General features: G+C 34.4%; 56 protein-coding genes and 1 CRISPR repeat array (1 of these 57 running past the window's edge). Of the genes, 9 read left to right on the forward strand and 47 right to left on the reverse strand.

What is annotated here, in order from left to right:
* Positions 1-30 precede the first annotated feature (30 nt).
* The 6 genes from IJI93_RS02790 to IJI93_RS02815 form a co-directional block, all read right to left on the reverse strand.
* The gene (locus tag IJI93_RS02790) at positions 31-1,530 is read right to left on the reverse strand and encodes an ATP-binding protein (protein WP_292819612.1); all 1,500 of its coding nucleotides are present in this window, start codon (positions 1,528-1,530) and stop codon (positions 31-33) included.
* An 11-nt stretch (positions 1,531-1,541) separates the two neighbouring features.
* Positions 1,542-2,609 (reverse strand): DNA double-strand break repair nuclease NurA, encoded by a 1,068-nt coding sequence (locus tag IJI93_RS02795; protein ID WP_292819615.1) that lies wholly within the window; start codon positions 2,607-2,609, stop codon positions 1,542-1,544.
* A gap of 54 nt (positions 2,610-2,663) precedes the next feature.
* Positions 2,664-3,416 carry a geranylgeranylglyceryl/heptaprenylglyceryl phosphate synthase gene (locus IJI93_RS02800; RefSeq protein WP_292819617.1) on the reverse strand — a complete coding sequence of 251 codons (753 nt, stop codon included), beginning with the start codon at positions 3,414-3,416 and terminating at the stop codon, positions 2,664-2,666.
* A gap of 105 nt (positions 3,417-3,521) precedes the next feature.
* Positions 3,522-3,668 (reverse strand): 50S ribosomal protein L40e, encoded by a 147-nt coding sequence (locus IJI93_RS02805; protein ID WP_048812436.1) that lies wholly within the window; start codon positions 3,666-3,668, stop codon positions 3,522-3,524.
* 221 nt (positions 3,669-3,889) lie between these two features.
* Positions 3,890-4,420, reverse strand: coding sequence for a DUF367 family protein (locus IJI93_RS02810; RefSeq protein ID WP_292819620.1), 531 nt, complete (start codon positions 4,418-4,420; stop codon positions 3,890-3,892).
* Positions 4,421-4,425: 5 nt separating this feature from the next.
* Positions 4,426-5,076 (reverse strand): hypothetical protein, encoded by a 651-nt coding sequence (locus IJI93_RS02815; RefSeq protein WP_292819623.1) that lies wholly within the window; start codon positions 5,074-5,076, stop codon positions 4,426-4,428.
* A 183-nt stretch (positions 5,077-5,259) separates the two neighbouring features.
* Here IJI93_RS02815 and IJI93_RS02820 point away from each other — a divergent pair, with 183 nt between their 5' ends.
* Genes IJI93_RS02820 through IJI93_RS02830 form a run of 3 tightly spaced genes read left to right on the forward strand, consistent with a single transcriptional unit; the run spans position 5,260 to position 6,417 of the window.
* On the forward strand, positions 5,260-5,793 hold the full coding sequence (locus tag IJI93_RS02820) for a nicotinamide-nucleotide adenylyltransferase (protein ID WP_292819626.1): 534 nt from the start codon (positions 5,260-5,262) through the stop codon (positions 5,791-5,793).
* Positions 5,794-5,841: 48 nt separating this feature from the next.
* Positions 5,842-6,279 (forward strand): molybdenum cofactor biosynthesis protein MoaE, encoded by a 438-nt coding sequence (locus IJI93_RS02825; RefSeq protein ID WP_292819629.1) that lies wholly within the window; start codon positions 5,842-5,844, stop codon positions 6,277-6,279.
* 3 nt (positions 6,280-6,282) lie between these two features.
* Positions 6,283-6,417 carry a hypothetical protein gene (locus IJI93_RS02830; protein ID WP_292819632.1) on the forward strand — a complete coding sequence of 45 codons (135 nt, stop codon included), beginning with the start codon at positions 6,283-6,285 and terminating at the stop codon, positions 6,415-6,417.
* Between the two features lie 51 nt (positions 6,418-6,468).
* On the opposite strand, the gene IJI93_RS02835 is transcribed toward IJI93_RS02830, so the two are convergent.
* From IJI93_RS02835 to IJI93_RS02855, 5 genes are read right to left on the reverse strand one after another with little or no spacing between them, the layout of a single operon-like run.
* A complete protein-coding gene (locus IJI93_RS02835) occupies positions 6,469-6,675 on the reverse strand; it encodes a molybdopterin-binding protein (protein WP_292819636.1) in 207 nt (68 codons plus the stop codon).
* A gap of 26 nt (positions 6,676-6,701) precedes the next feature.
* On the reverse strand, positions 6,702-6,908 hold the full coding sequence (locus IJI93_RS02840; protein WP_292819638.1) for a molybdopterin-binding protein: 207 nt from the start codon (positions 6,906-6,908) through the stop codon (positions 6,702-6,704).
* A gap of 52 nt (positions 6,909-6,960) precedes the next feature.
* Positions 6,961-7,167, reverse strand: coding sequence for a molybdopterin-binding protein (locus tag IJI93_RS02845; protein ID WP_292819641.1), 207 nt, complete (start codon positions 7,165-7,167; stop codon positions 6,961-6,963).
* A gap of 24 nt (positions 7,168-7,191) precedes the next feature.
* Positions 7,192-7,398 carry a molybdopterin-binding protein gene (locus IJI93_RS02850; RefSeq protein ID WP_292819644.1) on the reverse strand — a complete coding sequence of 69 codons (207 nt, stop codon included), beginning with the start codon at positions 7,396-7,398 and terminating at the stop codon, positions 7,192-7,194.
* A 25-nt stretch (positions 7,399-7,423) separates the two neighbouring features.
* Entirely contained in the window at positions 7,424-7,630 is a 207-nt protein-coding gene (locus IJI93_RS02855; RefSeq protein WP_292819896.1) for a molybdopterin-binding protein, read from the reverse strand.
* A 345-nt stretch (positions 7,631-7,975) separates the two neighbouring features.
* On the opposite strand from IJI93_RS02855, the gene tsaA reads away from it, so the two are divergent.
* A complete protein-coding gene (gene tsaA / locus IJI93_RS02860; protein WP_292819647.1) occupies positions 7,976-8,461 on the forward strand; it encodes a tRNA (N6-threonylcarbamoyladenosine(37)-N6)-methyltransferase TrmO in 486 nt (161 codons plus the stop codon).
* Positions 8,462-8,602: 141 nt separating this feature from the next.
* On the opposite strand, the gene IJI93_RS02865 is transcribed toward tsaA, so the two are convergent.
* Together IJI93_RS02865 and IJI93_RS02870 are read right to left on the reverse strand one after the other, a co-directional pair.
* Positions 8,603-8,893 carry a zinc ribbon domain-containing protein gene (locus IJI93_RS02865; protein ID WP_292819650.1) on the reverse strand — a complete coding sequence of 97 codons (291 nt, stop codon included), beginning with the start codon at positions 8,891-8,893 and terminating at the stop codon, positions 8,603-8,605.
* A gap of 4 nt (positions 8,894-8,897) precedes the next feature.
* Positions 8,898-9,926: a M42 family metallopeptidase gene (locus tag IJI93_RS02870; protein ID WP_292819653.1), complete on the reverse strand. Its 1,029-nt coding sequence runs from the start codon at positions 9,924-9,926 to the stop codon at positions 8,898-8,900.
* 147 nt (positions 9,927-10,073) lie between these two features.
* On the opposite strand from IJI93_RS02870, the gene IJI93_RS02875 reads away from it, so the two are divergent.
* The gene (locus IJI93_RS02875; protein ID WP_292819657.1) at positions 10,074-10,832 is read left to right on the forward strand and encodes a ferredoxin; all 759 of its coding nucleotides are present in this window, start codon (positions 10,074-10,076) and stop codon (positions 10,830-10,832) included.
* On the opposite strand, the gene IJI93_RS02880 is transcribed toward IJI93_RS02875, so the two are convergent.
* Positions 10,827-12,329 (reverse strand): HEAT repeat domain-containing protein, encoded by a 1,503-nt coding sequence (locus IJI93_RS02880; RefSeq protein WP_292819660.1) that lies wholly within the window; start codon positions 12,327-12,329, stop codon positions 10,827-10,829. The two genes, IJI93_RS02875 and IJI93_RS02880, sit on opposite strands and share 6 nt — an antisense overlap.
* A 1-nt stretch (position 12,330) precedes the next feature.
* Positions 12,331-13,374: a ribonuclease H-like domain-containing protein gene (locus tag IJI93_RS02885; protein ID WP_292819663.1), complete on the reverse strand. Its 1,044-nt coding sequence runs from the start codon at positions 13,372-13,374 to the stop codon at positions 12,331-12,333.
* 370 nt (positions 13,375-13,744) lie between these two features.
* Between IJI93_RS02885 and IJI93_RS02890 the strand changes: the two genes are divergently transcribed.
* The 3 genes from IJI93_RS02890 to IJI93_RS02900 are packed head-to-tail and all read left to right on the forward strand — an operon-like array spanning position 13,745 to position 15,397.
* The gene (locus IJI93_RS02890) at positions 13,745-14,098 is read left to right on the forward strand and encodes a hypothetical protein (RefSeq protein WP_292819899.1); all 354 of its coding nucleotides are present in this window, start codon (positions 13,745-13,747) and stop codon (positions 14,096-14,098) included.
* A gap of 16 nt (positions 14,099-14,114) precedes the next feature.
* Positions 14,115-14,858 (forward strand): 4-phosphopantoate--beta-alanine ligase, encoded by a 744-nt coding sequence (locus tag IJI93_RS02895; protein WP_292819666.1) that lies wholly within the window; start codon positions 14,115-14,117, stop codon positions 14,856-14,858.
* A complete protein-coding gene (locus IJI93_RS02900) occupies positions 14,858-15,397 on the forward strand; it encodes a nucleoside monophosphate kinase (protein WP_292819669.1) in 540 nt (179 codons plus the stop codon). The genes IJI93_RS02895 and IJI93_RS02900 overlap by 1 nt, the downstream gene beginning before the upstream one ends.
* Here IJI93_RS02900 and IJI93_RS02905 read toward each other — a convergent pair whose 3' ends face one another.
* The 24 genes from IJI93_RS02905 to IJI93_RS03020 form a co-directional block, all read right to left on the reverse strand.
* Positions 15,398-16,078 (reverse strand): TIGR00289 family protein, encoded by a 681-nt coding sequence (locus IJI93_RS02905; protein WP_292819671.1) that lies wholly within the window; start codon positions 16,076-16,078, stop codon positions 15,398-15,400. It abuts the gene before it with no gap.
* A gap of 4 nt (positions 16,079-16,082) precedes the next feature.
* Complete coding sequence (locus IJI93_RS02910; RefSeq protein ID WP_292819674.1) at positions 16,083-16,889, reverse strand: hypothetical protein; 807 nt, start codon at positions 16,887-16,889, stop codon at positions 16,083-16,085.
* A gap of 63 nt (positions 16,890-16,952) precedes the next feature.
* Positions 16,953-17,381: a class III signal peptide-containing protein gene (locus tag IJI93_RS02915; RefSeq protein WP_292819677.1), complete on the reverse strand. Its 429-nt coding sequence runs from the start codon at positions 17,379-17,381 to the stop codon at positions 16,953-16,955.
* Entirely contained in the window at positions 17,382-18,227 is an 846-nt protein-coding gene (locus IJI93_RS02920; protein ID WP_292819680.1) for a prepilin peptidase, read from the reverse strand.
* Between the two features lie 116 nt (positions 18,228-18,343).
* Complete coding sequence (locus IJI93_RS02925; RefSeq protein ID WP_292819902.1) at positions 18,344-19,945, reverse strand: CTP synthase; 1,602 nt, start codon at positions 19,943-19,945, stop codon at positions 18,344-18,346.
* Positions 19,946-20,042: 97 nt separating this feature from the next.
* A complete protein-coding gene (locus tag IJI93_RS02930) occupies positions 20,043-20,432 on the reverse strand; it encodes a hypothetical protein (protein WP_292819683.1) in 390 nt (129 codons plus the stop codon).
* 9 nt (positions 20,433-20,441) lie between these two features.
* The gene (locus IJI93_RS02935; protein WP_292819687.1) at positions 20,442-21,218 is read right to left on the reverse strand and encodes an alpha/beta hydrolase family protein; all 777 of its coding nucleotides are present in this window, start codon (positions 21,216-21,218) and stop codon (positions 20,442-20,444) included.
* An 8-nt stretch (positions 21,219-21,226) separates the two neighbouring features.
* Entirely contained in the window at positions 21,227-21,634 is a 408-nt protein-coding gene (locus tag IJI93_RS02940; RefSeq protein ID WP_292819690.1) for a GNAT family N-acetyltransferase, read from the reverse strand.
* Positions 21,634-22,989 (reverse strand): MATE family efflux transporter, encoded by a 1,356-nt coding sequence (locus tag IJI93_RS02945; protein ID WP_292819693.1) that lies wholly within the window; start codon positions 22,987-22,989, stop codon positions 21,634-21,636. Before IJI93_RS02945 ends, IJI93_RS02940 begins: the two co-directional genes overlap by 1 nt.
* Positions 22,990-22,992: 3 nt before the next feature.
* Positions 22,993-23,628 (reverse strand): flavodoxin family protein, encoded by a 636-nt coding sequence (locus IJI93_RS02950; protein ID WP_292819696.1) that lies wholly within the window; start codon positions 23,626-23,628, stop codon positions 22,993-22,995.
* 1 nt (position 23,629) lies between these two features.
* Positions 23,630-24,841: a cofactor-independent phosphoglycerate mutase gene (locus IJI93_RS02955; RefSeq protein WP_292819699.1), complete on the reverse strand. Its 1,212-nt coding sequence runs from the start codon at positions 24,839-24,841 to the stop codon at positions 23,630-23,632.
* A 33-nt stretch (positions 24,842-24,874) separates the two neighbouring features.
* Positions 24,875-25,894: a homoserine dehydrogenase gene (locus IJI93_RS02960; protein WP_292819702.1), complete on the reverse strand. Its 1,020-nt coding sequence runs from the start codon at positions 25,892-25,894 to the stop codon at positions 24,875-24,877.
* A 9-nt stretch (positions 25,895-25,903) separates the two neighbouring features.
* Positions 25,904-26,389 (reverse strand): amino acid-binding protein, encoded by a 486-nt coding sequence (locus IJI93_RS02965; protein ID WP_292819705.1) that lies wholly within the window; start codon positions 26,387-26,389, stop codon positions 25,904-25,906.
* 11 nt (positions 26,390-26,400) lie between these two features.
* Positions 26,401-26,616: an Asp-tRNA(Asn) amidotransferase subunit GatC gene (gene gatC / locus IJI93_RS02970; protein ID WP_292819707.1), complete on the reverse strand. Its 216-nt coding sequence runs from the start codon at positions 26,614-26,616 to the stop codon at positions 26,401-26,403.
* Between the two features lie 62 nt (positions 26,617-26,678).
* Positions 26,679-28,130, reverse strand: a complete 1,452-nt coding sequence (locus IJI93_RS02975) for an asparagine synthetase B (RefSeq protein WP_292819710.1) — start codon at positions 28,128-28,130, stop codon at positions 26,679-26,681.
* A gap of 54 nt (positions 28,131-28,184) precedes the next feature.
* Positions 28,185-28,910, reverse strand: coding sequence for an ABC transporter permease (locus IJI93_RS02980; RefSeq protein ID WP_292819713.1), 726 nt, complete (start codon positions 28,908-28,910; stop codon positions 28,185-28,187).
* 9 nt (positions 28,911-28,919) lie between these two features.
* Positions 28,920-29,834, reverse strand: coding sequence for an ABC transporter ATP-binding protein (locus tag IJI93_RS02985; RefSeq protein WP_292819716.1), 915 nt, complete (start codon positions 29,832-29,834; stop codon positions 28,920-28,922).
* Positions 29,835-29,894: 60 nt separating this feature from the next.
* A complete protein-coding gene (locus IJI93_RS02990; protein ID WP_292819719.1) occupies positions 29,895-30,731 on the reverse strand; it encodes a DUF4013 domain-containing protein in 837 nt (278 codons plus the stop codon).
* A 9-nt stretch (positions 30,732-30,740) separates the two neighbouring features.
* A complete protein-coding gene (locus IJI93_RS02995) occupies positions 30,741-31,472 on the reverse strand; it encodes a DUF4013 domain-containing protein (protein ID WP_292819722.1) in 732 nt (243 codons plus the stop codon).
* 12 nt (positions 31,473-31,484) lie between these two features.
* Positions 31,485-31,721 (reverse strand): helix-turn-helix transcriptional regulator, encoded by a 237-nt coding sequence (locus IJI93_RS03000; protein ID WP_366513274.1) that lies wholly within the window; start codon positions 31,719-31,721, stop codon positions 31,485-31,487.
* A 482-nt stretch (positions 31,722-32,203) separates the two neighbouring features.
* Positions 32,204-43,087 (reverse strand): Ig-like domain repeat protein, encoded by a 10,884-nt coding sequence (locus IJI93_RS03005; RefSeq protein ID WP_292819728.1) that lies wholly within the window; start codon positions 43,085-43,087, stop codon positions 32,204-32,206.
* Positions 43,088-43,119: 32 nt separating this feature from the next.
* Positions 43,120-43,592: a CRISPR direct-repeat array (repeat unit 26 nt; unit sequence AATTATTAATAAAAGTACAATTCACA).
* A 638-nt stretch (positions 43,593-44,230) separates the two neighbouring features.
* Positions 44,231-46,600, reverse strand: coding sequence for an Ig-like domain repeat protein (locus IJI93_RS03010; protein ID WP_292819731.1), 2,370 nt, complete (start codon positions 46,598-46,600; stop codon positions 44,231-44,233).
* 139 nt (positions 46,601-46,739) lie between these two features.
* Positions 46,740-47,141 (reverse strand): hypothetical protein, encoded by a 402-nt coding sequence (locus IJI93_RS03015; RefSeq protein WP_292819734.1) that lies wholly within the window; start codon positions 47,139-47,141, stop codon positions 46,740-46,742.
* The gene (locus tag IJI93_RS03020) at positions 47,138-47,653 is read right to left on the reverse strand and encodes a hypothetical protein (RefSeq protein WP_292819737.1); all 516 of its coding nucleotides are present in this window, start codon (positions 47,651-47,653) and stop codon (positions 47,138-47,140) included. Before IJI93_RS03020 ends, IJI93_RS03015 begins: the two co-directional genes overlap by 4 nt.
* Before the next feature lie 281 nt (positions 47,654-47,934).
* On the opposite strand from IJI93_RS03020, the gene IJI93_RS03025 reads away from it, so the two are divergent.
* Positions 47,935-49,008 (forward strand): DUF11 domain-containing protein, encoded by a 1,074-nt coding sequence (locus IJI93_RS03025; protein WP_292819740.1) that lies wholly within the window; start codon positions 47,935-47,937, stop codon positions 49,006-49,008.
* 93 nt (positions 49,009-49,101) lie between these two features.
* On the opposite strand, the gene IJI93_RS03030 is transcribed toward IJI93_RS03025, so the two are convergent.
* The 8 genes from IJI93_RS03030 to rnc all read right to left on the reverse strand — a co-directional run.
* A complete protein-coding gene (locus tag IJI93_RS03030; RefSeq protein ID WP_292819743.1) occupies positions 49,102-49,965 on the reverse strand; it encodes a toll/interleukin-1 receptor domain-containing protein in 864 nt (287 codons plus the stop codon).
* Between the two features lie 14 nt (positions 49,966-49,979).
* Positions 49,980-50,819, reverse strand: a complete 840-nt coding sequence (locus tag IJI93_RS03035; protein ID WP_292819747.1) for a toll/interleukin-1 receptor domain-containing protein — start codon at positions 50,817-50,819, stop codon at positions 49,980-49,982.
* The gene (locus IJI93_RS03040; RefSeq protein WP_292819750.1) at positions 50,816-51,310 is read right to left on the reverse strand and encodes a hypothetical protein; all 495 of its coding nucleotides are present in this window, start codon (positions 51,308-51,310) and stop codon (positions 50,816-50,818) included. Before IJI93_RS03040 ends, IJI93_RS03035 begins: the two co-directional genes overlap by 4 nt.
* Positions 51,311-51,568: 258 nt before the next feature.
* On the reverse strand, positions 51,569-54,787 hold the full coding sequence (locus IJI93_RS03045) for an Ig-like domain repeat protein (protein WP_292819753.1): 3,219 nt from the start codon (positions 54,785-54,787) through the stop codon (positions 51,569-51,571).
* Between the two features lie 197 nt (positions 54,788-54,984).
* Entirely contained in the window at positions 54,985-55,299 is a 315-nt protein-coding gene (locus IJI93_RS03050) for an AzlD domain-containing protein (RefSeq protein WP_292819756.1), read from the reverse strand.
* Positions 55,299-55,997, reverse strand: a complete 699-nt coding sequence (locus IJI93_RS03055; protein ID WP_366513275.1) for an AzlC family ABC transporter permease — start codon at positions 55,995-55,997, stop codon at positions 55,299-55,301. The genes IJI93_RS03050 and IJI93_RS03055 overlap by 1 nt, the downstream gene beginning before the upstream one ends.
* Before the next feature lie 39 nt (positions 55,998-56,036).
* Positions 56,037-57,503, reverse strand: coding sequence for a homoserine O-acetyltransferase (locus tag IJI93_RS03060; RefSeq protein ID WP_292819759.1), 1,467 nt, complete (start codon positions 57,501-57,503; stop codon positions 56,037-56,039).
* A protein-coding gene (gene rnc, locus IJI93_RS03065) for a ribonuclease III (protein WP_292819761.1) crosses the window boundary here: on the reverse strand, positions 57,496-57,671 show its 3' portion. 496 nt of this gene lie beyond the right edge of the window; 176 of the gene's 672 nt are visible here — the last part of the coding sequence; the start codon falls outside the window, past its right edge; it ends in the stop codon at positions 57,496-57,498. The genes IJI93_RS03060 and rnc overlap by 8 nt, the downstream gene beginning before the upstream one ends.

The following is a 57,671-nucleotide window of genomic DNA, read 5'->3' on the forward strand; positions in this document are numbered from 1 at the left end:
AAAAAATAAATGAAAAAAAAGAAAATAAGGTTAATAATTATAACCCATTTCCAAACTTAATTGTTCCTGGCGTTTAATTTCATCCTCTTCCTTTTTCTTAATGTCTGCAAAAAATGAAATTATGTCCATATCATCACCATGGCGACGACCTTTGAACTCATCTATCTTAACAAGAGTAGGAACTTTGCTCATTAAACCTAAAACAATAGCTTCACCCACATTTAAGGAAGGAAGCTGATTAACCAGATCCTGTGATAGGCTTTCGCTTGCTGATTGGACATGCCTTTGGTCTTCAGGCTCGACAAGCCTTAAGATAATCATGTTATTCATTTGAGACAGTGCATCATGGTCAACTGTCTTTGGAGATTGACTTACTAAACACAAACCCAAACCGAACTTACGGCCTTCCCTTGCAACTCTTTGAATCCAACGTTTTGAGTCTGAATCACGTTTATTAGGAGCCAAAATATGTGCTTCTTCCAAAATAAAGAATACTGGAAAATCTAATGTATCAGTATCATTTCCATGGACTGCATTTTTTCTTTTTTGAAGAGAATTTCTCATGACATGACTTACCAAAACATTAGCGACAGATTCATCGCTTTGACTCAAATCCAATACATTTACATATCCTATTTTAATGTTGCTCAAAATGTTTCCGATATTATTGTCGAACAAGTTGGAATATTTTTCCATTGAATCATCGATTTTATTCATGACATCAACAATCTGTTTATCTGAGCCCTCTTCTTTAGATTCTACCTCCAGAATATCATAAATCAACTGCAAGAAATTATTAGTAGGTGCTGTACTATCCCTAACCTGATTTTTAGCAGCGTTAAATGCTTTTCGGAAGTGTCTTTCCTGAATGTAACCATTGCTTGGAATTTTTACTAACTTCTTGATTTCATTAAAAGACATGTATGTGGGATTTAATTTAGGCTTAATAACATTTATATCACCGTTCGAGAAATCCGCACCGACATATTCCCCATGCATATCAAATACAAATACCGGCACATCATATCCTAAAAGCTGGTCTATCAATACAGAAACAGTATTTGATTTTCCCGCACCAGTCATTGCCAAAATGGCCAAATGCCTTGATAGAATAGGATTTGCTTCAACATTAACATCAACATCACTTTGATTGACTAGAGAACCTAACTTTATAGGATTTTTAACCTTAAAGATTTCCTTTAAAATTTCATTATCAGCCAATTGAATTTCAGTTCCCGGAAGCACGGGAGTTCTAGGCAATCTTAAATTATCATTGACATCCCCAAGGATCTTAACCTTGCCACGAATATAATTGTCCTCAACACCAATTTTGGAAATTTTTTGAATAGCTTTAAAGTCATTAATATCAACATTTAAAGCGTCATTACCCCTTACTAAATTTTCAATCATTCCTAAAACTTTTTTTCCGTCATATTCTATTGTAACATATTCGCCGACTTTCGGCATTTTATCAGAGATAAAAGTAACTTCGGAAAGTGATGTTTCACCGACACAAATTCCAACTACCATATTCAAACCTCCTATAACATTTCCCTGTTGGTTGTTTCATAAATTTTAGCAATCTTCAATAGCTCTTTGATATTTCTATCCGTAATTACAACATCATTATGCGCTTTACTGAGCAGATATGGATAACCCTGAACTGACAAAACATTGATTTTTTCAACGATTTTGACAACTTCGCTTATGGATGCCTTGTAAGGCAATTCAACTTTCAATACATTTTTATTATCCTGAAGCCTTACGTAAAAGACTGTAAACTGCAACTGCTTGAAAAAGTCATTGAAATACGGAAAAGCTGCACTTTTATAAACGCGCCTATATTCTATTTTTGAAATTCCCTGTTTTTTATCCGTGAACTTATCCAGAATTGCAATATCCGGAATATTCCAATTGAACAAATCATTGTCGGAAGATGTTTTTGATATGGAAATTATCCTTTTTTTCTCTTGCAATAACTTATATAATAAAATTATCTTCTCTACAGATGCAAGATGAAGGTCAAAATCTTCCTTGTTTTCATATTTTTCATCAACACTGACATCAGCAAGTATTCTATCTTTTATTTGCGGAAATACGAATCCATATGGAGTAATATCCAATCTTCTTTCAAATTCATTTAGTAATGTTTCATCCAGATTATCCCTTATTTTGGATGGAAGCTCCACCCCTCTTGGATATGCATTTTCCAGATCCCCCAAAATGGATCCATCGAACATATAATAATCTACATCATATTCGTTAATTGCCCTTAGTGCACATTTCAATTCATAAATTGACATGTAATTGCTTAAAAGCTCATCTAAAAACGGAATATGGGCTATTTCGAAAATATCCGAATCATCAATTTTTTTGATATCACCATCATATATTATGGATTCAGCCCCAACAGCGCAGAAGTTAACAGTTAAGAATTTCTTTTTGTTGAAACTCCCGTCTCCGGCAGCAATAGAAAAATCATCAGTGCTTTCGCTGAAAACCCTATTAAACCAGTTATATTCCAGTTGAGATTCCAGATTGTTATCCGATTCAATTTCCTGAATATATCCTCTTTTAGCGATGGCTTTTTCATACAGTGAATTTAACATAATATTTCCTATGTTAATAAATTAATAAAAAAGTGTGGTAAGAGCAGTTGAAAACTACTCTAGTGAAGCTTTTTTAATAGCTCCAGTTATTTCTTGAATTTTAGCTTGAACATTTTCAACTTCTTCTACAACAGTACCTGTTACGATAATATCTCCACCGGCTTTTGCTGCCATATAAGCTGCCTTGCCGTCACGAATCCCTCCACCAACAACAAGAATATTTTTTGGAGCGGCTCTTTTGGAATAAGCAACCATTTCTGCAGGAATTGGTTCATCCACACCGGATCCTGCTTCAAGATAGAAAAATTTGATTCCGAACAGTTCTGCTGACATTGCATAAACGGCAGGTATTTTAGGCTTGTTTCTAGGCACCAAATTTGCGTCTCCAACCCATCCGACAGTTCCACCAGGTGCGACAACCATATAATGCATAGGCAAAATTTCCATTCCTGATGCTTTAACTGCAGGTGCGGCAATCGCCTGTGCGCCGTTAATCCAATGAGGATTTCTGGAGTTAACATAACTCATGTAAAAAATCGCATCAGCATACTTACTTACACTACTAGTATTTCCAGGGAAAATAATAATTGGAACTGCAATGTTTTCAGATAAGATTTTGCAGGTGTTGTCTACATCGTCACCATTAACGGTAGACCCTCCAATCATGATTCCATCGGTTCCACCTTCAATAGCCGAAGTAGCTATTTCAAGAGCTTCTTCAGGAGTTTGTTCATCAGGATCAATTAAAGTAAAGTGTAATTTCCTTGTTTTTAATATATCTCTAATATAATTTTCAACGTCTTTCATAAAAATACCTAAAATAAGTTTTATTGAAAATGATATATTAAATTAATTGTTTTAAAAAAAATATGAAAATAAAAAATAATAATAAAAAAAGTAAAGAGAATAAATCTATCCTCTTGGTTCTTTAGCTTTAAATCTTAAACCTTTGTAACCACATTTTCTGCAAGTAGTTGCACCAGCAGGGTTACGAGCATTACATTTTAAGCAGATTTTTACATTGAACATTCTGTTTTCTGCTTCTTCAAATCTTGCCATTAATAACTCCTCCTATAATCATGAAACCTGTAAATTAATTAAAATAACATGTTATGAAATAAAATGAGAAAAATTCACTTTTCATAACTATTAATAAATTATATTATCTTAATAGTATTTAAAGGTTTAGATAAAAACCCCCTAAATTAAAAAAAACATCGATTTTATTTTATAAAAAATTGACTTTCAATTTAATTGAAAATTAAAAAAAGATTAAAATTTTAATCTTGTGAATCAATGCCTTTTTCAGCTAAAAACTCATTTTGAACTTTGACAACATCCGCACTTGTATCAACTTCGGAATATCCTTCAAGCAGCTCATGGTTCAGCTCTAGAAAAGTATGGCCCCATTTAAAGCCGTTCAGAAGCTCGCGGGCCTCATCCTTAAAGCGAGTGATATATAAAGTGGCTGCAACAGCTTCAACAGTCGATAAAATGCAGGGCTTTCCATAATTGACAGGATTTGTAGCTATCAAAAATGGAAGCGATCTGTGATATTTGGATAAGGAAAAGAATTTTTTAGAACTTGAAACCTCATTCCATGAACAATCAAGCCCTACAATTCCCCTTCTTTTAACATATCTATAATCTTCATATGATACAGCCTTTTCAGCATACGGATTAAGAACAATAGCTCCGCCAGGTATTTTATTGATGTTATAGACCAATTTACATTTGCCCAGCCTCTCCATTTTAATGGAAGTGCATTTTTTTCTGTCGCATTCATCCGCATGAAAAACTGTAATGCGCATTTTTTCTAATCTCCCTGTAATGCAGAAGTATTGCCTGATTTTACCTGTTGAATAAGATTCAGTTGTTGTGCAAATTCAGATTCGGACAATCCAAATTCCTCATTAATCTTTGGAACATTGCTACTTTCTTTTAAGCTTAAACTTTTAAGCAACGGTTCAACATAGCTTATATAAGGTTCACCGAAGGTGTTTAATGTCACGTTCAAATCGGTTTCAGGACCGACAATCATATAAACCAAGTATCCCTGATTTTCACCTTGAGACTGACAGATAACAACATTAATTATATCTTCTGTATTATTTGCATGGTATGCCTGGGAGAAATAGATATTCCATTCATTACCATTGAATGTACGTTTCTCAGGGTTTTTAATTCCTTGCAGGTAATAAACATCCATCAGTGCAGAAGAATTATCTACTGTTGAAATATTATAAGTGATGTCATGTTGAGAATCTTCATATGACTGCATGAAATCGGAAGAGTTGTTTGCCAATTTGACATTTCCTGTGAATGTGCCTTCCATAAATGCATTGCTGAAAGGGGTTGTTGATCCATCAGCAGTCTTATTCAAAAATCCGGTGGATAACACAACACCTATAACCGCAATGATTGCAACAATAACCACTGCTATTATAATTAAATTTTTATTTTCCATTATGAAAACTCCATAATTTATTATAATAACTTTTAAGTAAATACTCTTTAATAAGTTTAATCAAAAAAGTATTTTTATTAAAAAGAATAAATTGGCTATTATATCAAAAATGCTCAATACAGGATATTATCAGTCCTAATAACTGTGGAAAATTAAGTGAATAAAACATTAAAGAGGGATATTATGGATAAAGTTCGTGGAATTTTAATTGGTAGAATGCAGCCCGTCCATAATGGACATATTCAAGTTATTAATAAAATTTTAGAGGAAGTAGATGAAATTATCATAGGTATTGGCAGTGCTCAATTAAGTCATGAGTTAAAAGATCCTTTTACAGCAGGTGAAAGAATCCTTATGATGAACCAGGCATTGGCCGAAAGCGATATAGACCCCAAAAGATATTACATTATCCCTATGGAAGATATAAATTTTAATGCCATTTGGCCTTCCCATGTTAAAATGATGACACCTCCATTTTCAATAGTTTATTCAGGAAATCCTTTAGTAAAGCAATTGTTTTGTGAAGAGGGCTTTGAAGTCAGACAGCCCCCACTTTATGACAGATTACATTTATCCGGAACAGAGGTTAGGCGCAGAATGCTTGAAGATGAAAATTGGCAGGAGCTGGTTCCAAAGGCAACAGCCGATTTGATTGCTGAGATAAATGGTGTTGAAAGATTAAAAAATCTATCCGTAAAAGAGGTTAGTGATATATAACAATAGTTATTTAATAAATGAAAGCATAATATTTATACGAGTGATAAAATGGTTGTACGTGTTATAGAAGCAAAAGAAGATAAAGTGACAACAGCAGATTTAATAGATGAACTAAAAAAAAGCAATAAAATAGACTATTCTGGTGCTATTTTTACTTTTGAAGGAATTGTACGTGGAAAAGAAGAAAACATGAACTTAAAAAAACTCATTCTCAGCACTCCAGATAAGGAAAAAACAAAATCAGAAATTGAAAAGATAGTCGAAAACGCTAAAATAAAATACAACGTTCATGAAATATCAGTTGTTCACTACATTGGCGAATTTTATACAGGAGACCTGCTGTTTTTGGTTGCGGTTTTAGGCGCTCACAGGGCAGAAACCCTTGACGCATTAAAAGAAGTGATTGAAACCGTAAAATATGAGGTTGAGTTTAAAAAAGAAGAGATCTCCGAAGAAGGTACAAAAACCATTCTTGCAGGAGGCTAAACCATGATAATGAATATTATCAGGTTAATAATATTGTTTTTAATAATATATGCTGTCATTAAAAATCTAAAAACACTTTTAAAGGCAGCAGTGATAATATTTGTAATATTGTTATTGTTAGGAATAGCAGGATTTTAATCCGCTTCCTAAACCTTTTGACAAATTTAATGATAGATTTTTTTAAATTGCTTATTTTCCAACAATTACTTCAGTTGATTTGATTAAAGCGACTACATCATCACCTTCAGCTAAACCTAACTTTTCAGCAGACTCTTTAGTGATAACAGCAGTGATAACTCCAGGTTCTGAAATTTCAATTTTAACATTAGCCATTACAGCACCAAGTTCAACATTTGTAATTTTTCCATTCAATTGATTTCTTGCACTAATATCCATTTTAATAACTCCTTTAAACAATTTATCTATTTTCCTATGATCACTTCAGTTGATTTGATGATAGCTGCTACGTCATCACCTTCAGCTAAACCTAACTTTTCAGCAGACTCTTTAGTAATTACAGCAGTAAGAACACTAGGTTCACTGATCTCAATTTTAATATTAGCCATTACAGCACCAAGTTCAACACCAGTAACTTTACCTTTTAATTGATTTCTTGCACTAAGTTTCATTTCGAAATCCTCCTTTATATAATATATTAATAATTATCCAATAAAAATGTATTTATTTTCCTACAATAACTTCGGTAGATTTTATGATAGCTGATACATCATCGCCTTCAGATAAACCTAATTTCTCAACAGACTCTTTAGTGATAACAGCAGTAATTACACCCGGTTCAGCAATCTCAATTTTAACATTAGCCATTACAGCACCAAGTTCAACACCAGTAACTTTACCATTCAATTGATTTCTTGCACTAAGTTTCATTTCGATTCCTCCCTTTTAATAAATCTATTTTCCTACAATAACTTCAGTTGATTTGATTAAAGCGACTACGTCATCACCTTCAGCTAACCCTAAGTTTTCGACAGACTCTTTAGTAATCACTGCTGTGATAACTCCAGGTTCAGCGATCTCAATTTTAACATTAGCCATTACAGCACCAAGTTCAACACCAGTAACTTTACCATTCAATTGATTTCTTGCACTAAGTTTCATTTTATATTCCTCCTTGATTTAAAATTTATTTTCCTACAATAACTTCAGTTGATTTGATGATAGCTGCTACTTCATCACCTTCAGCTAACCCTAAGTTTTCGGCAGATTCTTTGGTGATCACTGCAGTAATAACATTTGGTTCTGAAATTTCGATTTTAATATTAGCCATTACAGCACCAAGTTCAACATTTGTAATTTTTCCATTTAATTGATTTCTTGCACTAAGTTTCATTTTAATACCTCTTTGTGTTTTCACAATAATAAATTGTATCGAATTGTATATAAATGTTTCGGTTTTTTACAAATAAAGAATTTTTAAATCGATTACCTAAAATGCTACATATCGATATAATTTTAACAAGATGAAAAATAAAAAAATTAATAATAAAACTATAAATTAATTATAACTAACTAAAAATTTTAAAAAATAATAAAAAAAATAATTAAGTATCTTTTAATAATTTTGATAAATAATAATAAGTTATATTAAATTTTATCGAAATTCATAAAATACTATCGAAACAGTATCTTCCATTTCTAGAAAATTTTATTAAAAAAATATTACAGATTATGAAATATGAAAATCGAAATGGAATCAATAGGCACAATCCATACAGAATTTACAGAAATTGAGGGAATGCCTATTCAACCGACAGGTGCAAAAGGAATCAAGGGAACTATTGAAATCAAAGATGAATATGTTGACGGTCTAAAAGATCTGGAAGACTTCTCCCATATCCATATAATCTATTTGCTCCATAAAGTAGAAGGATATATGCTTGAAGTCAAACCTTTTATGGACAATGACACACATGGAGTATTTGCAACAAGATCTCCTAAACGACCGAACAGAATTGGAATGAGTGTTGTTAAAATTAATAAAGTTGAAGGAAACACCATACATGTTGAAAATATTGATGTATTGGATGGAACACCCCTTTTAGATATCAAACCTTACGTGCCTCAATTATATGAAGATACAATTGACGAGCTTAAAATCGGCTGGTTTGAAACTAAACATACAAAAGCCAAATCACAAAAATCAGACGATAGATTTAAATAGAAATCTATCCAATTACTTTTTTATCTGTTTGCAGCCCATTTTTTTGAAATTCAAAAGCAAGCTACTACTAAAAAACAATATTAAAAATAAAAAAAAGGAAAGTATTGAATGATTAACCCATTAAATACAATCATTTAAGTTTTAATCCGCCGCCCATCTTTTTAGATTAGGAAAAACTTCCTGCATCATTGCAGTTGCCTGCTTTTTATCGATATCAGGATGAAGTTCAACCATTTTGTCAATGCAGAAATTCATCATTTCATCCATGGACATATCGGAAGTGAATTCCCCATCCTTATAGCAATAAATGCAATAATCCTCATTTTTTGAGCCATCAGCATTAGTTCCATATAGTTCCTCGCCGGCTAATGGCATTGCGCATGACTGGCAGAATTTTTGGTCTTCAAAATTGTTAATGTTAACACCTTCCATTAGCTTACAAATTGTTAATGGCTGCGGTAATCAGTTGGATTGTTGATTCAATATCATCCATACTGCATACACTTACAGGAGTGTGGATATAACGGGTAGGAACAGATAAAACGCCAGTTGGAATTCCTTCACGGGTTAAATGAATTGCAGTTCCATCGGTTGTTCCCCCATCACTTACCTCCAACTGATAATCTATATCATTTTCATCCCCTGCTTTAATGAGCATGTCTTTTATTGATTGCTGAGTTAAAATGCCTCTTCCACTAGCATCGGCCAATATTATGGCAGGACCTTTGCCCATTACTACAGGCGCTTCTTCCGGTTTGATTCCAGGATGGTCTCCAGATAAAGTCACATCAAGCGCAATAGCTAAATCAGGGTTTAGCTTAAATGAAGAAGTTTTAGCTCCTTTAAGACCTACCTCTTCCTGAACGGTTCCAACACCATAAACTGTAGCTCTTGTATCGACTCTTTTTAAAACTTCCATCATCACATAACAGCCTACACGATTGTCAAGTGCCTTACCCATTATTAAATTGTTAGGATATTCCGCAAAGAGTGCATTGAAGGTCATCTTATCTCCTATTTTAACCATCTTTTCTGCATCTTCCTTGTCCTTTGCACCAATATCGATAAACATGTCTTCAGATTTAACAACCTTGTTTCTTTCTTCAGCTTTAGTGACATGAGGCGGTTTTGAACCAATTACTCCTACAACAGGCTCTCCCACAGAAGAGTGAATAGTTACAGTTTGGTTCATTAACATCTGATCGTTAATTCCACCAATATTTGAGAATTTAATAAAACCGTTATCATCAATGTATCTAACCATTAGGCCAATTTCATCCATATGAGCTGCAAGCATTACAGAAGGGGCTTTCTTTTCACCTTTTTTAGTGGCAATCAAGTTTCCCATGCTGTCCTTTTCAATTTTATCAGCTACATCTTCTAATTCACGTGTAATAATTTTAGCTATTTCCTCTTCAGAGCCGGATACTCCCGGTGCTAAAGAAAGCTCTTTCATTAATTCCATCGTATCACCAAATATTCTTTATTAATTTAATTATATTAAATAGTTTCTAAAATATGAAATTAAAAATTATGAATGGAAAAATAAGGTAAAGAAATATTCGAAATTTATAAGTTTGCTGATTGAATAATATATTAAATAGGTGAGAGAATGTCAAATATCATTAAAATTTTCTTCAGTCCATCGCAGACCACAAAAAAAGTTGTAGAACAAGTTGCAAGCAATTTCAAAAAAGAAGGCGAAACATACGATTTATTGAATTTTGACTCCGAAAAAGAGTTTTCACAGGATGATGTTGCAATTGTTGGAATGCCTATTTTTGCAGGAAGACTTCCAAAAAGCGGACGTGACAGATTAGCCAAATTAAAAGGAAACAATACAAAAGCAATAGCTATTGCAAACTATGGAAACGCACAGGTAAAAGACGCATTGCTTGAATTGGTAAACATTTTAAAAGAAAATAATTTTGATGTGATTGCAGCTGCAACAACAGTTAGCCACCACTCAATATTTGACGGCGTTGCAGTCGGAAGGCCCGACAGTGAAGATATCAAAAAAATCAATGAATTTGCCGAAAAGTGTCAGGAAAAAATAGAATCCGGAGAAAGCTTAACTTCAGAAATACCCGGAAATGAAGAATACACACCATACAAGCAGTTGCCTTTTATAATAAATTGTGATGAAGCAGTATGCTCATTCTGTTATGATTGTGTTTCAATCTGTCCTGAGAAGGCCATACCTGATGACGATCCAATAAACACTGATTTAGAGTCATGCAGCAGATGTACCGCATGCATCAGCATATGCTCTGAAGATGCTCGTAAATTTACAGGAGAGGCATTTGAAAGCAAAAAACCAGCCTTTGAACAAGCAAATAGCAAAAGAAAAGAACCGGAGTTTTATCTATAAACTCATTCTCTTTTTTGCCACATTTCTTACATATTCACTGTCATCATTAATAGAAATGTCTTTTAAAACCTTTTTACTGACAATATGCTTAACGGCAGCTTCACGAACCCTCCATTGGGGATCCTCTTTAGCCACTTTCGTTAAGAATTTCTGGTCTTTGACCCTGGAAACTGCCCTTACGGAAATTTTTTCAGAAATGCCCTGTTCATAAATTTTAATCAGACATTTTTCAATATTGATTTTATTTAATGCCTTTAATGAAAATTCTTCATCCCTATTGGCTAAAACAATTTTAATTAACGTTTCTAAATCATCAATATCATCCAAAGTGCTTTTCCTAATATTTTCCAACTGAGCCTCATTTAGAATCTTAATAAATGCCTTTTCATCAGTTATATGCTTCATTGCTTCACTGGCCGTATCCTCATGAGTCGAATTAATTACAATGTCCAAATAGTCACTTTCATCAACTAAATTAGGATTTTTGATAGCATGATTTCTGACAAACTGGTCTTCATCATTTAATGCAATGTTAACTAAATCTTTAGGATTTTTAAGGTTATTTACTGCAATTTGGCGAACAAATCTATCATCATCGGAATTAATAATCTTCAGCAATGTTTCTTCTTCCGTAATCTTTTTAACAGCCTCGCTTCTAACAATCTTATCGTCATCATTCAATGCAATGCGAGTAAGCAAATCCTCATCATCAATTTTAGAAACCAAATCTAAGCGAACATCAGACTTGTCGGAATTTAAAACAATATCCTTTAATATGTCTACGTCATCTATTTTTTCAAAAATAATTGACCTGATTTTTGCATTTTCTTCGCTTTTGGCAATCATGGCCAGTTTTTCGCTATCTGCAATTTTATTGATGGCGGCTATTTTAACCCCTTCATCCTTTTGACTGACTGCTACTTCCTGAAGAACATCCTCATCACTGAAAGCCTCTTTATTTATTGCTGCCTTTTTAACAAGATTATCATTTGCCTTGAAAACTAAATCCTGCAATACTTCCGGAGATTCTATTCTTTCAACAGCCTCATTTCTATATCTTTTATCCTCAGCATCGATTGCAATCCATTCAAGAGTTTCCTCATCTGCAATCTTATTGAAAATTTCATCCACATTGGGATTTTTCTTTGTATTTATTACAATTTCAGCAATGGACTTATTGTTTTCGCCTAGCCTCTCATATGCAAAACTCCTAACATCAAAAAACGGTGAATTTTCAGCTGCATCCCAAAGCAAATTTTCATCTTTAACCTTATTTATAGCTATTAAACGGATAGCCCTATCCTTTACAGTTTTAGACAAGTCCAAAGCCACATACTGATTTGTGATATTATTTGCTGCAACCGCCCTTTTATTTCTATCCTTATCAGTTGTAGCAATCTTTTTTAATAACAGCTGATCTTCTTCTATTTCCATATCTTTTGGAATGGATTTTGCCTCTTCTTTTTCTTTTTTCTTGAATCTGTCAAAAAGTCCCATTTTAATTTACATCCATATACATTTTCTCTAAAAAGGCTGCAAGCGAAACAATATCCTGCCTATTATGCTCGATTATAGGTACAATAGGTCCAATATTATTTTCAGACAAGTAAGTGTCATAATATCCCGGAATATACTGGCCCGGAACGTCATCGTGTCTTTCAATGCCAAAGAATTCTCTTTCAATTGTTTGAAGTTTGTAATTAGGAAGCTCATCCTTCCACAAATTTTTTGCAAAATGCATTAAGTCCAAGTGCGGCAAATCTAAATTGGCCTCTATTCTATTATATGTACATCTATTCTTAATAAATGGTACATCAAAACTTTTGCCATTAAAAGTAACATGAACTGAATCTTCATCCAAATGTGACAAATATGCGTCCAAAAGGGCATCCTCTTCTGTGTAATTCCTTAAAAAATATTGTGAGCATATTATATCCTTGCCCTTTATCTCTGCAACACCTATCAATATTACTGGAACATTGGACAGTCCTTTGGTTTCAATATCCATAAATTTAAAGTTTTCACAATCAGTAAGGCTTATGCATTTCAATAGATTGTCCCTGCATCCTTTTGAGTATTTATTCCGGTCAAGCAAATTCATTATTTCACAAAAAGGCATTTCATCAATTTCATCTAAAAATTTGGATGCAATATCCCCGTAGGCATCATGGCCTTTAAGGGATTCGATTGTGTCATAACCATTGTTTTTAAGGTTTTCCTCTTTTTTTATACCAATTTTCGGAAGCAACTTCAAATTATGGTTTATCTGATTTTTAAAATCGTTGTCCTCAATTTTAAAATCTATTTTTTCTGTTGTGGTGATTTTTAATGTATCTCCAAAATTTGTTGAAATTATTTCGGAGTTTTTAATATCCGTCAATTTTTTTCCTTCAAAATCCAACAGCAATCTTCTCTTCAAATCCTCAAAATATAATGGAGATTTCTCCCGAGCCCTTTGTTTTGCTTTTTCGGAAGGATTTCTAGAAGAAATTGAGTTTGCAAGTATTCTTTGATAATAATTTTCTTGATTTTCATTATACATATTTCAAGTTTATTTTAGTAAATTCCAGGATATATAATTTTTTAGTAAAGTATACTTGAATTTTAATAAAATATAAATAAGTTTATATACTTGAACAAATATAATAAATAATTGGCTACAACGTAGCCGGAGAGATAGATTAAACAGCCAAATTTTAAAATTCATTTCTCTAAAAGCTTGTAAAAACAAGTTGTTAGGTAGATAATTGCATAATTATTTACCTAACCATCCCAAAACTTTTTTTAAATTCAACTAAAAATTACCGCCTTAAATCAAGTTAGAAAAGTATTTAATATTTCTAAAACAAAAATAATATTAGTAATTTTTTAAGGTTTAAAATATGAATATGAAATTGGCCATTGTTTATGGAGTGTTGACTTGGGTTTTAATATATCTTCTTACAGAAGTTTTTTACCCCCTTTTTATAAATTTCATTCCAAATTTCAACATAGCCATTCCATTAATCATTATTATTGTAACAGGATTCTTTGGAATACTTTATATAAGAAATATTGAAGAAAATGAGGTTGTTGAAGGAATTCTGATTGGAATGGTTTTTATTATAATTGACATAATGCTTGATTACATAGTCTTTATTTTGCCACAACATACAAATATAATTGTTGAGAATTATTTTATTCATCTTATTTCAATGATTATAATAACTTTACTTATAACAACATTTTTAGGATACTTGGCTCAAATGAAAATTGATTTAAAATAATAAGGAGATATCAAAAATGATACCTAAATCACATCCCCGTTACGAATCATTACTATTAAGAGATAAAATTGTCAAAGCCGCTCAAAAAGGATACTTGGCTGATTCAGGAATGATTGCTCATGGCAGAGGAGAAGCTTTTGACTATCTGATTGGTGAAAAAACAACTTACCCTGCAAAAAGGGCAATGTATGTTGCTGTTGCCGCATTGCTCCTATCCAATAATCCAGTCATTTCTGTTAATGGAAATGCTACAGCCCTTGCAATTGATGAAATAATCGATTTAGCAAAAGCAATCAATGCCAAAATCGAAATCAACTTGTTTTATAGGACTGATGAGAGAGTAAGATTAATAACAAAACTATACAAGGACCATGGATATAAAGACATACTCGGATCATTGGATGATGACATGGAATATATTGATGACATCAAAAATAATAGGGCTTCAGCAAGCAAAAACGGAATTTATTCAGCCGATACCGTGCTGGTCCCACTCGAAGACGGAGACAGAGCAGAAATCCTAAAAAAATCCGGCAAAAAAATTATTACAATTGATTTAAATCCACTTTCAAGAACATCAAAAATGTCCGATATATCCATTATGGACAATATTGTAAGAGCGATTCCATTTATGACAAAAATCGCTGAAGACTTAAAGACTCAGGACAAGAAATTCTTAATCGATTTAGTCAATGAATTTGACAATGAAGAAAACCTAAAAGAATCATTACAACAGATTAAAATTAAAGAGGGAGAATAATGAGAATTATTGGAATTTCCGGAATGCCAGGATCCGGTAAAAGCATAGTTTCTGAAATGGCTATTGAAAAAGGAGCCATTATCGTCAGTATGGGAGATATCATTAGAGAAGAAGCTAAAAAAAGAGGAGAAACTACTGGCGAAACTGCAACCAATTTAAGAAAGGAATATGGAGAATATATCGTTTCTGAGCTAACAATTAAAAAAATTAAAAAACTTCAAGAAGAAGGAATAAAAAATTCCATTGTTGTTGAAGGCATTAGAAGCCATCATGAAGTAGAAATGTTTAAGGAAAGCTTTGAAGATTTCATTATAGTGTCCGTATTTGCAAATTCAAACTTACGTTTTAACAGACTAAAGGAAAGAATGAGAGAAGACGATTCCCAGGATTATGACGGATTTTTAGTACGAGATTTCAGGGAATTGGGCTTCGGTTTGGGTTATGTGATTGCACTTTCCGATAAGATACTCATTAACGAAAGCGATATAGAAAGCTTTAAAGAAAAAATAAATGAATTTTTTGAAGAAATTAATTTTTAATTATTTTTCTTCAAGAATCGCATCTTCAATAATATAAACGCCACTGTCAAGATGCCATTCCTTTTTATCTTTTAATATTTTAAGTCTCTTTTTAAATATTGGACCATCAACAGCTAATGTTTCGGCTTCACCGCCTTCAAAGGCAATGTTAACCTGATACTTTTCATTGATTTCAACAAGCTCATCGATAGCTTCATCATCAATGACCCTGCCTAGCCAGGATTCATCAAGACCCCATGCCGCAACACCTGAAATAATAACTTTAAAACCTAAAGAGACAATTTCCCTCATGTACTCCAGTTCATCGACATGCCAATAGGGAGATATGATTTTCAATCCGACTTGCGAACCTAATTTTTCAATCCTCGATTTTTGATAAACGGAATAAAGGGCTCCAGTATATATAGCTTCAACACCTAAACTTTTAAGGTTTTCAAATTCCCTTTTCAAATCTTGAAGTTCCTCTTCCTTAACTCCTTGAGTCACTGCGGAAATTATGGGAATATCAAGTGCCTCTGCAAGCAAATCGGTGATATGAATGTTTGGGACATGAAACATGTATGACTCATCATTGATGGATTTCATGGAAAGAAGATATTTCACATCCTCTTTCTCTTTTAAAGCATAGTACAGAGCCATAGTACTATCTTTTCCTCCGGAAAACAGAACAGCCACATTCATAAAATTACCGTTTGCGTTTAGTGTTTAAGAACTTTTTGAAACGTCTGTAATAAACAACGATAGAGTCGAAATAAATTCCCATTAAACCTACTGCAAGACCAACTGCGCCTGTAACTAAAACAAAGTAAGAACTGGAAAGCATTGATGCATTTGTAGAGTCTATACTGCTTTGAACAGGCCCTTCCATCCTACTTGGAACAATACCCCTATCAAGCAAGTTATCCTTAAATAAATCAATTGATGAAGAGGAAATAACCAGTTTTGCGTGAACCTGTGCATAATGCAGTGATCCGCCATAAACTAACTTATACCAATTTGAAAAAGATTTCAAAGCTTCAGTAGCTGAATAATTGTCCTCAAGTTCTATGGTAATGCTGCCGGAAGAATTTACTTTAAAATCCTTATAATGGGAATCTATGTTTCCAATAACGCTATTATAATAATTCATTTCCCTTTCGGAAAAACGCCACATCGGTATCGTAATGCTCTCTTCACTATAAGATTTAAAACCTTCGGTGCCTGATAGATTTCGGGACAGTTCCTTTAAATCAGTTGAGGAAGACAAATCCAAATATAATGTCTCGTCATTGTCTGGCATGTTCTTTTCAACTAGGCTCATGACTGAAGGCAGTTCCTGATAAATAGGTTCTAAAAAAAATGCCCCTCCAATAGATCCAATCAAAAAAGATACGAGAAGTACTAAAACAATTTCCTTTTTTGGCATGAATGTTCTGAGCATACCTATTGAAAAAACAAATACCATCATTATAATAAATAAAACGATATAAATTATTGAAATAATAATATCCATATATTCACAGCCATATAACTATTATACATAATATTTTAAATAACTACATTAAAATAACTTTTGCTAAAATTGACTATAAATCAACATTTTTTCGCTATTTATAGGCCATTCAACAACTATTGTATTTTCACCCTCATGAACATATATCGAAGATGATTTTAAATTAGACCTGCATGAAACCTTTAACATTTTGTTAGTGTCTTTTAGATTTAGATTTGAATATAAGCAATCCCCAGCAATATTTACCTTAAAAGATTTGGCCGTGTGGATGTTAACTGTTTGTTTTGATCCCTGGCCCTCTCCATACACATTGTTAATGGCTGAAGCTATTTTAGATAAATCAGACTTGACATTTATAGAATCATAAACATCAAATGCAGTTTCCATACTCTGATTTACCAGTGGCAGGGTAAAAACAATCAAGATTATTAAAGAGATTGAAAATATCAGCAAATACTCAAATGACACCTGACCGCGATTATCCCCAACCATCTAAATCACCAGAAAAACATTTTTTGTAAAAAGCATTATTATATCCCCATAGAAAATTGCAATCATCAGCCCCAAAAGGATTGAAGGAGTGAAAGGAAATGAAATCTTAACCGAAATCTGGTCTGAAATAAACCCCTGGTCAGATAAAATTTTTAATAGATACATCTCTTTGGCCGTTATCCCGCCGGCACTCTGAGACTTAAAATAAAATCGATAGTCCTCATCATCACTTCTATAGATTTTCAAATTGCCGTCAATCTCCATAATCAGCTCGCAAATGTAGTCATTGTTGAAATAATATTTATTGACAATAGCTCCCTCCTTTATATCCTTTACATAGATTAACCTGTTAAGTGTAGACTCTATTAAAATTTTAACGCTTGCTAAATTGAAAACATTAAATAACAAGTCCGAATTTTTTTTAAAAGCATTATTTTTAACTACCAGATACAAAACAAAAACGAGCAAAAATGGAAATGAAACCAGAACGCTGTTAATCACAACGCTGAATGAAAACGGATAAATGGACAATTGAGGAAAAATATTCAAAAAGCCTATATTGAAGCCAAATGGTATTACTGAAGCAATCCCAGTGAATAGCTTAACATCACCCCCTCCCCAAATATTCAATTGCCACATCAAATAAGTTATAGTATATGTGATGCTTATTGAAATAATTGAAGATAAAATGAATTTAACGTTAGATGAAAACCATGCCAAAACAACGTTAGAAATCAGCCCGAAAAATAAAAGACTATATGTTAACCAGTTCGGAACAATACCCTTCCTAACATCAAAAATTGTGGCTAAAATACAAAATAGAATTGTAATTATTATTTGAAACAAAAATATAAGACCATAATTCATGATAATAATCTTATAGGAACTATAATATTAATTAGATAGAAAATAAACTCGTAAAATTGATTTTATAATATAAAATTATATAAAAAAAGAAAAAATTAATTTTTAGAATACTCATAAATAGCTTCTAAAAATGATTTGAATAATGGATGAGGCCTATTAGGTCTAGATTTAAATTCAGGATGGAATTGACAACCTATAGCCCATGGATGATTTGGCAATTCAATAATTTCAACTAAAAAGTCATCAGGACTGGTACCGGAAATTATTAAACCTTTATTCTGCAAATCTTCTCTATAATCGTTGTTGAATTCATATCTGTGCCTGTGGCGCTCTTCAATGTCCAATTCACCATATGCCTCATGGGTTTTAGTACCTTCAATGATTTTACAATCATAAGATCCCAAACGCATGGTTCCGCCCATATTTTTGATTTTCTTTTGTTCCTCCATCATATCGATAACAGGGAACTCCAAATTGTCGTCAAATTCTGAGCTGTTTGCATTAGGATATCCGTTTTTCCTTGCAAATTGAGTAACCATGGACTGCATTCCGAGACATATTCCGAATAAAGGCACATTATTCTCCATCGCATAATCGATTGCATCCAATTTGCCCTCAAATCCTCTTTCACCAAATCCGCCAGGGATCAAAATTCCGTCAAAGTCCTTAAGGTCATTTTCATCCAATGATTCAACATCGGAACTTAAGAATTTGATGTTGGCCTTTACGCCAATGCTGGCAGCCGCATGAAGCAATGATTCGCGAATACTGATATAGGAATCTTCAAGCTCAACGTATTTTCCTACAATACCTATTGTAACTTGAGGGTCTGTAATTCTAAGAGAATCTACAATTTCTCTCCATTCATCCAATTTAGAAGAATCCGGCTCAATATCCAAACCTATTCTATTAACAATCAACGAACCAATATTTTTTTCTTCCAAAACCAAAGGCACTTCATAAATTGTTCCAGCATCCGGAGTATTTACTACTGCCTTGAAGTCCACATCACAAAAGTGAGCCACTTTTGCCAAAAGAGCATCATCAATGTGAACTTGAGATCTACACACAATAACATCAGGATTTATACCGACACTTCTCAATTCCTTTGTAGAGTGCTGGGTTGGTTTGGTTTTGAATTCTCCAGCTGCATTTAGGTAGGGAATAAATGTAACATGGACAAACATAACATTTTCACGGCCTTCCTCATTTCTGAGCTGCCTTAATGCTTCAAGGAAAGGTTGACTTTCAATATCTCCAACTGTACCACCAAGTTCTACTAAAACCACATCATAATCAGAGCTTTCGGAATTTTCTCTAATCATTTCCTTGATTCTATTTGTAATATGTGGAATTACTTGAACACATTCTCCCAAGTATCCTCCTTCTCTTTCCTTGGCGATTACAGATTCATAAACTTTACCGGTAGTAATATTAGCTATTCCATCAAGTTCAACATCTAAAAATCTTTCGTAGTGACCAAGGTCCAAATCAGTTTCCATACCATCATGAGTTACAAACACCTCTCCATGCTGATATGGATTGAGTGTACCTGAATCCCAGTTCAAATAAGGGTCTATTTTAATAGCTGAAACTTTCAAGCCGTATGACCTTAAAATTCTTCCCATAGATGCAGAGGTAATACCCTTACCTATGGAACTAACTACCCCACCAGTTATAATAATATATTTTGTCAGATAAATCCTCTCCTTGTTGAGTTAAATACATTTATAATTTTAGTTTTTTATGATATATAAAAATTTAATTAAACTTATAAAAAAAAGGAAAAATTAGTTACCTACTATTTTTCCAATGATACAGTTTATTTGAAATAGACCTTCCGGTTTCATTAAACTGATACTGTCCGCTATCACCATAACTTGCAAAATGGGATTCCGGTGAAAACTCAAAGCAGGAATCCCCCGGACCTTCTGTAGGATAACCTTTTCTGCAAATCATACCATGGGAAGCTCCATAAGGACTTACAGACCAGAATGTACAGTTTAAACAAATTTCATCCCCATTGTTTATCATTGAGTCATAATCCACTTCTTCAAATCCAAATGATTCATTATCACCATATGAATCATCACTGCAGTCTAAATCTGAATCATCCATAAACTGCATGCATTCATCGCAATAATTATCTTCATCAAGCTCATTTCCGCAATTAGGACATCTCACAATATCACCCTAAATCAATGTTTTAATGAATTCCTTACTATATTTATCACAGAATTCCCAGGTATGTTCCCCTTCATCGCCAATGAAAGTGGCATCAATATTTTTACTATTTAAAAACCTATAGAAATCTGCATTTTTTTCAAACAGAAAATCGTCAATGCCACAGGCCATAAAAATATCCGGAATATCCTCGCAGTTTTCAATCAATGCTTTCGGATCCATATCAGAACCTTTCAGTTTGTTTAAATCCCCGAAGATAGATTCATAAAATTGTCTTGAGCGCAGGACATTGGTGTCATCTGTGTAGTTTATAATCTCATCAGTTATCAATGCGGCTGAAATCATTCCTATTTTGGAGAAATTTTGTGAGTATTTCAAACCGTTTCGAATGGCTCCATATCCCCCCATGGAAAAGCCTGCAATAAATGTGTCTTCCCTCTTATGAGATAACGGGAATATGTTTCTTGTAATGTCAAGAAGTTCCTGGCCAACATACTCGCCATAATAGGCATGAGCCTGTTCGTTGTCAACATAAAAACTGTTTTCACCGCACGGTATCACAATGGCTATCCCATTGTCCTCAGCAAATTTCTGAATTGAAGTGTTTGCCAGGAAAATGTCATCGCTGCCGTACAAACCATGAAGCAGATATAATGTCTTGTAAGGCTGCGGAACGATTTCCTCTGTGTCCTGCAGGAAATGAATATTGTCCGCCGGCAAAATTACACTTATTGTTGTTCTTCTCTGTAAGCTTTTACACTTTATATCTCCCCTAAACAATACCATCTAAACACCTATGTCCATAAATCAGTGATGAAAAGCGGACTGGCATCATCAGCCTTTTCAAATCCGCAATTTTCGTAAAATCCAACTTCCTCATCGTATCCTACGACGACTATTCTTAGATAATCCCTGTAAATATCTTTAACCTTATTAACTAAATGCTTTCCTATTCCCCTGTCCTGGTATTCAGGCCTCACAAGCAAATAATGAACGTATGCAGTCATGATTCCATCATCCATTGCACAAATCATGCCCACCAATTTGTCCCCATCCCATGCGGAGATTACGGTTTCAAAGTTTCTCATAGCTATTTGAAGCTTGTCCGGAAAATGTCCTGAAGACCATTCAACAGATAAAAACAGATCTTTTAAATCCTCTTTTTCAAATTCATGAATCTCTTTATATACAATTTCTGTCACTAAACCACCCTATATTCCGTCCATTTGTTTGAGAAATATCTGTAAACATAAATTCCCGCTCGCACATACCAATCTATAAACATAGCTATCCAGGTTCCAAATACTCCGATTCCCATCCAATCTGCAATAACATAGGATAATCCTATTCTACATATAAACATTACCGCAAGGCTAATATACATTACTGACTTTGAATCTCCCGCACCTCTGAATGTTGAAGGCAGGGTAAATGATATTGGCCAAATTATGATTGCAAAAATACCATGCCAGATTACCATTTCAGTTGTCATTGCAGCAGTTTGAGCAGATAAATTATAAATTCCCAATATAAACGGCAATCCTGCAAAAATCAGCAGATTTATGAAAATGTGCGAAACGATTACAATAATCAGACATTTCTTGTTATAATATCTTGCCTGTTCATAGTCATTAGCACCGACACATCTTGAAATGACCGCAGTCAATCCCAGATTAATTGCAAAACCGGGTAAAACTGAAAATATTCCAATGGCGTATCCTACTGAATTTGCAGCTATCGCCATTGTTCCGAATGTTGAAACCAGACTTAAAACCAACACTCTTCCCAATTGGAACAGTCCATTTTCCACACCATATGGAATGCCAACCTGCAATACCTTTTTAAGGATTTTAATGTCAAATTTGTGTTTTAAGGTTCTTTTGATATGCAATTTATAATCTTCATCAACAACAAAGTATAAAATCAAAATTGCAGATAATGCCCTTGATATTACTGTCGGAATAGCTACTCCACGCACGTCCCAACCCAAATAATAAATGCAAATGGCATTACCAATAACATTTAAGACATCACATACAAGCAAGATATTCATCGGCAGTGATGCATTATTGGTTGTTCTGAAAATGGCTGCTCCTGCATTGTAAATTGCCAAAAATGGAATTGACAATGCAACAATATATAAATATATCTCGGCATTTGCCCAAACGTCCGCTTCAATCTGGCCAAACAAAAGCCCGATTAAAACTTGCCTTAAGATAATTACCGCAATCATCAAGACTGTAGACAAAATTGTGGAAAACCATACAAGTTGCGTTGCGGAGTTCTGCGCTTTGTCAACCTGATTGTCACCTAAGTATTGGCCCGCTACAACGGCACCCCCTGTTGCCAAAGCGGAAAACGAGAAAATGACAAGCTGAATTAAAAAATCAACTAAAGAAACTCCCGAAATGGCCGCTTCACCTAGAGATGCAACCATTATGGAGTCGGCTAGGCCGACACAGAATTCCAAAGCATATTCTATTAAAAGAGGAATAAATAAAGCAAGTAATGCTCTATTTGAATAAATATAACCTTCAGGAGTTTTGAATATATTCATAATTTATCTAATGAAGTTTGTACGTGCTTTAGGCTCTTCTTCCAAAGTCAGTCCACTTTCAACACCAGCTTCAATGCATTTCAAGAAAAATGCCATATTGCGGCCCAATTGCCTCATTGTGGATAAGCCTTCTTCATCCTGAAGCACTTCTTCCGGAGTGTTTCCATGAACCATATTCCAATAGTAAGATGAAATGATTGGCATGCAGGAGATTCCCAGGTATTTAATCAATTGGTCATAAGTTGAGGTTGTGCCCGCACGTCTTGCAGAGCATACTACTGCCCCAGGCTTGTTTTTGAATGCATTTGCACCGTCACCATGGGAGTTTGAGTAAAATGCCCTATCCAAGAATGAAACCATTGACCCGTTTGCACCAGCATAATATACCGGTGAGCCGAATACAAATCCATCCGCATCATATGCCTTTTTGACAAACTCGTTTACGACATCATTGTCAAATGTGCATTGGCCTTTTTCACCGCATTTCATACAGGCAATGCAGCCGGTAATAGGTTTTGTCTTAATCCAGAATATTTCTGTTTCAATATCATTTTCATTCAAAGTCTTTGCAACTTCACTTAAAGCAGTATAGGTACAACCCTCTTTGTGAGGGCTGCCGTTAACCAATATAACTTTCATTTTAATAATCTCCATCAATTAATCTTTGAACCAGGAAATGACCTTTTTTAAATTCAAGTGAACCCTTTTTAACACCTTCCTCATCAAAGGATTCGCATTCATCACCTTCACGTGCAGAATCATAAATAACAAGAGGCACATCATCACGGGTATGTGTTCCGACACTGATTGGGGTCGGATGGTCCGGCAAAATTGCCGCCCTGAAGTCTTCACCTTCCAAACTTTCAATTATAGGCCCGACAATAAACTCGTCGATTCTTTCAATGGCCTTTACTTTCTCTTCGATATTTTGGGCATGTCCCGCTTCATCAGGAGCTTCTATATGAATCAACAATAAATCTGTCTCTTTTAAGGCTTCAATTCCATATTCGCCTTTTTTTTTGTAATCAGTATCAAAGTATGCAGTTGCTCCAGGCACGTTTACAATGTTCATACCTGCGAAGTTTCCAATCCCCCTAAGCAAGTCAACACCTGTGATTACTGAAGCGGTTATTCCGTAAGTTTCTTCAAAGTTAGGCAATTTAGGTGTTACGCCTTGACTCCATAGCCATACCATATTTGCAGGTATATCTCTTTTTTGATTAACTTCAGCATCTTTAAGGTACTCTTTTGACTCAAACATGATTTGTTGGATTTCTCTAGCCAGTTCACAGTCTCCAAATAAATTATCAACTAGCTTTTCACCAACCATGTCATGAGGAGGGACTGTTCTGATGCTAGATAAGACCTTTGCCTCCTCTACACTGTCACAGGAGTAGATAAATAAATGCCTATAGCTTACTCCAGTATAGAACTTACCCTTAAAATCAGGATATTTTTCTGCAAAATAATCGTTTAATCCTTTCAACAATTCATCAGCTTCTTCAGTTGAAATATGGCCTGCATTAAAGTCATCCATTTCACCATTTTCACTGTATATTGTATTGCATCTGAATATCACATCACAGGGAGTTGTTGGAATTCCTTCACTGCCCGCTTCAAGAGGTCCTCGACCGGTATAGTAACAGGCGGGATTGAATCCGAAAATGCTCATATTTGCCACATCAGAACCTGGATCATATTGCTCCGGAACATTGTTTGTAAATCCTCCAAAACCACCTTTGGCAAGTTTGTCAATGTTTGGAGTTTTTGCCGCCATCAAAGGAGTTTTTCCATCCAATTCATCTAAAGGGTAATCGCTTGACCCGTCAGGGATAAAAATTACGTATTTCATGTTATCAAAAAAAGTAAAAAAAAAAATAATTAATTAGTTTTTGTTTTTCAAAATACTAATTAAGTCAGTCAACATCGCAGAAGCGGTTTCAAGTGAACCTGCTCCAAGTCCTATTACAGATACCTCATCAGCCAAGTCAGTTTTGACTGTAGCCATGTTTAAGGTTCCGCTTACGTCATAGGAACTTCCCCTTTTAACCAAACGAGGGGATACCTGTAAGTTTTCAGGAGATACTTCAGCTATCAATTTGATTAGATAATCATCTTTTTTAGCCAGTTCAATAGCTTGTGCATTTATATTTGAAATGCCCTCTACCTTAACGTCACTGTAAGTCGCATCAATTCCCAAAAGTGAATTGGCTAAAATTACAGTTTTACAGGCCGCATCAATACCTTCGACATCCTGGGTTGGATCAGTTTCAGCTATTCCAAGCTCCTGTGATTCCTTTAAAATGACTTCATAGTCGGAACCTTCAGAGGTCATTCTTGATAGGATGTAATTTGTAGTACCGTTCAGGATACCTTTAATTGACTTGATTTCACATGATGCCAATGTATCCCTTGTGAAATTAATAATCGGCATTGAACCGCCGACACTGGCTTCATATTTAAATTCAACTCCTGCCTTTTCGGCAGCTCCAACAACTTCCTTGAATTTGAGTGCCAAGTGTCCTTTATTTGATGTCACAACATCTTTACCCTGTTCAAATGCCTTGAGTGTTAATGACAATGCAGGTTCTGCATCTTTAATATTTGTAGGAGTTGCTTCTATAAGACAATCATATTCAACAGCATCCAAAACATCCAAACCATTAGTATCGCATCCGAATTCAGGATAAGCGGATAATTTTCCTTCATTCTTTTTAGTTTCAACAAGTAGTTTCTCATCCAATCCATCCTGTGATATTGCAGATGTAGATGAGTCGGCAGCTGCAACTACTTTAACAGCCACTCCGGTTTTATCTTTAATTAAATCTTTCTTCATGGAAATTGCATTGGCTACACCTTGACCTACTGAACCAAATCCCATGATAATGACTTTGCATTCATCCATAATAATCACTTAAACTTCATTAATAACTAATAACTCTTTTTCTTCGGCAATTTCTGCAATTCTATCAAATACAGCTTTCTTCAAACCAACATCAGCTTCAATATTAATCAGTGCAGTAGACTTTTCTTCACCATTCAATTTAATATCGAATGCCACTATTACAACACCGTCAAGCGCATTGATTCTATCCATGGTGTCCCTTAAATCCTGATCGACAATATGGCCGAATAAAATAGTAGTTATCTTTTCTTTTTTGACAACACCATCCATTTCAATAATGGTGAATCCTAACTCTTCAAACTTATTAACTATATTTTTAAGGTCTTCATGTTCTCCTTCCAAAGTAAGTTGAACTGGAACCCTACCATCATCATTTTTATAGTCCCTTTTGTGGATAATAGTTACTAAATTGACACCAATAGTACTGATTGGTTCCAATACTTTAACTAATTGTCCAGGAGCATCTAAAAGTTCTAGAACTAAGTTAATTCTCATATAAATCACTCTTAATTAGTCCATTCTGCAATTTTAACTTTGAGATTTCCATCTTTATCAATATTAGCATTTCTCAATATTTTTTCCGGATTTTTCTCATGAGATTCATCTTCACGGGTTAAATTTAAATTATCGGTAATATACCAGGTTTCATCTGAATCCGGAATATCTTCCAAGATTTTTGAGAATTTTTCTATAATTTCTTCGGCATCTTTTTCGATTGTCATAAATTAAACTCCTTAAATATTAATTAATAATATATTTATTATGTTTTTTAATATTAATAAAGTTAAAGATTCAAGTAAGAGCTAATGTCGGTGTCTTTCAAAATCCTTTTTCTTAAAATCTTATCAATTCCCGTTCCATACTGGGCCGCCTTTTTGGGCCTGTATGCTATATCATAATCAAGGCCTTCTTCAAAAGCCAATTTTCTTAAAAAGCTTTTTCTCATATCATCATGCATTGAAACTATCTTTTTGTTATCTGGAATATTCAATACCAATTCAACTAACTTTTCATCCAAAAACGGCAATCTCAACTCAACCGAATTGAGCATGGAACATGCATCATCCCTTTCAAGATTGACATGGTACATGTTTGAAATGTCCTGCCTTAGTTCAAAATTCAGGGTTTCATCAATGAAGCTTTTAAGATACCTTTTATATCCTCCGAAGAGTTCATCTGCACCCTGACCTGAAATGGCTACCTTTATTCCATCACGGGCAACCATTTTAGTTGCAAAATAAGTTGTTAATCCGACACCAACCTTCATGAGATTATCGTCGCCTATTGCATGAACAACCTGAGGCAGGCTTTCACGAATCATGTCTTCTGTGACTTCGCATATCTCCAAAGGCAAATTTAGGGACTTTGATGCTTTAATTGCCGCCTCGACATCTTTTGAGCCTTCTACCCCTACAGCATAGAGAGTGATTTTCAATGGTATATTTTCAGACATTTCCCTTAAAAGCAATGCCAGATACGAACTGTCGACACCACCTGAAAATATTACACCGACCTCCCTTAATCCGTCAACCCTTTTGACCAGACTTAATCTTAATAGTTTGTCTATTTTATCTACATCACCGTCAAAGACCTTTTCATAAATTGCCTGTGCTGGAGATATATCTTCCCAGTTATAAAGTATGTGTTCCGGCTTTAATGTGCTGATGTCAGTGAATCCGGCTTCTTTCAGGGAATCTTTTGTAGAGGCAAATCCTTTTGAATTTTGATTTTCTGCATAAAACAGAGGTTTGACCCCTAACGGATCTCGCGCAATGGCCAGATTTTCACCGTCATACACCGCAAAGGCATAATCCCCATCGATTAATTTAATTGCCATCTGAACCGCTTTCAGCAAATCTCCCTTATTGTAAAAATCAATTAAATAAAGTAAAGCTTCACTGTCTGAAGTGATTTGCGCTTCAACACCAACCTTCTTAACCAGATTCCTGATTGTTGCGAAGTTATATAGCTCACCGTTGAAAACCAAAACCAGATTGCCGTTTGAAATCGGCTGGGGTTTTGATACCCTGTCATTATTATCATAAATGGAAAGCAAATTATGGCCAAAAGCTATTTTATACTCATTGTCATCCTGAAACTCATCCAGATTAATGTCTAAAATAATATCATCAAAATAAACACCGGATGCATCCGGACCCCGATTTTTTGAGGTTTTTAACATTCTTATTATATCATTGCCATTAAAATTACCTTGTAAACCTACAATTGAACACATGATTTAATATTAAACCTTAATATTACTTAAAATTAATTTAAAAAAAAAGATGTTTTAAAGTGAAACATCCTTTTTAGTAAAGTAAATGTATGAAATAGCTAGCCCGATAATGAAAGTAGTCAAAATAATTCCATAAGACACAAAAACGCTTGTGCCGTATTCGGCTATCTCACCTGATGCAATCAGATACGGACATACCCATGGCACGAACGGAGCCCAGCTTTGACCATAGACCATCAGGTTTACCAGTGACAAAGCGGCTCCCCCGACCATTGCAGGAACCATATTGGTAATGAATAGTGATAAAAATACGAACGGGGAGAATGTCAGGAATAACAAAACGTTTGCGAAGAGAAGTTGGGCAAAGCTATCGACAAATATCTTTAATGCAAATCCTTCAAGACCTGCAGCAAAGCCGAATGCAAGTGTTGACAAGCTTGTAACAACCGTTAAAATCAAAATCCACGCCAAAAACATTACATACTTAGACAGTATGAACTTTCCCCTTGATATCGGAATGGTCAGCATGGTTTTTAATGTGTGCTCGTTGTATTCCCTGCCGAACAGGTATGATATGATTATCGCAAAGATAAGAACCGCAAACATTGCAGACATGTACATATTCACATTGCTGAACAATGCTTCAAAAGTCTGGCCCTCATCAAAGGAAGTGACAGCAATAAACATCAGCAACGGCGGCAGAATGGCTCCCATCAAACTCAATAAAAATATCTTTGATCTTTTAAGCTTTAAAAATTCCATCTCTATGAAAGTCAACATATAATCACCTTAATTATTTGAAACAAACCTTGTAAAGAAATCCTCAAGATTTTCCTCACACAGATTCACTTTTCTTACATCAATTCCCGAATTGACAAACAATGCATTGAACTTGTCCCTCAATTCCAGATTGGAATACAGCCGAATCTCATTATCTGTAAAAGTGAAATCCCTGTTTTCCCTAAGCCCCAATTCCTTAAGGACAATAACAGCCAAATCAATATCGGACACTTCGAATTCAACAAATTTATTCAATCTTTTATATAAATCCTCCTTTGAAATCTCATCAATCAATACGCCATCATCCATGAATCCGATGACATCGGCGATGTTTTCTATTTCGCTTAAGATATGGCTTGAAATCAAAATTGTTATTCCATATTCACGTGACAGCCTTTTAAGCAATGTTCTTATTTCCTTGATTCCAAATGGATCAAGACCATTTATTGGCTCATCCAATATCAGCAATTCCGGATTGTGCATAATTGCGGCCGCTATCCCCAAGCGTTGCTTCATGCCTAATGAGAAATCCTTATATTTCTTTGATTTGGCATTTTCCAAGCTAACCATTTCAAGAACCAATTTAATTTTAACCGGATTATATTCACCCCTCAGCTTGGAGATGATTTTTAGATTTTCATAAGCTGTCAGGTTCTCGTAAAATCCCGGTGTTTCGATAATGGAACCTATTTTTGAGTATACATCCTTTGAATTTTTAGGACTCTCTCCAAAAAGATATACTTCACCACTGCTCGGATACGTAAGGTTTAAGAGCATGCACATGGTAGTGGTTTTTCCAGCCCCATTTTTTCCTAAAAGCCCGTATATCTTTCCTTTTTCAACATGCATATTGACTGAATTTACAACCTTATTTTTGGAATATATTTTTGACAAGTTGTTTGTTTCGATGACATAGTCTGGCATTGATAAAACCTCCAATAATAACTTAAAAAAAGAAAAGTAGATGTTTTGAAAACATCCTAACTATTTAATTGATTCCCTGTATATTGATCCGCATACCCTGTTGAAGAATAATGTTCCATAGGAGTCAACGAATAATCCTTCAATTATTGCAATGAAAATTGATATGATGAAAGCCTGGTTTGATACAACTGCTATGAATACTCCGGTTATGAGGCTTAATATGAAGCTTACCGCAACCATGATAATCATGTATACTATAATTGTAAAGAGGATTATTCCAATATATTTGCCCCATCCAAGATTAGCAATGTTATCAATGATTTCCCTTAGGTCAAATGCCTTTTTAATGCTATCATATGCAATCATGTTGTTTAATGCCATGACCAGGAGGAAATATGCAATTATGAACAGTACCGCTGAGACTAGGAAAATGACCATCAGCATTGATGAATCGCCAACCAGCACTATTGCGCCTATCAATACAAGCATTGGAATAATATTGTAGGCAACTGTTACAATGAAATATTTTATTCCTTTGATAAACATTCCCAATATATCGCTAAAGCCCGGAAGGTCTTCTTTTTTATCAATTGAGAATTTTACTATATTGTATTGATATCCGAATATGAACAGAGATATAATAAATCCGATAATAGCCAAACCGGCTACAAGATAAATGTCGCCTGCAGGCAGTTGTGAAAACGGAACCTGTGACAGGGACCCTGTAGTATTTTCAACTATATGTATGGTTGTTCTGAAAATATCAAATGACTTGGCACCGATGAATACGGATATCGCACTCATCAATGCAAACAGAACGCCGCATCCTAAAAGTTTTTTGATGTCGTTGAAAGGATATTTCAACCCTTCAACAACACAATCTGTTATGCTTGCCATGAAATCACTTTATATCTGCATTGAATATAACAATCCGATGGATCTTGAATTGAATATGCTTAAGTATGGCCCGACGATGAACAGGGTTATTGCTGAATTTATCAGCGCTCCCAAAATGAATATTCCGCTTGGGTCAACACCTAAAACTGCACCTGAAACTCCAAATACTGTAAATATTCCATAAACGATTGCAGTTACAACAAGTGATATGACTAAGGTAATTATGATTAATCCCAAGTATGTTGCAATGCAATTGAACCATCCGATTTCGTCAATTACTTCCTTGATTTCCTTTATCGCAAATGCTTTTGAGAATGCCCCCTCGTTATATGCCATGTGACATATTCCCATTTGGTCCATCAGGCATGCCACTACAAAAAGGGCAAATGTTATCAAACATCCGACAATCATTAATGCGGATGACAAGATGCCTGTCAGTTGTCCTGCAACAATTGCAAATATCAAAAACACGATTACAGGGACAAGCACGTAGGCTATTTGAACTATTACCACTTTGACCCCATCTACAAACATGTCTATCAAATCTTCAAAGCCAGGCAAAGGATCCCTTCCGTTGATTACCCCATGAACGGCTGTATTGATGACTCTGTAATTATATCCTGTAATTAAAAAAGCTGGAAGCAATAAAAAACTGAACAAACAGATTACACCCAATATCACTAATGTCTTCCAGTCTTTTGCTGAATATTCCAATGAATCTTTGTATATGTCTAAAATCATTTTTTCAAACTCCTAATAGTAATCATCGTCAAAGATGAAGATTTCTTCCATAATGAAATACTTTTCCCGATCACCTTTGAACATCATTTTGTTAAAGACTTGGGTTATCTCATAAGCTAAAAATAAAGATGGGTTATATCTACCATTTTCCAGCGCATTAATGGTTTGACGGGTAACGCCAACTTTATCCCCAAGTTCTTTCTGGCTCATCTTGAGCTCTTGTCTTAAATATTTAATCATGGTTCTCATAGTATCCCACATAATAACGTTATCTTTTATGCAAAAGTATTTAAGTACCAAAGTAATTATGTTAAAAACTAATTACTTATGTTAATGTTATATTACATAGTATTTAAACTTTATGGTTTTTAATAAAATAAATAATTTTACTTAAATTCAATAATAAATAATTATTAATAGTTTATTTTTATTATATAAATTAATTTAAAATTAGATTAAAATTTAATTAATTAATTATAGTTTAAATAAAAAAATATTGCTTATGAATGCTTTTTATATTATAAAATTAAAAGCGAAATATTTATATATTAAGTAAAACATCTTTAACATATGTAACATTTCTATAACAGATTTTCATGTTACACAACAATTTCCAGACAGAATTCAAAAATGAACCAAAACATCAACCCAATTTCCTCTTGAAAAATATAATTCTGTTTGGAAAAAATTTTTAAAAAAAAAAGTTAAAGGAGAGAGTGAAATTCTCCTTTTTAGATTTTAACGATATTTATATTTGCGGTTGTTCCGCAATATTTAAAGTTTCCACCATATGAACTGCTTATGGAGTTTACAACCAAATCCAAATCGGCAACTGACAATCTGACTTGACCCAATTTATCTGTTTTTAAAGCAGTTTTTACACCGTTTATGTTAAATACTACTGTTGCTCCTTTAATGAGCTGGCCGGTTTCGTGGTTGATTAATGTAGCTACTGCCTCTTGGGTTTCATTGTCATAGGTATTGGAAAGTCTAGTTGCTATTTTTCCTTCAATAATTTTTATTGATGCTGTGGATTTGAGGTATTTGCTGTTTCCTCCATATGAAATGCTTGCACTTTGAATGTTAGGATCCGCATCACCGATTAATAATCTTGCTTGGCCTTGCTTATCAGTCTTTATAGATGTTTTCACACCATTATAATTGAATACAACATTAGCGCCTTTAATGGCCTGACCTGTTTCACTGTTAATTAAAGTAGCAACCAATTCTTTGGTGGAATTATCATAATAGAGTGAAATACTGGTTGTTATTTTACTTACAACAATATTCGCAGTTATAGAAGATGAATTATACTTGCTATTACCATCATAAGAAACAGTAACAGGATAAGCACCTAAAGCCAGGTTGGAAATGGTCAACTTAGCCTGACCGGCAGAATCAGTTTTAACACTATATTTCTGGCCATCAACCTCAAATCTTACATTAGCACTCCTAATAGCCTGACCTGTTTCACTGTTAATTAAAGTAGCAGTCAATTCCTTAGCAGGATTATCATAATACACTGAAATACCAGTTGCTATTTTACTTACAACAATATTTTCAGTTATAGAAGATGAAACATACTTGCTATTACCACCATAAGAAACAACAACTTCATAAGTGCCAAAATCTAAATCGGAAATGTTCAACTTAGCCTGACCATCAGAATCAGTTTTAACACTATATTTCTGACCATCAATCTCAAATCTTACATTAGCGCTCTTAATAGCCTGACCTGTTTCACTGTTAATTAAAGTAGCAGTCAATTCCTTAGCCGGATTATCATAATCCACTGAAATACCGGTTGCTATCTTATTTACAACAATATTCAGGGTTTTAGAAGATGAACTATACTTGCTATTACCACCATAAGAAACAACAACTGGATAAGTGCCAGAAGCTAAACCAGAAATGGTCAACATAGCCTGACCATCAGAATCAGTTTTAACACTGTATTTTTGGCCATCAACTGTAAATTTAACATTAGCGCTCTTGATAGGCTGACCTGAAGCCTCACTGGTTAAAGTAGCAACCAATGTAGCATCACTGCCATATCCAACAATGACATCTTCAGCGGCAATATCTGTTTTTAATTTAGCGATGAGGATATTTGAATAAGCAGGATCAATAAGATAAGCTGGATTTACATTTACAACAGCAACATACTCACCGTCCTCTAAATCCACAACCCATCCGTCACCGCTCAAACAATAATAAGTTCCTACTAGATCATCATTTTTATAAACGCTAATTGAAGCATTGACATTTGCAATTGGGATTCCTTTTGAATTGGTTAAATTAACCATCAACTTATCACCGGAATTATAATAAGATGTGAAATCAGAAACACTTAAAAGGGTAAGAATCTCAGTATTATAGACATCATCTCCATCTAAACCTGCAACATTATCCTGGAAGTAACACCAATCAGCATAACCATAACAAATAGCACCGCCATAACTACCAGCGGAATTGCTGATAAAACTAGAGTTTTCTATAAGGCCATCATTTTGCATATAGATAGCACCACCATAATTAGCAGAATTATCAGCAAAATCAGACAAAACAACATAACATTCTCCACCGGAATAAATGCCTCCACCATAATTATCAGCACAATTACTAGTAAAGTCACAAGAATTAACACTTAGATTTCCAAAACTAATAATAGCAGCACCGGATAGAGCAGAATTATCAACAAAATCAGAATCAACAACATAACATGATTCAGATGAATAAATGCCTCCTCCAGACTTATCAGCACAATTACCAGTAAAGTCACAAGAATAAATTCTCATATCTCCCTCATTATCAATAGCACCACCCCAATTAGCAGAATTATCAGTGAAACTTGAATTTTCTACAATGCATTCAGATTTTGAATAAATAGCACCACCATCACTAGAAGCGGAATTATTGATAAAACTAGAGTCTTCTATAACACCCTCAGTTTGTAGATAGATAGCTCCACCCCAATTAGCAGAATTATCAGCAAAATCAGATTCAGCTACATAACATTCTCCACCGGAATAGATGCCCGCACCGGACCTATCAGCAGAATTATTAGTAAAATCACAAGAATAAACACTTAAATTTCCAAAATTATTGATTGCACCGCCATAATTAGCGGAATTATTATCAAAACTTGTATTTGCTATAACGCATTCAGATTTTGAATAGATAGCACCACCACTATCCGCCGAATTATCAGCAAAACTAGAGTTTTCAATAACACCATCAGTTTGTAAATAGATAGCACCACCATAAATAGCGGAATTATCAACAAAGTCAGATTCAGCTACATTACATTCTCCACCGGAATAGATGCCCGCACCACCTTTATCAGCAGAATTTTTAGCGAAATAAGATGAATAGACACTTATATTTCCTTCATTGTCAATAGCACCACCATAAATAGCGGAATTATTAATAAAACTGGAATCGTAAACATCCATAATTCCATCATTCTCAATAGCACCGCCATACTTACTAGCAACATTATCCATAAATGTACAGTTTTCCACTAAATTCGGATTATAAATAGCTCCACCAGTTTCAGCATGATTGCCCATGAATGTAGAATCATAATAGTTTGACTCAGCGAATTTTGTAACGGCCATCTCTGTTTCTGAAGAATCCTCTTTTATCATCTGCAGCGGAGTAGTATAAACGGCTCCGCCAGACTTGGAAGCAGAATTATTGATAAAGTTGGATCCGTAAACATTTAGATATTTGGTAATATAAAGAGCTCCACCGGAAGTTACAGCATGATTATCGATGAAATCGGAATTGTAAATGTTCAACTCATTATATGAAATAATTGCACCGCCACCTAAACCACTGCCATCAGGAGACTCTTTTCCTGTGACTGAATTGTTGATGAAATGTGAATCATGCACATTGACTTTATTATGGACATTTAAAGCTCCACCGGACTCATTTGCAGAATTATTTACAAAATTACAATTAATAAATTCATTTACCCGAGCATTGGAAAATACTGCACCGCCGGAGTTGGCGCAATTATCTACGAAATTACAGTCAGTGAAATAATTGGATGAAACACTGGAAAATACTGCACCGCCATTATAATTCGCCGCATTATCAGTGAAATTAGTAGATGAAACCAAAACATTTCCAGCACCGACCATATAAATTGCTGCCCCATGTACATCAGCAGAGTTATTTTCAAAGCAGGAATTTTCAATATGGCTAGTTTCAGTACTCATCAAATATAATCCTCCACCCATATTAGCGGAATCATTGATAAACTTACAATTGTTTAAGTTTATATCGAATAATGAATAGATTGCTCCTCCAGATTGGGTTGCTGAAGAATTGATAAAGATACAGTTGTTTAAAGTGACATTGCGTCCGGCAATATATATTCCACCACCATTGACGGAAGAGGTATTGACAAATACAATATCATTTAAAACGACATTATTGGAAGAGATATATAAAGCTGTGGCCTTGTTCAATCCATCAAGAACATGTCCGTTACCGTTAATGGTTAACTGCTTATCAATACGGACACCATAATCACCATCATCCACATACTCATCATAAACATAATCATGGTTCAAGGAGATTACGGATTTGTCTGGCGCACTGTTAACAATATCTTGGATAGCATTAAATGAATATGACTCCTTAGTGGCATCAACAATGAAATTTAATTTAACAATATTGGATTCGTATAAATTATCCTTATACTGTGCAGATAAAGTGTGGATTCCGTCATCCAAATTAAGGTTTAGACAAGCCACACCATTTTTAATTTGAGCATAATAAGTTTTATCGTCAACAATGAACTTCAACAAACAATAATTGATGGAACTTATATCCTCGAAATCATCAAAACTGACTTTAATATTGAAATTCTTAGTATTAATTGTTTTAACATCATTTGTGCTAATCCTTATTCTTTTTGGATTGATGTTTTGAGTGAAAGCTTTTATACAGGCCACATGGCAACTGTCAACATAATCATGCAAATCATACCATGTTTCACCATCCAAACTTACAAAAGAAACATTATCATTAAATGTCTTTTTGGTAATTTCCTCAGCATAACAAAGAGGAATGCAACTGTAACCTTTAGCATTGTGATTATGAACTGCAATGCTGAATTTATCATCCTTATTTAGCTGTATGAAGTTATTGAACCTAATTGTATAATATCCTGCAGCGGAAGTTCCGTTTTGAGCGAAAACAAACTCGTCATTAACATAAACACTTACGGTATAATCTGTTTGTGTATCAAAATAAGTTGAAAACGCAGACAATAGACTATCATCTTCAGCTACAAATGTATTTTTGAAATAGATTGAACCAGGATAATGGTAAAACTGACTTACGCCTGCAAAATCATACTGATAGACTTTAGCATAAGGATTTGCATCACTGAAAACGAAAGTGTAGGCATGCATGCCCGGATCAATCTGTTCTGATATTTTCTGATTATAGGACAGATATCCGAAACCGTTGTTTTCCCAATCTTCACCAAAACTGTTTTTAAATATCCAGGCACCATTTGCCTTATTGCCTATGGAGTCATATCCAACGTAATCATCATCCCATCCCACAAGGGAAACTGCGTGATAATCCTTGCCCCATTTAAAGATTACTGAAACAGCACCATAATCCATAATTGCAATTTTGTACAAGTCATTGTCGCTGCTGTCTGAACGGGCTGGCAGAAACTTAATGTTTTGAATATGGAACATCGGATTTTCCAGAACGGATATTGTTGAATAATCATCATAGCTTTCTGTAGACTCGTCAATCGGACCCAGCCAGCTTGTCAGATAACTCATCATCATGGAGTCATATCCACCAAAGTTGGTTTCGATTTTTATACCATAAACGGAGTACGCAGCCATCAGGTTTTTAGCGTTTTCTTCTGAAAAGTCATAAGTGACTCCTGTTGCCTTTTTAATACATGTTTCTAGAGTTGCAAGACCAGCAAAAGCCCAACAGTTACCACCATTCTTTTGATCCTTAACAGAACTAACAAAACCATAATCATTAGAATCGTAATATGCCGGCAATGTCCTGACATCAGAGGAGTTGGAAGATGAATCATTGATTAATGTAACCGGCGAGAAGGAATTATCCTCATAAAGGTTATCGGATTTGATACTAAAGTCTACTGCATAGGATTCTATAAGATTGTTATCAGACAAATCTATACTATAAGTTTTAATGATATTATACCCATCAAAGAGACTTTCTCTTGAACCGGAATATACATTAGTGTCATCTTTTCTATCAAAAAATACTCCACTGTTGAAATCTTCCAACAAATAAAGATTCAAGACAGGATTGTCAAACTCCTCACTAAAGCTAACTTTAGCAGAAACGTTACGAATCACATTACCAGTAGCAATTGAAGAAATATTTGAAGCATCATCATTATCATAAATCACAATACTGACCAAACCATCATCCACCTCAAAAATAGGGTATGGCAAATACAACTTCGGATTCTCTTCAGAAGACAGTTGATAATACAAAGGATTACTTATTAAGTAATAATTCTCATCATCTAAAGTTGCCTTAAACTCAGCAAAAAGATGATAATTATTACCAAATGAATTAAAATAAGAACCCAAACTTTCTTTCTTTCCATCGAAAAATATTACTGCTCCTTCTTGAGCAAAAGAATCACCAAAATCATTGGAATATAAACTAATATTATTTGTAATCCTGGTATATATGGCCCCTCCGATTAAAGCGTGACTTAGATTGAACCTATTTTTGAAAAAGTTTAGAGTGCCATAAATATCATAGATTACTCCTCCATAATAGTTTGCGAAATTATCACTATAATTGGAGTTATATGAATCTAAGATTGAATTTATATTACAGATGGCACCACCAAATTCAGCATCATTGCCATCAAAAATTGAATTGAAAATGCTTAATTTACCTTTTGAATTATAAACAGCCCCGCCACCATCGGTTAAAGATAAAGAATTGTCAAAATTGCTTTCTTCAATAGAGATATATGAATTTAATGAAGCGATGCATCCTCCAAAACTGAAAGATACTGAACCGTTAAAATTAGATTGGTGCATATAAATATCACAATTTTCACAATAGATTGAACCGCCATAATAAGAAGTATAATCATCATACCTGCCTACATTGGAATCCCCAACACTGGAAATGGTAAATGGAGTAAATTGAGAATCATGGATATTTAAATTAGAGTTAACAGAATATATTGCACCACCTTTGTAAGTAGCGGAATAATACATAAACACAGTATTTGAAATGGAAATATCTGAATTTATAGCAGCAATAACCCCTCCGTTGAAAGCATCATAGACCTCATCAAACCAACATCCGTCTAAAATTAAGGTAGATCTAACATTGTTTGGAGCATCACAAACAATCACTCCACCATAAGAGCTGTCAAATAGGCCGGAACCTGATTCGATTTTTGGAAGATTTTTCAAATCAAATACATCATTACCTTCAAAATAGGAATCCTTTGCAAGTAATGTAGCATGATTGAGAATATTTATATTATTCAATTGTAGGTTATTTAACTCCAGATATGAGTTTTCCTTGATTATAAAATCATACTGATTGGACACTCTAGAGTTAATAACAGCATCAGAAGTTTTACCTATTAATTTTGCTCCGTCAATTATACAGGTAGTGTTTAAATCATATGTTCCCTTTGCAAAGTAAGCAGTGACTCCAGGAGTGATCCTGCTAGGGTATAAATATTTGTATGGATTGTTTTCAGATCCGTCTCCGTCCTGTTGGGCGGATGCATCAAAGTAAATAATATTGTTATCATATAAAGAGTCTGGAATTATGGTATTGTATGTATCGTTTCCATGACCTCCTGCTTTATTGTCTTTGAAAATGCAGTTGGTTGCGGATTCGCCATACATTGCTCCACCGTTTTCTGTTGCTTCATTATCCTTGAAGTAACTATCTTTAGCTTTAACCTGGTATGTGGCACCACCATTTCTGGCAGTGTTATTTATAAACCTGCATTCATTTGCAGTATCATCAATACCATATATTGCACCGCCGAAATCAGCAAAGTTTTCAATGAAACTGCAATTTTCAGTGCTAATTCCATCATATATTGCTCCGCCATAATCAGCATAGTTTTCAGTGAAACTACAATCAATAGAAGTACTGGCATATGATGCACCACCAAAAATTGCGTAATTTCCTGTGAAAATGCAATTTTTAGCTGAACCCTCTTTCATTGCACCACCGTAATCCGCATAGTTTTCCGTGAAATTACAATTCACACAATTGACACCATAGACTGCACCTGCTTCCCATAATGCTGAGTTTCCAGTGAAATTACAATTCCTAATAGTGCCACTGATTACAGAATCTACAGCACCTCCAACGTTAGCAGAATTTTCAACGAAAGTACATTCAATGATAAAGTTCATAAAATTTGAAATTGCCCCACCTCTGTATGCTGAATTTCTTGTAAAAATACAATTACTAAAAGAACCATGAACTGCAGCACCACCACTATAACTCGCTGAATTTTCAGTGAAACTAGAATTCACAACAGAATTAGACTTGTAACTAGAGCCATACATAGCCCCACCAGAATAAGCAGAATTGTTAACAAAACTACAATTTACAATAGAACTATAGTCATAACGGGAATGATAGATAGCACCACCTGAATCAATTGCAGAATTGTCAATGAAAATAGAATTCACAGCAATATAACTAGACCTAGAACTGGAATCATATATAGCACCCCCATTCCTAGCAGAATTATTAATAAAAGTACAATTATTAGCGTGACCATATTTCATTGCACCACCACTCTCTGCAGAATTATTAATAAAACTAGAATTTACAGCAGAACCACCATAAACAGCACCCGCGGTACTTGCAGAATTATTAATAAAAACACAATTCAAAATAGAATTAATACTATCAATAGCACCACCCCACTCAGCAGAATTATTAATAAAAATACAATTCACAGCAGAATCACCATAATACATAGCACCACCATAACGAGCCGAATTATTAATGAAAGTACAATAAACAGCAGAATCGCCCTCAAAAGCACCACATACATTAGAAGCAGAATTATTAATGAAAGTACAATTAAAAGCAGAATCACCACCTTCTACAGCACCCCCATTCATTGCAGAGTTATTAATAAAAATACAATTACTAGCAGAATCACCAAACATAGCACCACCCCACTCAGCAGAATTATTAATGAAAGTACAGTTCACAGCATCACCACCATAATCCATAGCACCACCAGAATCACTTGCAGAATTATTAATAAAAATACAATTCACAACAGACCTAGATTTCTGCCAATACCCAGTGATAGCACCACCACTTCCTGCAGAATTATTAACAAAACTGCAATTCAAAACATTAAAGTCCTCATATGAACAAATTGCACCACCATCGTATGCAGAATTACTGATGAAAATACAATTGATAACACTCACAAAATCATATACAGCACCACCATCAGTAGCAGAATTATTAATAAAAGTACAATTCAAAGCAGATCCTCCATTAATTGCACCACCATATCGATTTTTACCATTCACAAAAACAATATCCATAAAAGCAACTTTATTATTAGCATTAAAAATACCCGCAGTATTATCACCATCAATAGTAAAACCATTACCATGAATTGTCACAACACGGCTAATACGAATACCATATTTAAAACTATAATCTGTACTTAAATCAAATGCATAATCATCATTCAAATAGACATCCTCATCATTATTGTCGTTTATTAGTTCATTTAAATCCCAGAACGATTTGATCAATTCATTATCAAACCAAGTTACATTATATGTGTTTTTTCCATTAGGGATGTAATTCTTTTTAAATTTAGAATTAATGGATACTTTAGCACTATATATTGCCGCACCATAAGCAGTTGCATTATTATAATAAAATGTACAGTTAGTGGCTTTACCTTTACTCATTGCACCACCATTTTCTGCAGAATTATATTCAAATAAACAGTTAGCTACTAAAACCTCACAAACCGCACCACCCCCATTATTAGCGTGATTTTTTGTGAAATTGGAATTGACGGAAATGCCGCCGTACATTGCTCCACCATTTTCTGATGCAACATTATCACTAAAAGTACAGCAATAAGTTCTGATCTGATATGTTGCTCCACCATTAGTAGCACTATTATTAATAAACACACAGTAATTTGCATCATCCCTATCATCATAGGCCGCTTCACTATACATCGCTCCACCAAGTGCAGCAGTATTATTAATAAAAGTACAATTTACAGCCGTGATATTAGAATCAGAACTAGAATCATAATCATACATAGCACCACCATAATGTCCTGCAGAATTACCAACAAAACTACAATTAAAAGCAGAAGCACCATCCATAGCACCACCATCACGGTCTGCAGAATTACCAACAAAACTACAATTAAAAGCAGAACCGTCAACCATGGCGCCACCATTTCTTGCAGAATTACCAACAAAACTACAATTCACAGCAGAAACACCAACAAGAGCACCACCATCATTAGCAGAATTATTAACAAAACTACAATTCACAGCAGAACCAGATTCATACATTGCACCACCACTCGCAGCAGAATTATTAACAAAACTACAATTCACAACAGAACCACCATAAATGGCACCACCATAAAGCCTTGCAGAATTACTAACAAAACTACAATTCACAGCAGAACCACCATAAATGGCACCAGCCCACCAGAAACCATAATTATTAACAAAACTACAATTTACAGCAGAACCACCATAAATTGCACCACCTTTCCTTGCAGTATTGCCCATAAAACTACAATTCACAGCAATTGAACTAGAATTAGAAACACAAACCGCACCACCATCACTTTGAGCGTTCCCATTTACAAAAACAATATCTCTTAAAATTACATTACCACTAGAAGCAAATAAAATACGGGCAGAATAGGCTCCATCAATTGTATGGCCATTACCATGGATAGTCATATCACGACTAATTACAATACCCTCTTTAAAACTAGAATCTGTAGTTACATCAAAAGCATAATCATAATTCAAATAGATATTTTTATCATCATTGTTGTTTATTAACTCATTTAAATCAGTGAATGTTTTAATAGTATCAAACCAAGTTACATTATATGTGTCTTTTCCATGAGGGGCGTAATTATTTTTAAATTTGGAACTTGTAGATACTTTAGCATTATATACTGCACCACCATAAGCTGTTGCATTATTATAATAAAATATACAACCAGTGGCTCTACCTTTACTCATCGCACCACCATTTTTCGCAGAATTACTAACAAAACTACAATTCACAGCAGAACCATCATACATAGCACCGCCATCATTAGCATGATTTTTTGTGAAATTAGAGTTAAAAGAAGCATGACCATAAACTGCTCCCCCATTTTCTAATGCAGTATTCTCATTAAAAGTACAGTAATTATTAGTGACCTGATATGTTGCTCCACCATTAGTAGCACTATTATTAATGAACACACAATAATCTGCAGCAATCATATCACCAAACATAGCACCACCATTAAAATCTGCATGGTTATCTTGGAAAACACAATTAGAAGCAGACACACGGCATAATGCACCACCATCATCTTTGGCAGAATTGCCCGTAAAACTACAATTCACAGCAATAGAACTATAATTATTATCAGAATCATAATCAAACAGAGCCCCACCATTTTTTGCAGAATTATTAATAAAAGTACAATTCACAACAGGACTAGAACTAGAAACACGCATAGCACCACCTGCCCAATCCGCATAATTATTAATAAAAGTACAATTCACAGCAGAACCCTCATACATAGCACCGCCAGTATCGGCAGAATTATTAATAAAAGTACAATTCACAGCAGAACCCTCATACATAGCACCTCCCCAATATTCAGCAGAATTACTAATAAAAGTACAATTCACAACATTAGCGCTTCCATCTTTTGAAGAAATAGCTCCCCCATCTCCTGCTGCATAATTATTAATAAAAGTACAATTCACAACATTAGAACTCTTACCTTCCGAATAAATAGCTCCTCCATTCTTGCTAGCATAATTATTAATAAAAGTACAATTCACAAAAGAACCACCAAATACAGCACCGCCACCTCTATATGGAGAGTTACCATTCATAAAAACAATATTCCTAAAAACAACATTACTATCAGAAACACCATAATAAACCATAAAAATACTGGTAGCATTCGCTCCATCAATTGTATAACCATTACCATGAATAGTCACGGCACGATTAATGCCAATACTTCCTAAATCAGAATCAGTATCTGGATTATAAGTATAATTACAATTTAAATAAATATGAGTTTTAGTATTGCCATTAATAAGATTATTCAAGTCAGTGAATGTTTTTGGATTTGCATTTAAAACATCATCATCAATGATTGAAGTTAAATCATTATCAATTTCACTTGTTATATTACCATCTTGATTTTGGACACTAACAACATCACCCGTAACATTATCTGCAGCATTTACAGCAGAAACTGCAAGCAAACAAGTAAGAATAATTGTTAGCATTATTATCTTTTTATATCGCAAAATGTTTTCCCCCATGCAAAAAAGTTATAATATGAAAAATATCTTTATTAATATTAGTATATATTAATTATGAAATAACCATAAAAACTAGACATTATTGATAAAATTATGGGAAAAAATAAAAAAAAAGTTAAAAAGGAGAGAGTGAAATCCCCTTTTTTAGATTTTAACGAAATAAATTCTTGCAACAGACCCAGCGTATTTGCTATTTCCACCGTATGAACTGCTTATATAGTACTCATCCGGATTTAAACCAGCAACTGAAAGTTTTACCTGACCAAGCTTATCAGTTTTTAAAGCAGTCTTTACGCCATTGAAATTGAATACAACAGTTGCGCCTTTAATTGCCTGACCTGTTTCCCTATTAATTAAGGTAGCAACAACTTCCTGTGTTTCCTTGTAATAGAAATTGGAAATAACAGTTGAAATTTTTTCAATTTGAAGCTTTATTGACCCGTATGAGCCTAAATATTTGCTGTTTCCACCGTATGAAAGACTTGCACTTTCAACAACAGGATCACCAATGTATAATCTTGCCTGACCCTGCTTATCAGATGTCATGGCTGTTTTAACACCATTATAATTGAATACGATTGTAGCTCCTTTAATGCCTGCGCCTGTTTCACTGTTGATTAAAGTAGCAACCAACTCCTTAGTCGCCTTATCATAATATTGTGAAATGCTGGTCATCACTTTAGATATGGTAAAGCTTATTGTTTTAGTGGATGGATTGTATTTGCTATTTCCATCATAGGAAACTGTTACGGCGTGAGCGCCTTGGGCTAAACTTGAAACTGAAACTTTAGCCTGGCCGTTAGCATCAGTCTTAACGGTAGATTTCACACCATCAACCACAAACCTCACATTTGCATTCTTAATAACCTGACCGGTAACACCGTTAGTCAAAGTAGCAACCACTTCCCTAGCACCATTATTGAAAACCGCTAAAAGGTTAGAGTTTGCTTTAACTGCAATGTCAATGCTTGCACTAGAAGAATCATACTTACTGTTACCTTTGAAAGTGGCAGTAACACGGTAAGTACCTGAATCCAAACTAGGAACAACCAATTTAGCCTGACCACTGGAATCAGTCTTAACCTTATAATTAACATTATTAATATTGAAAATAACATATGCACCAGAAATTCCTTTACCAGAATCTGTCCTTGTTAATTTAGCAATTAAAGTACCATCATTATTCTGCAAAGTTATCTTAGTTTTTGGTTTACCTATTATGGTAGTTCCATATGTATCATCTCCTTCTACACTAGCGGCATTATCCTTGAAAATACAACTATCAGCAGAACCATTGTACATTGCACCACCATAACTTGCAGAATTACCAGTGAAATTACAATTCACAGCAGAACCACACCATATAGCTCCACCTTCATTTCCTGCTGAATTATTAACAAAAGTTGAACTGTAAACATTTACGTTTCCAGCATTATTAATAGCACCACCATCACCACTATCAGCAGAATTACCTATAAAAGTAGAATTGTAAATGCTCACATCTCCATCATTATCCATATCAATATCAATAGCACCGCCATCATCAACTTCAGCCCGATTACCTATAAAAGTAGAATTTACAAATAAACATTCAGTTTCTGAATAAACAGCACCGGCATCTTCAGCATTATTATCCTCAAAATTAGAATAATAAATTTCACTTACCCCATATGAATAAATAGCACCACCAGTTGAATAAGCCTCATTTCCAGTAAAATTAGAATTATAAACCTCCATGTGCCCATCATTATCGACAGCACCTGCAAATTCAGCCATATTTAAATCAAAACTTGAACCTACAATTAGCATTTCTCCCGCATTAAAAATAGCACCACCTGAATATCCTGCATAATTTAGAAGAAAATATGAACTATACACATCTAATTCACCACTAGATGCTATTGCTCCCCCATGAGAAGAGACATTTTCAATACCATACTCATATGCACTATTTTCTATAAAACTGCATGAATATACTATAAGAAAATTTGATGAATAAACTGCACCCCCATAACGTACTGCAGTAGAATTTTCAAATGTACACTCTTCTAAATTCAAAAATCCATTATTATGAATAGTCCCACCATAAGACATAATAGCACTATAATTAACATTGTTAACAAAATGTAATTCCTTAATAGTTACATCAGCATTTTCACCAATTTTGAAAGCACGTGCACCATTTGCATATATTGTGTGACCATTACCGTTAATTGTCAAATCACTATTAATTTCAATACCATACTGGAGATTCTTATCGTTAGAAGTATAATAATAATCACGGTCTAAGTCAACAGTTGGACCACTTGAAGAAATTATATTGTTTAAGTCAGTGAAAGTATTTCCACTTGCTTCTAAAATTACATCCTCCGTTTGTTCTAATTCATCATCTATCAATACATCATCAGCAATCACTTCATCTGTAGTGTTTAAATCATTTGCACTAACTGTTGATAAAGTAGTGATTGTAAATATTAATAGAATTAAAACAAAAACATACCTTTTTTTAAACATGATTAATAATATTTAACTTATTCAATATAAATCTATTTAAACTAACCCAATTTTTGAAAAAAGATGTATCATTTAATAACAACGACCAAAAACGAATAGAAATAAAAAAAAGTTAAAGGAGAAAAAATATCCTCCTTTTTTAGATTTTAACGAAATAAATTCTTGCAACTGATCCGGCGTATTTGCTGTTTCCACCGTATGAACTGCTTATATAGTATTCATCCGGATTTAAACCAGCAACTGACATTTTGACCTGACCAAGCTTATCAGTTTTTAAAGCAGTTTTAACGCCATTGAAGTTGAATACAACAGTTGCTCCTTTAATTGCCTGACCTGTTTCCCTATTAATCAGGGTAGCCACTACTTCCTGTGTCTCTTTGTAATAGAAATTGGAAATGACAGTTGAAATTTTTTCAATTTGAAGCTTTATTGAGCCGTATGAGCCTAAATATTTGCTGTTTCCTCCGTATGAAAGACTTGCGCTTTCAACAACAGGATCACCAATGTATAACCTTGCCTGACCCTGCTTATCAGAAGTCATGGCTGACTTACCGCACCACCGTAGCCTAGAGCAGAATTGCTTATGAAAGTACAGTTTATGGAAGTACATTTACCATCAATAGCACCACCGTTATCAACTGTTTTACCATTTATAAAAACAATATCCCTCACTATTACATCCGCATTGGTCGGCGAAAAGATTCTTGCAGCATTGTTCCCATTTAAAGTATAACCGTTACCCCAAATTGTCACGACACGACTAATATTGATCCCTTCCTTAAAGTCAACATCAACATTTGGGTCAAATGTATAATTACAGTTCAAATAAACTTCGCTGCCACTATTGCCATTAATAAGATTATTCAAATCTTTAAAGGTATTTTGTGTTTCTTTTAAAATTTCAGTGTCTGTGCTTTGATAAATTGCAATATGCCCTTCATCGGTTGCTAATTTATCAGTGAATTCAGTTGTTAAATCACTTGCACTTACTGAAGATATGGTTCCTATTATTAGAAGTAAAACTAATATTAAAAAAACCCTTTTATCAAACATGAATTAATTTATATTTTTCGATATATTTAAATCAATACAATTTGTAGAACTTTTAATTAATAACTTTAATATATACTGAAAAGAATATACAAAAAACATCAATTTGAATTTTTTTTAAAACATCCCATATTTTTTTACATCTCAAGCAAAAACCAAAAAAAAGTATATTAATGGACATGCACAAATAATTATATAAAAATATCATATTGTTAAATATCTAACAATATCGATGAACATTCAAAAATATGCTGAAGCGATTTGGTATATTGACTGGTGAAAATATGAAATTTAAGTATTTTTTTGCATTAGTCTTGCTCACAACAGTCATATTATCACTTGGAACCGCAGCGGCCAGTGAAAATATTGATTATAATGCAAGTTCTTCAGATGATACTTCTTCGTCTATCACCCTTCAGAGTCAATCCGTTGATTCCACTTTGGATGCCAGCGACGATGAAGTTGATTTATATGTTGATATGGAACTTGGTGACATCAAAAGGGAAACCTTTGCCATCGGATCCATGACCTTTGAAATTCCGTTGATTATAACTGTCAACGCCAACAATGGGACTGCAAAAAACGTGAATGTCTATCATACCATTCCTGATGACTTCATTTATCTTTCATCCGATGCAACTGCTGGAAGCTATGACAGTGAAAGTGGAATATGGCACATTGGCGATATGGGCAGTGCAACTAGTGCAACATTGACAATATTGACAAAACTGGAAAAGTCTGGAACATTTTTCATATTTGTCAATGCAACAACAGATTCCGATGATGTAGATTTAACAAACAATGATTTAAAATCTACCATTACAGCCAATACAAGAATTTCATCAAATACAACTAGGACAAGTGCTGATCAGGGCGGAGCCAGCCATGGTCTTCGCGGAAACAATCATGGACCTAAAGTTGTAAAAAGAGATGACCAAACCTCAAATAATCAAAATCAGGAATCTGGAAACGGAGAAAACTCCAACAATAACGAAGGAAGCAACAACGGAGAAGGCTCCAACAGCAATAACGGGGAAACTAACAACAACGGAGAAGGCTCCAACAGCAATAACGGACAAAGCAACTACAACAATAATGGAGCAAGTTCAAACAGCAACAACAGGGAAAATGAAAATTCCGGATTAACCAAATCCACTGAATCATTAACTGATGCAATTTCAGATACATTGGTATCCATAAGGAACATATTTAATTCAAATTCCTCTGATTATAACTTAACTCCAGAAGTTGTTAAAGCTATTTCAGCTCAGGATTATACAAGAATTCCTATCTTGATTTTTATAGCGCTCCTAATTATTATATCCGGCTCTGTTGCTTACGATAAAATTAAAACTTAAATTTTTTATTTTTTTCTTTTTTTATAGCTTAAATTGACTTACATATCTAAAAATCCTTATTTTAAAAAAAAGTAATAATTTCCTAGATGAAAATCAGGAAGATATCACATAATCATCTGTGGAAATTACGTTATTGTTTAAATCAATCAATTTAAAGCCAACATGTGTTGCATTATCAGCATTTATATCTCCTTGCCACATTATTCCTGACTTAAACTCATCTGCTGTGGAGTTTACTTCAAAAAGCATATTGTCCTGAGCATCGAAGAACTTAATGTTCATGACATAATTTTGACTGTCGGAAGGCAAATTATAAGATTCGCCATGGACAATGTAGTTGGTTCCGCTGACATCAACATCAGTAATGTTCATGGAAAACAAACCATCACCAGTAGTATTCTGCCCCATAGGCAAAATCAAGAAGAAATAAACCAAAACCAATGCTATAACCACCGGAATGGCTATTTTAATATATTTCTCAATTTTATTTTCCCTTTTTCGAGGATTGATCTCGTCAAAAAAGCTGACAGATTCAGAATCAATCTTTACCTTGCTTACAGGCTTTCCTACGATTTCGGAAGTTTTCTTAACTAGTGTCTCTAACTGCCTTTTGGAATATGGGAATGAATTTACCACAACCTGGTTTTCCAGAATAAATTCCAGATTTCCTCCTATTTTCGTATCATCAATTTTGTATACAACAATCGGTATCTCTCTAGAAAATGCAATGTCAGCTTCCGTAAGGACATAATTTGTATCCTTCGTATGCTTGGAAAAGACCAAAAGAAAACATTTAGAATCTGCAATTGCATTGGTTATCTTATCAACACTGTCAGCAGAAGACATATGTTTTGATTTAATCCAGGATTTAATGTTGTTCTTTTCAAATACGCGGTAAATCTCTTCACCAACTTCCTTATTCTCATTATCATAGCATATATAAACATCATGACCCATATCAATCACAACTGTTACAATCTAATATATTCATCATATAAGTATGAGAAAATCTCATCATTTGAAGAAGTGAACCTTAAAACTGATTTTCTTGTTAAGAATTCATTTCTGATTACCAGTCCATGGATTACGGCTATAATCCAAAATATTAAAGCCAAAACGACAAACAATACGAATATTGGATAATAAAGGAACAACAAATCTATTATTTCAAAATAAAATGCAAAACACATCAGAAGTGGAATGGCATAGAGTAAACCCATCAGAACCCATAACTTTTTGGTGGCGACAATTCCCATATAGAAAAATGAAGCCCAATAAAGAACAGGTATTGCCAGCAACACAAGAGATATTATATCTTTTTTATGACTGGACAAATCTTTTTGATTATAATTGCTTAAATCAACAGTGACAGGAGTGTCCTTTTTTTGTTTGCATAACTCAAATGCATTTTCAACGACTTCCTTTAAATCATCATTAGAATCAGGATCTATCGGTAGCCATTGAGTTACCTTTAAAAAATATTCCATATCTTCCTTAGGAAGAGAATCATCAATATTTACGGACAAAAGAGGCTTATTGTGAGAATATGCCATATTAATTTCATTGTTAACATATTTTGATGCCTGAGAAAACTCGGAGTAAATTAAAACTACAATTTTAGTTGACCTGATTGCATCTGCAATAGCATCAATGTAGACTGTGCCCGGAGGAATATTTCTAGGAGCAATCCAACATGGAAGACCATTCTGTTCGAGAGCATAACGTATTTTATTTGCAACTTCACTGTTTCTTGTAGAATAACTTATAAATACCTTATGTTTATCATCATCGAAAGATTTTTCAGGACTCATAATACCACCCGACTGTTAAATGCTGAATCTGTAACAAAATTCCTGTTGTTCCCTTCAAATAGATATACTGTTGCAGAATCATTAAATGTAAAATCATTCTTGTTGAATGAATCAATAGGGATAACCATGGAATGATATTTAAAACCAGAACCATCATCAAATTCAACTGTAACTAGATAACTATTTTCATTTAAGTAATCAACACCACCTTTACCGAAATTTGCATAATGATTTATCAGATTTGTTACCCTTTCGTTTGAAGAGTTTAATTTACTAACATCCATATTGTAAAAATCGTATAAAATATTTCTAAATTCGACAGTATCCCCATTAACCTTATAAGAAGAGCTTGTAGGGTGATACATGGCTATTGAATCAGTTATGTTATCTTCCCTTTCAGGGTATTTATAACCCATCATGGTCGCAAAACCATATATCAATAATACAATTACTGTTGCAATAATTAAATATTCAATTAGTCTTTTATTCATCTAAACACCTAATGAACAGTTGAATAATAATTTAAATTATATAAAATTAAATATATTTTAAATAATATTTAATATTACCTATTATTTTTTCAATTCAATAGATTTTAATTTTCAAACCCCTCCAACCTAATAAGTTGAGGCATTTGTGCACCATTAGATAAAAATAGAGTGACGACCATTAACAAAGTGTTTTTGACTTATTTAGTTTATCCTATCATTTTAAAAAAAAAAGTTAAAGGAGAGAGTGGAATTTCTCCTTTATATTTTAACGAAGCTTATTCTTGCAACTGATCCGGCATATTTGCTGTTTCCGCCGTATGAGCTGCTTATATAGTATTCATCTGGAATCAAATCTGCAACTGACAGTTTAACCTGGCCGAGTTTATCGGTTTTTAAAGCTGTTTTGACGCCATTGAAGTTGAACACTACAGTTGCTCCTTTGATGGCCTGGCCGGTTTCCCTGTTAATAAGTGTAGCCACTACTTCCTGTGTTTCTTTGTAATAGAAATTGGAAATAACGGTTGAAATTTTGTCGGTTACAATCTTTGTTGATGCATATGATTTGAGGTATTTGTTGTTTCCACCATATGAAAGGCTAGCATTATTAGCGCTAGGCTCACCAATATATAACCTTGCCTGACCAAACTTATCGGATTTAGCAGAGGTTTTTACACCATCATAATTGAATACTATTGTAGCACCTTTAATTGCCTGACCGGTTTCACTATTGATTAATGTAGCAACAAGTTCCTGGGTTGACTCATCATAATATATAGAAATACTGGTCATAATCTTAGTTATGGTGAAATCAACGGTTATACTGGATGGGTTGTATTTGTTGTTACCCAGATAATTGACTGTGGCTTCGTAGGTGCCTAATGCCAAGTCTGCAACGGAAACTTTTGCCTGACCGTTTGCATCACTCTTAACAGTGGATTTCACACCATTAACCTCAAACCTCACATTTGCATTCTTGATAACCTGACCAGTAACATCATTGATTAAAGTAGCAACAATCTCTCTAGCTCCGTTATTGAAGTCAATTGAAATAGCAGTTCTTGCTTTAACAATAACATCAACACTTGCGCTGGAAGGATTATATTTGCTGTTACCCTCATAAGAAGCGGTGACAGTGTAAGTGCCTGCGTCTAAGTTTGCAGTGGAATATATAGCCTTACCGCTAGCATCAGTTTTGACAGTGTATTTCTTATCACCAACTATAAATCTCACATTAGCGTTTTTAATGACTTGACCGGTAGCACCATTAGTTAAAGTAGCAACAACCTCACCAGTACCATCATTATAAACTGCAGAAATGTCAGTGTCTATTTTATTTACGGCAAATTCTGTAAAATCACTTGCAGCAAGATAATTTTCATCACCATCAAATGATGCGAAAACCTCATAACTGCCTGCAGTCAAACCAGAAACAGATTGACTACCTTTACCATTTACAACATTTACTGTGTATTCAACATCATTAACATCAACTAGAACATTACCATTTACTGATGTATCCATTAAAACATTGACAATTGCTGTTTCACCAACATTAATATCATCGACACTTACAGATAAGTTAGGATCCTTTTTAGAGACTACAATAAGACTTTCAACATCGAATTTTTTGCTTGCATCTGGATAATTACCATTTTGATAGACCAATTCTACTGTATGGTTGCCGTAAGCCAAATCACGTAAACTAAATACAGCATTTCCATCCTCAATTTGATCTGTTGCATTTTCAATATCATCTACAATTAATTTTACTGTTCCTGTTGCATCAAATGGCATTGCAACGAGTGCTGTAGTAGCTGACATTCCACCATCCTCAGTAATTATGCTTGGAACTTCAAATTTAATGTAAGTCACATTGAATGAATCATGAGCACTTGAAGGTTTAAAGTAGTCATCACCGGAATATTCGAACAGGACATCATGCATTCCGAAATCCAAATCAGATGTATCGACTTCAGCAAAAGCGTCACCATACTCAACTTCTACATCACCATAATATACATCATCAACATATATGGATACTACACCTTCAGCAATGAATGGGAACTCAAAAGCAGCATCATAAGTTTGACGACCTTGAATGACATTCTGATTGAAGTTATGGTATTCACTGAATGTAATGTTATAATCATCAGTGATATTTTCGTCCGGATCCACCTCTTCTTCAGTTACTTCCAAAGTATCTGTCCAACTGTATTCTCCATACCTTCCATCACCGGAATATACTACTTCAATTTCATAAGACCCCGGTATAAGCTCAAATCCTTCCAACTCATTTGCATAAATTTCATAATACCAACCATAATTTGGCATAGGAACATCAACAGTATAGCATGGCTCTTCAGCTCCATCTATATAAACACTGATATTACCTTCTGCAGACTGAGGGAACCAATACTCAATTACAGTGCCGTTAACATCCTCATAATAAATTAAATCAACAATGATGACATCCGGATCCTCAATATAAGTATCATCACCATCTATACCTGCAGTGTTATCCTCGAAAATACAGTCAGTTTCAAAACCGTTAAATATTGCTCCACCATAATTTTCTGCAGTATTTCCAATGAAAGTAGATTCTAAAGCATCTCCAGTATCCAATGCACCGCCACATTGCTCCGCGTAATTTTCTGTAAATATGGCATTTAGGACAGGTTCATATGCAATATAAATTGCTCCGCCATTTTGTGCGGTGTTATGTGTAAAACTGCAGTCTTCACACTCATAAACTTCATATATTGCTCCACCTAAAGAGTAAGCCTGATTATCATTGAAGCTGGAATTTATAGCATCACTCTGATATATTGCACCACCGAAATCAGCAGTGTTGTTGTTGAAAATACAATTCTCAGCCACACAACCAAGAGCAGCACCGCCATAATAAGCAGAATTATCAGTGAAAGTACAGTCTATAGCATGGACTGAAGAAATAGCTCCACCATACTCCGCAGAATTGCCAGTGAAAGTGCAGTTTATCATTTTAGTATAATCAGAACCACTACCCCAGACAGCACCAGCAACGGGAGCCTCAAAATTATCAGCATTACCGTTTACAAAAATAATGTCTCTAAATTCAACAATAATTTCTGAATCAACAGTAAAAATTCTTGCAGCATTATACCCGTCGATTGTATGCCCATTTCCATTAATAGTAGTCATATTACGACTGATAACAATACCTTCAATTAAATCGGAATCCTCATAATCATCATAGCGATAATCACTGTCTAAATAAATAGTTTCATTTTCACCAGAATTAATTAGATTATTCAAATCAGTGAATGTTGCCCAAGATTCCTTTAACACATCATTTGAAGAAGATAAATCATTATCAACTTCAAGTACATCTCCGTTATCATTTATTCCAACAGTTGCATCATCTTGTGCACTTACAGCACCAATCGTCAAGAGTGCAAGTAAAAGACAAGACAATAATATTAACTTTTTATATTTCATTTAAACAACCTCGTATTAAAAATACTTATTTTAATAAAAAGATATGAATATATATGAGAATATGTTGTATTTATATATACAACATTTAATTTCATTAAGAAAAACAGAACAAATTAAATACATCAAAATAAAAGTGATAGACATTGTACTAATTGCAACAGTCTTGTGGAAATAATTTTACAAAAACATTTAGAAAATTAAAAAAACGGAACTATTGAATAAACAGTAATCAATACAACCACAGTTAAAATTACAATGGCTCCCATAGGCACCTTTTTCCAGGAAAGTCCGGCTGCAACAACCGCACCTATCAAACCTATATACCATAACTGATTGTCCACTGTTAATACTCCCGGACATATCAGGGCGGCAAGTGCAGTATATGGAATCAAATTCAGGAATTTTTCAAATTTTGGGCTGAAGTTGAGCTTATCTATGAATAATGCAGGAATCAACCTGGGGATAAATGTCACAAGTGCACATCCTAGAATGACCAAATTGACATAATCCATCATGAATCACCTGCCAGCAAATATTCATCATCAACAAGATACATTCCAATTCCGGCACCGACAAGTGTTGATACAATCAGGGACCAGTTTCCTAAAAATTGACCCAGAACTACATTTAAAACGGCAGTTATCAAAACCAAAATGGCAATCTGTCTGTTTTCCTTAATGGCGGGTGTTAATATTGCCACAAACAATGCATATAATGAAATGTTGAAACTGTTTGTTACAATTACAGGAAGCAAATCCAAAACAACAACACCAATGCCCGCACCCAGACACCAGCTTAACCATGCAGTTATCGCAATTCCAAGATATATCCAAATTGATGAATCCTCACTTAATGAAAACATTGCAAACGACTCGTCAACTGTCACATGGGCTGCCAAGATATTCAATGGAGTATTTGACTCTTCAACTTGATTTAAGATGCAGGTTGACATTACAAAATATCTTAAATTGACAACGAAGTTTGTTAATATAATGGCCATTGCAGTCGCACCACTTAAAAACATGGAAGCTGCAATAATCTGGCCTGCCCCTGCATAAACTAAAAAAGACATTGAGATTGTCTGCAAAGGCGTCAAGCCCGCTTTTATGGCTATTGCTGCATAACCAATTCCCATTGGAACATATCCAAAAGTGATTGGAATACCCTTTTTAGCACCTTCAATAAACTTGGCTTTTCTAGAAATAGCAATGTCTCCTTAAAAATAATAAAAAAAGTAAAAATTAGCAATTTAACTTAATAAATGGCTAATTTGGTCTGTTGTAATGATTCCCAATACTTCCATATCCTCATCAACAACAGGAAGGGAAGAAATATCGTATTCGTTCATCATGCGAGCTACAGATTCGATGGAATCGTCGGCATAACAGTACTTGACTGTTGTGGTCATGATTTCACGCAACTGATTGGAATCTGTTGCAATGGATTTGGACAGGTCCCAACTTGTAACGATTCCAATTAATTTATAGCTTTCGGTAACCACCGGAATATGGGTAACCTGCTTATCCAACATTAGTTTGGCCGCATCAACAACATTCGCATCTTCCTTAATGGTTACTACAACCTCTTTCATCACATCACGAACAACATTGCTTGCCAGGAATTTTGATAGAATGAAATTTAGCTGCCCTTTTTCAAGCAAAAACGCATCATGGCCATAGTTGGACCTTATCTCTGAAAATGATACCTCAACATCATTAGCGTTTAAGGCAGTTACGATATCATTGCTCTGTTCGGTTGGATACAGCCAATCGGAATCAACAGAAATGACTTCAACTTTAGCTTCAATCCCTTTAAATCCGTCGACTAAAGAATCATTGACTGACAGGTCAAACAAGTCCACGGCCTTTGTAATGAACAGGTAACTGTTTGCATCAAAACGCTTTACAAATGATTCACCCTGGTGATGAAGGTAGCTTTCAACCTGGAAGTCCATTGTAAAGTCATAGCTGATTTCATCCTTGTCCTGAAGGCCACGTCCGAACTTGATGTCCATTGACTCATCGCTTAGATAGGTAATATGGGCAATCATTCTAGCTAGTGAAAGACCGTTTTTTGGCTTTTTGCCAGTTTCGTAATAATTTCCCTTGTTCCAATCCGGATCTGAGAAAATTGCCTGGCGACCCACTTCATTAAAAGCGATCTGCTGAGGTGAAGACATTGCGGCGGTAGCCATTGGTATGGCCTTTTTCATCATTTGAGGATAAGTCACAAGCCATTGGAGAACCTGCATTCCACCCATTGATCCGCCTACAACAGCATACAGCTGGTCAATTCCAAACGAATCAACCAATTGCTTTTGAACTTCTACCATGTCCCTTATTGTAATTACTGGAAAATCGATTCCGTATTCCTTTCCAGTGTCAGGATTAATGGAGCTAGGGCCGGTTGTTCCTTTACAGCCGCCCAATACATTTGAACAGATAATGAAATATTTTTTAGTGTCCAAAGCCTTGCCAGGACCGATGACAATTTCCCACCATCCCGGCTTTTTATCGCCTTCATGCCATCCGGCAGCATGCGCATCGCCAGTCAATGCATGACAAATTAAAATAGCATTGGATTTTTCCTTATTAAGTTCACCATAAGTTTCATAGGCAACAGTGACATTTTTAAGAGTTTTACCACTGTCTAATTCAATTGGCTCTTCAATATTTAAATATTTTGTTTCGACAATGCCAACAGATTCCTTATTCATTTAAAACACCTAACTTTTCAATAGCTACTTTAGCAGCGTTCTGTTCCGCTTCTTTTTTATTCTTTCCTCTGCCTACACCCATTTCCTTTCCGTCAACCAAAATTGCTATAATGAATGTCTTATCATGAGGAACACCATATTCATGCAATATTTTATAGGAAATGTCTA

It is taken from the genome of Methanobrevibacter sp., from assembly GCF_017431965.1.
Taxonomy (GTDB): Archaea; Methanobacteriota; Methanobacteria; order Methanobacteriales; family Methanobacteriaceae; genus Methanocatella.

Excerpts from the sequence above, each read along its gene's own strand:
- IJI93_RS02790 (WP_292819612.1), bottom strand. The coding sequence starts at position 1,530 with ATGGTAGTTGGAATTTGTGTCGGTGAAACATCACTTTCCGAAGTTACT.
- IJI93_RS02795 (WP_292819615.1), bottom strand. The coding sequence starts at position 2,609 with ATGTTAAATTCACTGTATGAAAAAGCCATCGCTAAAAGAGGATATATT.
- IJI93_RS02800 (WP_292819617.1), bottom strand. The coding sequence starts at position 3,416 with ATGAAAGACGTTGAAAATTATATTAGAGATATATTAAAAACAAGGAAA.
- IJI93_RS02805 (WP_048812436.1), bottom strand. The coding sequence starts at position 3,668 with ATGGCAAGATTTGAAGAAGCAGAAAACAGAATGTTCAATGTAAAAATC.
- IJI93_RS02810 (WP_292819620.1), bottom strand. The coding sequence starts at position 4,420 with ATGCGCATTACAGTTTTTCATGCGGATGAATGCGACAGAAAAAAATGC.
- IJI93_RS02815 (WP_292819623.1), bottom strand. The coding sequence starts at position 5,076 with ATGGAAAATAAAAATTTAATTATAATAGCAGTGGTTATTGTTGCAATC.
- IJI93_RS02820 (WP_292819626.1), top strand. The coding sequence starts at position 5,260 with ATGGATAAAGTTCGTGGAATTTTAATTGGTAGAATGCAGCCCGTCCAT.
- IJI93_RS02825 (WP_292819629.1), top strand. The coding sequence starts at position 5,842 with ATGGTTGTACGTGTTATAGAAGCAAAAGAAGATAAAGTGACAACAGCA.
- IJI93_RS02830 (WP_292819632.1), top strand. The coding sequence starts at position 6,283 with ATGATAATGAATATTATCAGGTTAATAATATTGTTTTTAATAATATAT.
- IJI93_RS02835 (WP_292819636.1), bottom strand. The coding sequence starts at position 6,675 with ATGGATATTAGTGCAAGAAATCAATTGAATGGAAAAATTACAAATGTT.
- IJI93_RS02840 (WP_292819638.1), bottom strand. The coding sequence starts at position 6,908 with ATGAAACTTAGTGCAAGAAATCAATTAAAAGGTAAAGTTACTGGTGTT.
- IJI93_RS02845 (WP_292819641.1), bottom strand. The coding sequence starts at position 7,167 with ATGAAACTTAGTGCAAGAAATCAATTGAATGGTAAAGTTACTGGTGTT.
- IJI93_RS02850 (WP_292819644.1), bottom strand. The coding sequence starts at position 7,398 with ATGAAACTTAGTGCAAGAAATCAATTGAATGGTAAAGTTACTGGTGTT.
- IJI93_RS02855 (WP_292819896.1), bottom strand. The coding sequence starts at position 7,630 with ATGAAACTTAGTGCAAGAAATCAATTAAATGGAAAAATTACAAATGTT.
- tsaA (WP_292819647.1), top strand. The coding sequence starts at position 7,976 with ATGAAAATCGAAATGGAATCAATAGGCACAATCCATACAGAATTTACA.
- IJI93_RS02865 (WP_292819650.1), bottom strand. The coding sequence starts at position 8,893 with ATGGAAGGTGTTAACATTAACAATTTTGAAGACCAAAAATTCTGCCAG.
- IJI93_RS02870 (WP_292819653.1), bottom strand. The coding sequence starts at position 9,926 with ATGGAATTAATGAAAGAGCTTTCTTTAGCACCGGGAGTATCCGGCTCT.
- IJI93_RS02875 (WP_292819657.1), top strand. The coding sequence starts at position 10,074 with ATGTCAAATATCATTAAAATTTTCTTCAGTCCATCGCAGACCACAAAA.
- IJI93_RS02880 (WP_292819660.1), bottom strand. The coding sequence starts at position 12,329 with ATGGGACTTTTTGACAGATTCAAGAAAAAAGAAAAAGAAGAGGCAAAA.
- IJI93_RS02885 (WP_292819663.1), bottom strand. The coding sequence starts at position 13,374 with ATGTATAATGAAAATCAAGAAAATTATTATCAAAGAATACTTGCAAAC.
- IJI93_RS02895 (WP_292819666.1), top strand. The coding sequence starts at position 14,115 with ATGATACCTAAATCACATCCCCGTTACGAATCATTACTATTAAGAGAT.
- IJI93_RS02900 (WP_292819669.1), top strand. The coding sequence starts at position 14,858 with ATGAGAATTATTGGAATTTCCGGAATGCCAGGATCCGGTAAAAGCATA.
- IJI93_RS02905 (WP_292819671.1), bottom strand. The coding sequence starts at position 16,078 with ATGAATGTGGCTGTTCTGTTTTCCGGAGGAAAAGATAGTACTATGGCT.
- IJI93_RS02910 (WP_292819674.1), bottom strand. The coding sequence starts at position 16,889 with ATGGATATTATTATTTCAATAATTTATATCGTTTTATTTATTATAATG.
- IJI93_RS02915 (WP_292819677.1), bottom strand. The coding sequence starts at position 17,381 with ATGGTTGGGGATAATCGCGGTCAGGTGTCATTTGAGTATTTGCTGATA.
- IJI93_RS02935 (WP_292819687.1), bottom strand. The coding sequence starts at position 21,218 with ATGGTATTGTTTAGGGGAGATATAAAGTGTAAAAGCTTACAGAGAAGA.
- IJI93_RS02945 (WP_292819693.1), bottom strand. The coding sequence starts at position 22,989 with ATGAATATATTCAAAACTCCTGAAGGTTATATTTATTCAAATAGAGCA.
- IJI93_RS02950 (WP_292819696.1), bottom strand. The coding sequence starts at position 23,628 with ATGAAAGTTATATTGGTTAACGGCAGCCCTCACAAAGAGGGTTGTACC.
- IJI93_RS02955 (WP_292819699.1), bottom strand. The coding sequence starts at position 24,841 with ATGAAATACGTAATTTTTATCCCTGACGGGTCAAGCGATTACCCTTTA.
- IJI93_RS02960 (WP_292819702.1), bottom strand. The coding sequence starts at position 25,894 with ATGGATGAATGCAAAGTCATTATCATGGGATTTGGTTCAGTAGGTCAA.
- IJI93_RS02965 (WP_292819705.1), bottom strand. The coding sequence starts at position 26,389 with ATGAGAATTAACTTAGTTCTAGAACTTTTAGATGCTCCTGGACAATTA.
- gatC (WP_292819707.1), bottom strand. The coding sequence starts at position 26,616 with ATGACAATCGAAAAAGATGCCGAAGAAATTATAGAAAAATTCTCAAAA.
- IJI93_RS02975 (WP_292819710.1), bottom strand. The coding sequence starts at position 28,130 with ATGTGTTCAATTGTAGGTTTACAAGGTAATTTTAATGGCAATGATATA.
- IJI93_RS02980 (WP_292819713.1), bottom strand. The coding sequence starts at position 28,910 with ATGTTGACTTTCATAGAGATGGAATTTTTAAAGCTTAAAAGATCAAAG.
- IJI93_RS02985 (WP_292819716.1), bottom strand. The coding sequence starts at position 29,834 with ATGCCAGACTATGTCATCGAAACAAACAACTTGTCAAAAATATATTCC.
- IJI93_RS02990 (WP_292819719.1), bottom strand. The coding sequence starts at position 30,731 with ATGGCAAGCATAACAGATTGTGTTGTTGAAGGGTTGAAATATCCTTTC.
- IJI93_RS02995 (WP_292819722.1), bottom strand. The coding sequence starts at position 31,472 with ATGATTTTAGACATATACAAAGATTCATTGGAATATTCAGCAAAAGAC.
- IJI93_RS03000 (WP_366513274.1), bottom strand. The coding sequence starts at position 31,721 with ATGAGAACCATGATTAAATATTTAAGACAAGAGCTCAAGATGAGCCAG.
- IJI93_RS03010 (WP_292819731.1), bottom strand. The coding sequence starts at position 46,600 with ATGTTTAAAAAAAGGTATGTTTTTGTTTTAATTCTATTAATATTTACA.
- IJI93_RS03015 (WP_292819734.1), bottom strand. The coding sequence starts at position 47,141 with ATGACTTCTGATAAGCAGGGTCAGGCAAGGTTATACATTGGTGATCCT.
- IJI93_RS03020 (WP_292819737.1), bottom strand. The coding sequence starts at position 47,653 with ATGTTTGATAAAAGGGTTTTTTTAATATTAGTTTTACTTCTAATAATA.
- IJI93_RS03025 (WP_292819740.1), top strand. The coding sequence starts at position 47,935 with ATGAAATTTAAGTATTTTTTTGCATTAGTCTTGCTCACAACAGTCATA.
- IJI93_RS03030 (WP_292819743.1), bottom strand. The coding sequence starts at position 49,965 with ATGGGTCATGATGTTTATATATGCTATGATAATGAGAATAAGGAAGTT.
- IJI93_RS03035 (WP_292819747.1), bottom strand. The coding sequence starts at position 50,819 with ATGAGTCCTGAAAAATCTTTCGATGATGATAAACATAAGGTATTTATA.
- IJI93_RS03040 (WP_292819750.1), bottom strand. The coding sequence starts at position 51,310 with ATGAATAAAAGACTAATTGAATATTTAATTATTGCAACAGTAATTGTA.
- IJI93_RS03045 (WP_292819753.1), bottom strand. The coding sequence starts at position 54,787 with ATGAAATATAAAAAGTTAATATTATTGTCTTGTCTTTTACTTGCACTC.
- IJI93_RS03050 (WP_292819756.1), bottom strand. The coding sequence starts at position 55,299 with ATGGATTATGTCAATTTGGTCATTCTAGGATGTGCACTTGTGACATTT.
- IJI93_RS03060 (WP_292819759.1), bottom strand. The coding sequence starts at position 57,503 with ATGAATAAGGAATCTGTTGGCATTGTCGAAACAAAATATTTAAATATT.